The 54460-nt window shown below is 70.7% G+C and carries 56 protein-coding genes (2 of these 56 only partly in view); 25 read left to right on the top strand and 31 right to left on the bottom strand.

Annotated features, from left to right (window positions below; all coding sequences use genetic code 11):
* Window positions 1–160, bottom strand: the 5' end (the start) of a protein-coding gene (gene sctR, locus N5D62_RS12490) for a type III secretion system export apparatus subunit SctR (RefSeq protein ID WP_279758139.1). It extends 533 nt beyond the left edge of the window; the window shows 160 of its 693 coding nt (coding positions 1–160); the start codon lies at window positions 158–160; the stop codon falls past the left edge of the window.
* Window positions 157–1251 (bottom strand): FliM/FliN family flagellar motor switch protein, encoded by a 1095-nt coding sequence (locus N5D62_RS12485; RefSeq protein WP_279758138.1) that lies wholly within the window; start codon window positions 1249–1251, stop codon window positions 157–159. Before N5D62_RS12485 ends, sctR begins: the two co-directional genes overlap by 4 nt.
* A gap of 134 nt (window positions 1252–1385) precedes the next feature.
* On the opposite strand from N5D62_RS12485, the gene N5D62_RS12480 reads away from it, so the two are divergent.
* The 8 genes from N5D62_RS12480 to N5D62_RS12445 all read left to right on the top strand — a co-directional run bounded on the left by N5D62_RS12480 (window position 1386) and on the right by N5D62_RS12445 (window position 10500).
* Window positions 1386–2087 (top strand): FliH/SctL family protein, encoded by a 702-nt coding sequence (locus N5D62_RS12480; protein WP_279758137.1) that lies wholly within the window; start codon window positions 1386–1388, stop codon window positions 2085–2087.
* A complete protein-coding gene (locus N5D62_RS12475) occupies window positions 2084–2293 on the top strand; it encodes a hypothetical protein (protein ID WP_279758136.1) in 210 nt (69 codons plus the stop codon). The genes N5D62_RS12480 and N5D62_RS12475 overlap by 4 nt, the downstream gene beginning before the upstream one ends.
* 1 nt (window position 2294) lies before the next feature.
* Window positions 2295–4124 carry a type III secretion system outer membrane ring subunit SctC gene (sctC, locus tag N5D62_RS12470; RefSeq protein WP_279758135.1) on the top strand — a complete coding sequence of 610 codons (1830 nt, stop codon included), beginning with the start codon at window positions 2295–2297 and terminating at the stop codon, window positions 4122–4124.
* Window positions 4125–4159: 35 nt separating this feature from the next.
* Window positions 4160–5377 (top strand): hypothetical protein, encoded by a 1218-nt coding sequence (locus N5D62_RS12465; protein ID WP_279758134.1) that lies wholly within the window; start codon window positions 4160–4162, stop codon window positions 5375–5377.
* 88 nt (window positions 5378–5465) lie between these two features.
* Complete coding sequence (locus N5D62_RS12460; protein WP_279758133.1) at window positions 5466–7571, top strand: flagellar biosynthesis protein FlhA; 2106 nt, start codon at window positions 5466–5468, stop codon at window positions 7569–7571.
* Between the two features lies 1 nt (window position 7572).
* On the top strand, window positions 7573–8652 hold the full coding sequence (locus N5D62_RS12455; protein WP_279758132.1) for an FHA domain-containing protein: 1080 nt from the start codon (window positions 7573–7575) through the stop codon (window positions 8650–8652).
* Window positions 8646–9998, top strand: a complete 1353-nt coding sequence (locus tag N5D62_RS12450) for a FliI/YscN family ATPase (RefSeq protein ID WP_279758131.1) — start codon at window positions 8646–8648, stop codon at window positions 9996–9998. Before N5D62_RS12455 ends, N5D62_RS12450 begins: the two co-directional genes overlap by 7 nt.
* Before the next feature lie 73 nt (window positions 9999–10071).
* Complete coding sequence (locus tag N5D62_RS12445) at window positions 10072–10500, top strand: hypothetical protein (protein ID WP_279758130.1); 429 nt, start codon at window positions 10072–10074, stop codon at window positions 10498–10500.
* 54 nt (window positions 10501–10554) lie between these two features.
* On the opposite strand, the gene N5D62_RS12440 is transcribed toward N5D62_RS12445, so the two are convergent.
* From N5D62_RS12440 to N5D62_RS12400, 9 genes are all read right to left on the bottom strand, one after another.
* Window positions 10555–11697: an EscU/YscU/HrcU family type III secretion system export apparatus switch protein gene (locus N5D62_RS12440; protein ID WP_279758129.1), complete on the bottom strand. Its 1143-nt coding sequence runs from the start codon at window positions 11695–11697 to the stop codon at window positions 10555–10557.
* Between the two features lie 24 nt (window positions 11698–11721).
* The gene (locus N5D62_RS12435) at window positions 11722–12528 is read right to left on the bottom strand and encodes a flagellar biosynthetic protein FliR (RefSeq protein ID WP_279758128.1); all 807 of its coding nucleotides are present in this window, start codon (window positions 12526–12528) and stop codon (window positions 11722–11724) included.
* Between the two features lie 34 nt (window positions 12529–12562).
* Window positions 12563–13327 carry a hypothetical protein gene (locus N5D62_RS12430; RefSeq protein WP_279758127.1) on the bottom strand — a complete coding sequence of 255 codons (765 nt, stop codon included), beginning with the start codon at window positions 13325–13327 and terminating at the stop codon, window positions 12563–12565.
* Window positions 13324–14043, bottom strand: a complete 720-nt coding sequence (locus tag N5D62_RS12425; RefSeq protein WP_279758126.1) for a hypothetical protein — start codon at window positions 14041–14043, stop codon at window positions 13324–13326. Before N5D62_RS12425 ends, N5D62_RS12430 begins: the two co-directional genes overlap by 4 nt.
* Before the next feature lie 5 nt (window positions 14044–14048).
* Entirely contained in the window at window positions 14049–14873 is an 825-nt protein-coding gene (gene sctJ / locus N5D62_RS12420) for a type III secretion inner membrane ring lipoprotein SctJ (RefSeq protein ID WP_279758125.1), read from the bottom strand.
* A complete protein-coding gene (locus tag N5D62_RS12415) occupies window positions 14870–15226 on the bottom strand; it encodes a hypothetical protein (RefSeq protein ID WP_279758124.1) in 357 nt (118 codons plus the stop codon). Before N5D62_RS12415 ends, sctJ begins: the two co-directional genes overlap by 4 nt.
* A gap of 12 nt (window positions 15227–15238) precedes the next feature.
* Window positions 15239–15790 carry a hypothetical protein gene (locus N5D62_RS12410; RefSeq protein ID WP_279758123.1) on the bottom strand — a complete coding sequence of 184 codons (552 nt, stop codon included), beginning with the start codon at window positions 15788–15790 and terminating at the stop codon, window positions 15239–15241.
* 83 nt (window positions 15791–15873) lie between these two features.
* Entirely contained in the window at window positions 15874–16134 is a 261-nt protein-coding gene (locus tag N5D62_RS12405; protein ID WP_279758122.1) for a hypothetical protein, read from the bottom strand.
* 69 nt (window positions 16135–16203) lie between these two features.
* Window positions 16204–16401 (bottom strand): hypothetical protein, encoded by a 198-nt coding sequence (locus tag N5D62_RS12400; RefSeq protein ID WP_279758121.1) that lies wholly within the window; start codon window positions 16399–16401, stop codon window positions 16204–16206.
* A 194-nt stretch (window positions 16402–16595) separates the two neighbouring features.
* Between N5D62_RS12400 and N5D62_RS12395 the strand changes: the two genes are divergently transcribed.
* The 4 genes from N5D62_RS12395 to aspS all read left to right on the top strand — a co-directional run bounded on the left by N5D62_RS12395 (window position 16596) and on the right by aspS (window position 21096).
* Entirely contained in the window at window positions 16596–18041 is a 1446-nt protein-coding gene (locus N5D62_RS12395) for a sodium:solute symporter family protein (protein WP_279758120.1), read from the top strand.
* A gap of 49 nt (window positions 18042–18090) precedes the next feature.
* Complete coding sequence (locus N5D62_RS12390) at window positions 18091–18444, top strand: FmdB family zinc ribbon protein (RefSeq protein WP_279758119.1); 354 nt, start codon at window positions 18091–18093, stop codon at window positions 18442–18444.
* 22 nt (window positions 18445–18466) lie between these two features.
* Window positions 18467–19141: a DUF502 domain-containing protein gene (locus tag N5D62_RS12385; protein WP_279758118.1), complete on the top strand. Its 675-nt coding sequence runs from the start codon at window positions 18467–18469 to the stop codon at window positions 19139–19141.
* Window positions 19142–19287: 146 nt separating this feature from the next.
* Window positions 19288–21096 carry an aspartate--tRNA ligase gene (aspS, locus tag N5D62_RS12380; protein WP_279758117.1) on the top strand — a complete coding sequence of 603 codons (1809 nt, stop codon included), beginning with the start codon at window positions 19288–19290 and terminating at the stop codon, window positions 21094–21096.
* Between the two features lie 111 nt (window positions 21097–21207).
* Here aspS and N5D62_RS12375 read toward each other — a convergent pair whose 3' ends face one another.
* From N5D62_RS12375 to prfB, 3 genes are all read right to left on the bottom strand, one after another.
* Window positions 21208–22221 carry a class 1 fructose-bisphosphatase gene (locus N5D62_RS12375; protein WP_279758116.1) on the bottom strand — a complete coding sequence of 338 codons (1014 nt, stop codon included), beginning with the start codon at window positions 22219–22221 and terminating at the stop codon, window positions 21208–21210.
* Window positions 22218–24971, bottom strand: a complete 2754-nt coding sequence (gene pepN / locus N5D62_RS12370) for an aminopeptidase N (RefSeq protein WP_279758115.1) — start codon at window positions 24969–24971, stop codon at window positions 22218–22220. The genes N5D62_RS12375 and pepN overlap by 4 nt, the downstream gene beginning before the upstream one ends.
* A gap of 77 nt (window positions 24972–25048) precedes the next feature.
* Window positions 25049–26153, bottom strand: a protein-coding gene (gene prfB / locus N5D62_RS12365) for a peptide chain release factor 2 (protein WP_279758114.1) whose coding sequence is annotated in 2 segments (ribosomal slippage) — window positions 25049–26071 and window positions 26073–26153 — 1104 coding nt in all. Because the reading frame shifts where the segments join, the coding sequence is not laid out codon by codon here.
* Window positions 26154–26299: 146 nt separating this feature from the next.
* On the opposite strand from prfB, the gene N5D62_RS12360 reads away from it, so the two are divergent.
* Entirely contained in the window at window positions 26300–26620 is a 321-nt protein-coding gene (locus N5D62_RS12360) for a DUF4212 domain-containing protein (RefSeq protein WP_279758161.1), read from the top strand.
* A 215-nt stretch (window positions 26621–26835) separates the two neighbouring features.
* Here the strand turns inward: N5D62_RS12360 and N5D62_RS12355 are convergent, their stop codons facing one another.
* Window positions 26836–27714, bottom strand: a complete 879-nt coding sequence (locus tag N5D62_RS12355) for a plasmid replication/partition related protein (protein ID WP_279758113.1) — start codon at window positions 27712–27714, stop codon at window positions 26836–26838.
* Between the two features lie 175 nt (window positions 27715–27889).
* Between N5D62_RS12355 and N5D62_RS12350 the strand changes: the two genes are divergently transcribed.
* The 3 genes from N5D62_RS12350 to N5D62_RS12340 all read left to right on the top strand — a co-directional run bounded on the left by N5D62_RS12350 (window position 27890) and on the right by N5D62_RS12340 (window position 29924).
* A complete protein-coding gene (locus tag N5D62_RS12350; RefSeq protein ID WP_279758112.1) occupies window positions 27890–28384 on the top strand; it encodes a thioesterase family protein in 495 nt (164 codons plus the stop codon).
* Window positions 28385–28387: 3 nt separating this feature from the next.
* Window positions 28388–28579, top strand: coding sequence for a helix-turn-helix domain-containing protein (locus N5D62_RS12345; protein WP_279758111.1), 192 nt, complete (start codon window positions 28388–28390; stop codon window positions 28577–28579).
* Between the two features lie 112 nt (window positions 28580–28691).
* Window positions 28692–29924 carry an MFS transporter gene (locus N5D62_RS12340; protein WP_279758110.1) on the top strand — a complete coding sequence of 411 codons (1233 nt, stop codon included), beginning with the start codon at window positions 28692–28694 and terminating at the stop codon, window positions 29922–29924.
* A gap of 12 nt (window positions 29925–29936) precedes the next feature.
* Here N5D62_RS12340 and N5D62_RS12335 read toward each other — a convergent pair whose 3' ends face one another.
* Window positions 29937–30866, bottom strand: a complete 930-nt coding sequence (locus N5D62_RS12335) for an alpha/beta hydrolase (RefSeq protein WP_279758109.1) — start codon at window positions 30864–30866, stop codon at window positions 29937–29939.
* A gap of 98 nt (window positions 30867–30964) precedes the next feature.
* A complete protein-coding gene (locus tag N5D62_RS12330) occupies window positions 30965–31696 on the bottom strand; it encodes a PEP-CTERM sorting domain-containing protein (RefSeq protein ID WP_279758108.1) in 732 nt (243 codons plus the stop codon).
* A 212-nt stretch (window positions 31697–31908) separates the two neighbouring features.
* Between N5D62_RS12330 and N5D62_RS12325 the strand changes: the two genes are divergently transcribed.
* Complete coding sequence (locus N5D62_RS12325; protein ID WP_279758107.1) at window positions 31909–32412, top strand: GNAT family N-acetyltransferase; 504 nt, start codon at window positions 31909–31911, stop codon at window positions 32410–32412.
* A 60-nt stretch (window positions 32413–32472) separates the two neighbouring features.
* On the opposite strand, the gene arsC is transcribed toward N5D62_RS12325, so the two are convergent.
* Complete coding sequence (arsC, locus tag N5D62_RS12320; protein WP_279758106.1) at window positions 32473–32823, bottom strand: arsenate reductase (glutaredoxin); 351 nt, start codon at window positions 32821–32823, stop codon at window positions 32473–32475.
* Window positions 32824–32955: 132 nt separating this feature from the next.
* On the opposite strand from arsC, the gene N5D62_RS12315 reads away from it, so the two are divergent.
* Window positions 32956–34647: an AMP-binding protein gene (locus N5D62_RS12315; RefSeq protein ID WP_279758105.1), complete on the top strand. Its 1692-nt coding sequence runs from the start codon at window positions 32956–32958 to the stop codon at window positions 34645–34647.
* A 75-nt stretch (window positions 34648–34722) separates the two neighbouring features.
* Here N5D62_RS12315 and N5D62_RS12310 read toward each other — a convergent pair whose 3' ends face one another.
* The 4 genes from N5D62_RS12310 to N5D62_RS12295 all read right to left on the bottom strand — a co-directional run bounded on the left by N5D62_RS12310 (window position 34723) and on the right by N5D62_RS12295 (window position 37224).
* Window positions 34723–35640, bottom strand: a complete 918-nt coding sequence (locus N5D62_RS12310) for a hypothetical protein (protein ID WP_279758104.1) — start codon at window positions 35638–35640, stop codon at window positions 34723–34725.
* A 94-nt stretch (window positions 35641–35734) separates the two neighbouring features.
* Window positions 35735–36409 carry a hypothetical protein gene (locus tag N5D62_RS12305; protein WP_279758103.1) on the bottom strand — a complete coding sequence of 225 codons (675 nt, stop codon included), beginning with the start codon at window positions 36407–36409 and terminating at the stop codon, window positions 35735–35737.
* Window positions 36396–36638: a helix-turn-helix transcriptional regulator gene (locus tag N5D62_RS12300; protein ID WP_279758102.1), complete on the bottom strand. Its 243-nt coding sequence runs from the start codon at window positions 36636–36638 to the stop codon at window positions 36396–36398. Before N5D62_RS12300 ends, N5D62_RS12305 begins: the two co-directional genes overlap by 14 nt.
* A gap of 25 nt (window positions 36639–36663) precedes the next feature.
* Entirely contained in the window at window positions 36664–37224 is a 561-nt protein-coding gene (locus N5D62_RS12295) for a DUF2975 domain-containing protein (protein ID WP_279758101.1), read from the bottom strand.
* 202 nt (window positions 37225–37426) lie between these two features.
* On the opposite strand from N5D62_RS12295, the gene N5D62_RS12290 reads away from it, so the two are divergent.
* Window positions 37427–38485 carry an aldo/keto reductase gene (locus N5D62_RS12290; protein ID WP_279758100.1) on the top strand — a complete coding sequence of 353 codons (1059 nt, stop codon included), beginning with the start codon at window positions 37427–37429 and terminating at the stop codon, window positions 38483–38485.
* A 20-nt stretch (window positions 38486–38505) separates the two neighbouring features.
* Here N5D62_RS12290 and N5D62_RS12285 read toward each other — a convergent pair whose 3' ends face one another.
* On the bottom strand, window positions 38506–39627 hold the full coding sequence (locus N5D62_RS12285) for a DNA alkylation repair protein (RefSeq protein ID WP_279758099.1): 1122 nt from the start codon (window positions 39625–39627) through the stop codon (window positions 38506–38508).
* A gap of 113 nt (window positions 39628–39740) precedes the next feature.
* Between N5D62_RS12285 and N5D62_RS12280 the strand changes: the two genes are divergently transcribed.
* The 3 genes from N5D62_RS12280 to N5D62_RS12270 are packed head-to-tail and all read left to right on the top strand — an operon-like array spanning window position 39741 to window position 41326.
* Window positions 39741–40244 carry an aminoacyl-tRNA deacylase gene (locus tag N5D62_RS12280; RefSeq protein ID WP_279758098.1) on the top strand — a complete coding sequence of 168 codons (504 nt, stop codon included), beginning with the start codon at window positions 39741–39743 and terminating at the stop codon, window positions 40242–40244.
* Window positions 40245–40250: 6 nt separating this feature from the next.
* A complete protein-coding gene (plsY, locus tag N5D62_RS12275) occupies window positions 40251–40979 on the top strand; it encodes a glycerol-3-phosphate 1-O-acyltransferase PlsY (RefSeq protein ID WP_279758097.1) in 729 nt (242 codons plus the stop codon).
* Window positions 40976–41326: a RidA family protein gene (locus N5D62_RS12270; RefSeq protein WP_279758096.1), complete on the top strand. Its 351-nt coding sequence runs from the start codon at window positions 40976–40978 to the stop codon at window positions 41324–41326. Before plsY ends, N5D62_RS12270 begins: the two co-directional genes overlap by 4 nt.
* A 113-nt stretch (window positions 41327–41439) precedes the next feature.
* Here the strand turns inward: N5D62_RS12270 and N5D62_RS12265 are convergent, their stop codons facing one another.
* The 6 genes from N5D62_RS12265 to N5D62_RS12240 all read right to left on the bottom strand — a co-directional run bounded on the left by N5D62_RS12265 (window position 41440) and on the right by N5D62_RS12240 (window position 48397).
* Complete coding sequence (locus tag N5D62_RS12265; protein WP_279758095.1) at window positions 41440–42084, bottom strand: L-threonylcarbamoyladenylate synthase; 645 nt, start codon at window positions 42082–42084, stop codon at window positions 41440–41442.
* Between the two features lie 103 nt (window positions 42085–42187).
* Complete coding sequence (locus tag N5D62_RS12260; RefSeq protein WP_279758160.1) at window positions 42188–43054, bottom strand: 3',5'-nucleoside bisphosphate phosphatase; 867 nt, start codon at window positions 43052–43054, stop codon at window positions 42188–42190.
* A 62-nt stretch (window positions 43055–43116) separates the two neighbouring features.
* Complete coding sequence (locus N5D62_RS12255) at window positions 43117–44955, bottom strand: EAL and GGDEF domain-containing protein (RefSeq protein WP_279758094.1); 1839 nt, start codon at window positions 44953–44955, stop codon at window positions 43117–43119.
* A 208-nt stretch (window positions 44956–45163) separates the two neighbouring features.
* Window positions 45164–45625: a host attachment protein gene (locus N5D62_RS12250; protein ID WP_279758093.1), complete on the bottom strand. Its 462-nt coding sequence runs from the start codon at window positions 45623–45625 to the stop codon at window positions 45164–45166.
* An 82-nt stretch (window positions 45626–45707) separates the two neighbouring features.
* Window positions 45708–47468, bottom strand: a complete 1761-nt coding sequence (gene recJ, locus N5D62_RS12245) for a single-stranded-DNA-specific exonuclease RecJ (RefSeq protein ID WP_279758092.1) — start codon at window positions 47466–47468, stop codon at window positions 45708–45710.
* Window positions 47465–48397 (bottom strand): hypothetical protein, encoded by a 933-nt coding sequence (locus N5D62_RS12240; protein ID WP_279758091.1) that lies wholly within the window; start codon window positions 48395–48397, stop codon window positions 47465–47467. Before N5D62_RS12240 ends, recJ begins: the two co-directional genes overlap by 4 nt.
* 96 nt (window positions 48398–48493) lie before the next feature.
* Here N5D62_RS12240 and N5D62_RS12235 point away from each other — a divergent pair, with 96 nt between their 5' ends.
* Together N5D62_RS12235 and ppk1 are read left to right on the top strand one after the other, a co-directional pair.
* Window positions 48494–49345 carry a UDP-2,3-diacylglucosamine diphosphatase gene (locus N5D62_RS12235; RefSeq protein ID WP_279758090.1) on the top strand — a complete coding sequence of 284 codons (852 nt, stop codon included), beginning with the start codon at window positions 48494–48496 and terminating at the stop codon, window positions 49343–49345.
* Between the two features lie 142 nt (window positions 49346–49487).
* Window positions 49488–51545: a polyphosphate kinase 1 gene (gene ppk1 / locus N5D62_RS12230; RefSeq protein WP_279758089.1), complete on the top strand. Its 2058-nt coding sequence runs from the start codon at window positions 49488–49490 to the stop codon at window positions 51543–51545.
* Window positions 51546–51721: 176 nt separating this feature from the next.
* Here ppk1 and N5D62_RS12225 read toward each other — a convergent pair whose 3' ends face one another.
* Window positions 51722–53236 (bottom strand): Ppx/GppA phosphatase family protein, encoded by a 1515-nt coding sequence (locus N5D62_RS12225; RefSeq protein WP_279758088.1) that lies wholly within the window; start codon window positions 53234–53236, stop codon window positions 51722–51724.
* 141 nt (window positions 53237–53377) lie between these two features.
* On the opposite strand from N5D62_RS12225, the gene N5D62_RS12220 reads away from it, so the two are divergent.
* Complete coding sequence (locus tag N5D62_RS12220; RefSeq protein ID WP_279758087.1) at window positions 53378–54154, top strand: ZIP family metal transporter; 777 nt, start codon at window positions 53378–53380, stop codon at window positions 54152–54154.
* A gap of 30 nt (window positions 54155–54184) precedes the next feature.
* Here the strand turns inward: N5D62_RS12220 and N5D62_RS12215 are convergent, their stop codons facing one another.
* Window positions 54185–54460 carry the 3' portion of a universal stress protein gene (locus tag N5D62_RS12215; RefSeq protein ID WP_279758086.1) on the bottom strand. It continues 177 nt past the right edge of the window, so only the last 276 of its 453 coding nucleotides appear in the window; its start codon lies off the right edge, out of view — the gene reads right to left on this strand; its stop codon occupies window positions 54185–54187.

The raw sequence follows: 54460 nt of genomic DNA, 5'->3' as shown, positions 1-54460 counted from the left end.
TCGTCGGAGGGACTTGCTGAACGCCGAGCGCGTTGCGGACGATCATCAGCACCACCGAGATCTTCAGATAGCTCGTCGTGCAGACCAGCAGCAGCGGCAGCAGCGTCAGGCCCGCGAGGAGGATCGCCAGCGAGATCGGGTCGAGCCCGCTGGTGTTCACCGCGCGCTCCCCCATTCGAGGATCTCGACCGCCAGCCGGCCCTCGACGTCCACGAGCTGGCCGCTGCCCAGCTCCGTCCCGTGCGCGACGATGCGCACCCGGGCTGGCGTCGACGCCCCGAGGGGGATCACATGACCAGCCGCGAGGGCGCTCAGCTCGCCGACGGTCATGGCGACTCGGCCGACGATGAAGTCGAGGTCTACGGTCAAGGCATCCACGTTGCGAGGCTCCGTTGGGGGTGAAAGGGCATGGAGGGAATTGGACGGCGACCCCCCTCCGGAGCCCCATCCCTGGAACTGGCGCGAGACGTGCTCGACCTGACCTAAATGAACAGGTCCATTCCCTGAAATCAGGCAGAGGGGGCTGTGATCGCTTCGCCCGTTGGAGGGAAGCCAGAGGGCGTCCCCCGGTCGGAGGCCGGCCAGAAGGGCGGCCGGCAGCGTCAGTCGATCGAGGCACAGGCCGACCGGCAGCGGGATCGACGCAATGACGGGCGGCGTGGGGGGCGGACCGGCCGGCCGCCAGCCCGGCGTCAGGGCACACCTCAGCAGGGCTTGCGGGGAGGCGCGAAGCGAGATCGCCTGTCGTCCCCCGTCGCGGTCGACGAGCGACAGGATCGCGAGTCGGGACGGCGAGGCATCGTCTTGACCGATGTCAGAACCCGCGGCCATCAGCGCGGGTGTTCCGCCCAGCGCGTCGGCCAACTCGCCGGGCCAATGCGCGCAAGCGAGCCGCATCAGCCCGTCGAGGGTGGTCGCGTCCATCGTGCTCGGCAGGTGGATGCCGGTCGCGCAGGCGATGAGCGCGTCGTCCTCCAGCAGCCAGAGCCCGTTCGCGGTCGTGAGGACCAGTGCGGTCGGCGCCGTGCCTGTCGTCGCGTGATCGTGTGTCGCGAGCCTCAGCTCGAACGACGCCCATGGCGAGGTCGGGCGATCGATCGGCCAGCACAGGCCGGTCAGCAATCTCTGACGCAACCGAACCTCGTCGGCATCGCGCTTCGGAAACTGAAGGGGCCGCGGCGACGCGCGAGGTTGCGCGGTGTCGGGTGGCGAGGCTGGCGGGATCGGAAGGAGCAGCGGCGTGTCGAGCATCGTCGGGGCGTCGGCGGGAGCGGCCGAGCAGGTGGAAAAAGCAGAGCCGATGAGTGCGATGTCGCCGGAAAGCCGTTCTCGCCGCGAAGTCGCCTGGCGGAACCGGCCCCGGTTGTCGCCGCACTAGCCGCCCCATGAATCCCGCCTGGATCGCCCAACGCCTGTCGCTCGGAGCCGTCGCCCATCGGATCGATGGAGATGGCGACGCGAGCGCCGTGCTGCGTCGCGAGTCGCTGGAGACGGTGCGCAGCGCCGCGGACCTGGTGGGCGCCGTGCGCCGCGCCTGCGCGCGGCGCCTGCGCGCCAGCAGGTCGCGGGAACAGGCCTGGCGGCGGCACACCCGCGATGCCGCCTCGCGGCGGATGGCGCAGGTCGAGGCGGAGATCCGCCGCGAGGCGTTGGCCGACACCGCGCGCATCGCCGGCGCCTTGAACGCCGAGCGCGAGCAGCTGCTCGCCGACGCCGAGGCCTTGATGAATCGCATCACGCAGGAAGCGGCGCGCCGGCTGCTGCTGGACCTGCCACCGGAACTCGTGGCCCGCTCCAGCGCCCGGCTGCTGTTGAACGAATGGCAATCGCTGCACGCCGAAGGGGAAGCTCGTCTGCGCGCGCATCCGGACGATCTCCCCGCGCTGGACGCGCTCGCCGCGAGTGCCGGCTGGACCCTGACCTCCGATCCCACGCTGACGCGTGGCCATTGCGTGCTCGCGCATCCGGCGGGGAGCCTGCACGCGAGCTACGACGACAACGTGCGCGCGCTGATCGCGGCGCTCGACGCCGTCCCGTCCGCCCCGCCGGCGACTTCCTCCCCCCTTCAACAGGAGACCCCTCCATGACCTCGATCACGCCCACCCAACGCCTGCTGCATTCGGCCCTGTCCAACTCCCAGCGCATGTCCGACGAGATGGAGCGGCTGACGCCCGAGGACATCGGGCGTGCCGTCGGTATCCAGCAACGGCAGCAGGTGAACATGACGACGATGAAGACCTCGATCCAGCTGCACCGGCACATCGAGCGCAAGATCCTCAACGAGCAGCGCTGACATGCGACACGCCGCCACGCACCCGGGTGCCCTGTTGCGCGTCGCGTTCCTCGCGGCGGCCCTGGCCGGCCCGCTCGGTCCGGCCACCCGGGAGGCCGCCGCCGTCGCGCCGGCCGCGTGGCGGGAGATGCTGTACAGCTACCGCGCCGACGGCGATCGGCCGTTGTCCGAGGCGCTGACGCACTTCACCTCGACGCTCGGACTCGAGCTGAAGCTGTCGACGCCCGCGCTCGGCCGGCGTGTCGTTCATCTGGGCGGCAAGGGCGTGTCGCCCGCGGTCTTCCTGGATCGCCTGGCCGACGAAGAGGGCCTGGACTGGTTCGTGTACCAAGGCGTGCTGCATGTGTCGGCGCGCTCGGCGGCGACGAGCGAGCGGATCTCCCTGGGTCCGCAAAGCCCGTCCGATGCCAAGGAGGCGCTGGTCGGTCTCGGCCTTTTCGAGAGCCGCTTCGGCTGGGGGGAGTTCGACACCGATCCGCCGACCGCGCTGGTCTCCGGCCCGCCCGCCTACGTGGCGCTGGTCAAGGCCTTGCTGGCGGTGCCCGACGACGTCAGCGCCCGCCGGGAGCGGCCACGGCTGATGGTCTTCCGCCTGCGGCACGCCTCCGCGGCCGACCGCGAGATGCGAACGCGCGACCGCAGCGTCACCTTGCCCGGGCTGGTCTCGACCCTCAACCAGGTCCTGCCGGGCGCGCGCAGCTTGAACCCGCGCGCCAGGCCGGCAGGCGGTCAGGCGATCGGCGCCGACTCGTGGAGTTCGGGCGACGGGGACCCGTGGGCGGGCTTGACCAAGGTCCTCGGGAACGACGCCGGGGATCTCGCGGCGGGATTGAGCGGCCTGCCCGCGGCGAACCTGCCGCTGGCGCCGGCGCAACGCCGCGGAGCGCCGACGGCGACGGCGACGCCGACGGGCGCCGCGACGTCCTCGGGAGGCGGTCCTTCGGCGCTCACGGCGCCTGAAGCAGGTTCCGGGCGCATGCGGCACGGCGCGGAACGGGACGCGAACCACGACGTCGTGCCGTCGATCACCGCCTACACGCCGCTGAACGCAATCCTGGTCTGGGACTTGCCGTCGCGCCGGGAGGAGTACCGCGCCTTGATCGACGAACTCGACGTGCCGAGCCGCCTGGTCGAGATCAACGTGACGATCCTGGACGTCAAGGCGAATGCCTTGCGCGACTGGTCCGTGGACCTCAACGTCGGAAGCGGCGCGGCGCATGTCCAGCTCGGCGCGGGCGGCGGTTCGGACGTGCCGGGCATCGGCGCCGGAGACACCGGGGTGAACGGGTCGACGATGTCGCTCTGGGCGTCGGACCGTCTCGCCGTGCGGCTTCGGGCACTGGAGGCGCATGGGCAGGCGCAGGTGCTGTCCCGCCCCTCGGTGCTCACGATGAACAACGTCGGCGCGTTGCTGGACATGAACCAGTCGACGTACGTGAAGCTCATCGGCGAGCGCGCCACCGACCTGCGCACCATCACCGCGGGCATGCTGCTGAAGGTGACGCCGAGCATCGTCGGCGATGGCGGCGGCGATGCGACCGCGCAGGGCATCCGCGTCACGCTCGACATCGAGGACGGGCAGCTGTCCCAGGCCTCCTCCGCCAGCGCGTCGCCCGGTGTCGAGAACAGCGCCGTCAGCACCGAGGCGCTCGTGCGTCCCGGGGAGTCCCTGGTGGTCGGCGGCTATCGGCGCCAGAACCGCCAGGTGAGCAACCGGCGCGTGCCCGGCCTGTCCTCGGTTCCGATCCTCGGCGCGCTGTTCCGCAGCGACGGCGCGATCCACGACGAGCGCGAACGCCTCTTCATCCTCACCGCCCGCGCGCTGCCCTGAGCGCTGGCGCTTCCTTCCCCTCACCGACCGCCACCATGTCTTCGATCGATCTGCGCAGGACCGATGCGCTTCAACCGGGTTCGGACGAATCGCGCTGGATATCGCCCAACGACGCGCGTTCGCGCGAACGGCCGTTGTCGAAGGAGCCCCCGCGCGAGCAGGTGGCGCCGGAGCGATGGCAGCTCGCCGCGCGCCGCGACGCCTTGGCCGCCGCGGAGGCTGCGGCCAACAGCGCGGGCCTGGGCGCGAGCGCCGAGGAGATCACCTTCGGCGCCAGCGAACGCGCCGAACTGGAGGCGCACGACGAGACCCGCGACAGCCAGGAGCGTCGGGTGGAACGCGTCGAGGGCGTGATGCGCGTCGCCGCGATCCAGGAGATGCTGCGGCAGTTGTCCGGCGAGCAGCGCTTCGCTTCGATCCGGCAGCGCGCGGACCGGTTCGCCTTGCAGTGGGCGGCGGGAAACACCTCCCAGGCCCTCGAGGACCTGAACGTCGACGCGTTCAACGCGGTCGAGCGCCAGGCGCTGTTCCAACTGGCGCATCTCCGCACGGAAGGGGGACCGGGCGCGGAGCAGCTGCGCGCCTTGATGTCCCGTGCCGGCGAGGAGGAGACGACCTTCCACGTCGCGGACAAGGACACCCTCGATGGCCTGATGCAAGCGACCGGAAGCCACGACAAGGGCCGCCGCGGATCGGAGGCGTTCTCCCGGGAGTCGCCGGTGCTCCAGGCGCTGCAGTCCCCGCCGACGCCCAAGCTGGTGCTCGACGCCGCCGCGGGGCTCGGGCCCGACGGCCTGGACCGGCTCGCCCGGCTCGCGGTGCCGCGAGGACGCGTCGACGCGCGCACCTCGCGCGGCGCCGAGGTGTTCCTGTCGCTGTCCCTGCTGCGGATCGTCCAGCAACTGCGTCAGGTCGAACGCTCCGGCGTGGCGCTGATGAAGGCCGGTGACAGCCCCGGCGTCGGCAAGCCGGAGGAGGTCCAGAAGACCACGCGATGGCTGCTCGAGACGACCTTCGCCTCGCCGAACCAGGTCTCGCTGCACCGCATGGCCACCGTGCTGAAGATCAACGGCGATGCGCTGGCCAGGGCGCGTCGCCAGATGCAGCACGGCGTGCACGAACTCCCGGCGGCGGTGTGGCTCGGAGGGGACACCAAGAAGGCGGTCATCGACGAGCTGAGGAACGCCAACACCGCCGACCTCGAGCGCCGTGGGCTGCTGACCCGTTGGGGCCTGGTGTCGCCCCGCGGCTGACCCACGCCGGGCTGACGCGGCAAAACGCGCGAGCCCTGCAAATTCAGGTGACGAACCTGCGCCGGGGACCGGCGACTGATCCGCCACCATGTCCCACCCACCCTCCCGAATCGCGGCACTCGATCTCGCGCAGCAGCTCGCGCCGAAAGGCGAGCGCGCCGAGATCGTCGTCACCGCCCTCGTCGTCGCCGTGGTCTTCGCGATGCTGCTGCCGGTGCCGACCTGGCTGCTGGACCTGCTGATCGCGATCAACCTGTGCGTGTCGGCCTTCCTCATCGTGCTGGTGATGCAGGTGCGGCAGACCACCGGCCTGTCGGCCTTCCCCTCGCTGTTCCTGGTCACCACGCTGTTCCGCGTGGCGCTGAGCGTGGCCAGCACCCGGCAGATCCTGCTCAACGGCGAGGCCGGGCACATCATCGAGGCCTTCGGCCAGATCGTCGTCGGGGGCAACCTGGTCGTCGGCCTGGTGATCTTCCTGGTGCTGACGGTGGTCCAGTTCATCGTCATCACCAAGGGCTCGGAGCGCGTCGCCGAGGTCGGCGCGCGCTTCTCGCTGGACGCGATGCCGGGCCGCCAGATGGCCATCGACATGGAGCGCAAGGCCGGCGGCATCACGCAGGACGAGGCCAAGGCGCAGCGCGACGCCCTCACCGAGGAAAGCCAGTTCTTCGGCGCGATGGACGGGACGATGAAGTTCGCCAAGGGCGATTCGATCGTGGGCATCGTGATCGTGCTGGTCAACCTGCTGGGCGGCCTGTCGATCGGCGTGATGCAGCGCGGCATGCCGGCGTCCGAGGCGCTGCAGGTCTACGCGATCCTGACGATCGGCGACGGCCTGGTGGCGCAGATCCCGGCGTTGCTGATGTCGATGACGGCCGGCCTGCTGGTGACGCGCGTGTCCAAGCCCACCGGCGGCCGCGCGATCGGCAACGAGCTCACCGCGCAGCTGCTGCATCAACCGAAGGCCTGGGTGACCGCCAGCGGCGCGATGCTGGCTTTCGGGCTGCTGCCCGGCATGCCGCTGGCGGCCTTCGCGGGCCTGGCCGCCGGCTCGGCCGCGGTGGGGCTGAGCGCGATGTACCGCAAGCTCAAGATCGAGCGGGACGAGACGAACCGGCGCGACCTGTCCGTCGAGGCGATGCGCGACTTCGACATCGTCCGCCCCTTCGCGCTGCGGATCAGCAGTCGCGTCGATGCGGAGAACGCGCTGCGGGCCCTCAACGCCTGCCGGCATGTCCGCAACGACCTGGTGCGCCGTCTGGCCCTGGTGACGCCGCCGATCGAGGTCGACAACAACGTCGACCTCGACGACGCGGACCTCGAGTTCTGCCATGGCGAGGTTCGCGTGTTCTCGATGTGGCTGCGGGAGGACCTTCGGACCTGCACCTGGCTGCGGGGCGACCCGCTGGACCTGGGCCTTCCGGCGGAGCAGGTCGAGCCGCGCGCCGGACTGGCTTGCGCGCCCCGCGTCTGGCTGCCCGAGGCCGACGCGGCGGCGCTCGATCCCGCGCCGGCCGACCTGCAGGACTGCTGGGCCCGCCTGAGCGCGCTGTGCGAGGAAACGCTGCTGCGCATCGGGCCGATGTACTTCGGCATGGAGGAGGCGCAGAAGATCGCCGCGTGGTGCGGCCGGAAGACGCCGGAAGTGGCCAAGGAGCTGGAGCGCGCCGTGCCGCTCAGCCGCATGGCCGAGGTCCTGCGGCGACTGCTGACCGAGAACGTCAGCATCCGGAACCTGCCGATGATCCTGAACGCGCTGATCGATTGGGGGCCTCGCGAGCGCGATCCCTCGATGCTGACCGAATGCGTCCGCGGCGCGCTGCAGCGCGAGATCTGCGACGCGCACGCGGTGCGCAAGGAACTGCGTGCCCTGATGCTGGACAGCGAGCTGGAGACGCATGTCCGCGCGGCGGTGCGCCAGACGGCCTATGGCGACTTCCTGGCGCTGGACGCGGACCTGACCGACGCGATCCTGGACGAGACCGCGGCCGCCTACGTGGCCGCCCTCGGGGGCGGACCGCTGGTGCTGGTCTGCGCCCAGGACGTCCGGCCCCACCTGCGCAAGCTGCTGGCGGACCGCCTCCCGGCGCTCGCGGTGATCGGCATGTCGGAGCTGCCGCCGGACTTCCGCGTCAACGTGCGCTCGGTGGTCAGCGTGCCGCTGGACGGCAGCGCGATGAGCGAAGGGTACTGACGTGACCGACACGCTCCTGCCCGTGGACACCGGCACCCTGGAACTGCGCGTCCTCTCGGGCCTGCAGGCGGGCGCGGCGCTGCCGCTGGAGGACGCGCTGACGGTCGGCGCCGGCGACGAGGCCGACCTGCTGTTGCTCGACGAGGGTATTGCCCCGGTGCAGCTGCGCGTGCTCAGGATGCCCGACGGCACCTTGCGCCTGGAGGCGCTGGACGACGGCGTCGGTCTCGCGTCGGGCGAGGTCCTCGCGCCCGGCGAGCCGGTGCCGCTGGCCGTCGGCGAGGCCTTCCGGGCCGGCACGGTCTGGTTGGCGAACCGGCCGTCCGAGGACGCCTGGGATCCGTGGACGCCTCCCGCGACGGCGACGATGCCCGCCGCCGATGCCGTCCTTGTCGAAGCGCCGGCGCTGTCGTCATCGGCCGATGACGAACCGGGGGCCGGCATGCGCGATGACGGCGCACCCGCGCAGCCCCCGCGCGCCGAAGCGCCCGCGATCGTCGGTGACGTTCGCGCCGGTGGCGCGCGCCGGCTGCGATCCCGGACGACGAAACGTCCGATGCGGGCCCTGGGCAGCGTGATCGTCGCCTCGGGCCTGCTGTCCACGATGCTCGGCGTCGCCGCGCTGGTCCGGCAGGCATCGGAGGACGAGCCCGGCGCCGCGTCGGCGGGTGCCGACGTCGCCAGGTCCGAACCGGTGTCCTCGGCCGCCTCGGCGACGTCGGCCGCGTCCACTGCTTCCGCCGCTTCCGCCTCGCCGGATCAGGCCGCGGACACCGCGGTCGCGGCCCGGACCGCGTCGCGGACCGCCTCCGCCACGCCCGCCTCGGACGGCACCGCGCCGATCGCGATGGCAGACCGAAGGAGCGAAGGCGGCCGCCTGCTCGTGCGCATTCCCGGAGAAGGCACCGTGACGCTCCCGTTCGACGTCCGCTCGGTGCTGCTCGGCGCTCAGAGCCACGTGATCCTGACGGACGGCCGGCGGCTCGATCCTGGCGACGAGATCGGCGACTGGCGCCTGGTCGATGTCCAGCCGGGCGTGCTCGTCTTCGACGGACCGCGCAAGGTGCGGATCGGATGGTGACCGCCGACATCGCCCGACGCCTGGGCGCTCGCGTCGAGGGCGCGATGGCGGGCGTGCCGCTGACGCGGCAGCTCGGCCAGGTGCATCGCGTGCTGGGCATGCTGATCGAGGGCACCGTGCCGGGCGCCAGCGTCGGCGAACTGTGCGAGGTCTATCGTCCCGGCGATGCCAGCCGGGTGTGGCGTTGCGAGGTCGTCGGCTTCACCGGTCCCAATGTGTTGTTGTCGTCGCTGACGGCGCTGGAGGGCATTTCCGGCGAGTGCGTGATCCGGCCGCTGCGCACCGTGCACCACGTGACCGTCGGCCGGCCGTTGCTGGGCCGCATCCTCGACGGCTTCGGCGATCCGCTGGACGGCGGCGCGCCGCTGCGTCCGGGCGAGGACGGCCTGGTGCGGCGCCGGGTGATCGCCGACGCGCCGCCGCCGGTCGAGCGCTGGCGCATCAAGGACCGTTTTCCGACCGGCGTGCGCAGCCTGGACATGCTGTTGACGATCGGGCAAGGGCAGCGGGTCGGCCTGTTCGCCGGGCCAGGTTGCGGCAAGACGACGCTGATGGCGGCCGTGGGACGTGGCAGTCCGGCCGATGCGATCGTCGTCGCGCTGATCGGCGAACGGGGGCGCGAGGTGCGCGAGTTCACCGAGCACGAGTTCGATCCCGAGTTGCTGTCGCGCACCGTGATCGTGTGCGCGACGTCGGACCGGACCTCGATCGAACGGGTGCGCGCGGCCTTCACCGCGACCGCGATCGCCGAGGGCCTGCGCGACCAGGGCCTCAACGTGCTGCTGATGGTGGACTCGCTGACGCGTCTCGCGCGGGCCCAGCGCGAGATCGGCCTGGCCGCCGGCGAGGCGCCGGCGCGGGCCGGTTTTCCGCCCTCGGTCTACGCCTTGCTGCCCCGCCTGATCGAGCGCGCCGGCAATGCCGCCGGCGGCTCCATCACGGCGCTGTACACGGTGCTGCTGGAAGGGGAACTGCGCTCCGATCCGATCAGCGAGGAGGCGGTGTCGCTGCTGGACGGGCACGTCGTGCTGTCGCGCAAGCTCGCCGAGCAGGGGCAGTACCCCGCCGTCGACGTGCTGGCGAGCCTGAGCCGGGTGATGTCCAACATCGTGCCTCGCGAGCAGGGCCGCGCCGCCAATCGGATCCGCCAGGTGCTGTCGGGCTATCGGGAGATGGAACTGATGGTGCGCCTGGGCGAGTACCGGCCGGGCCTGGACGCCGCGACCGACCGCATCGTCGCGGACTATCCGAAGGTCATCGACTTCCTGCGCCAGGACACGCGCCATCCCGCGCCGTGGGAGGAGAGCCTCTCCCAGCTGAACGCGCTGACCGCGGGCGCCGCCTGATCGCGCGATGAAGGCGGGCGCCGACCGTTCGGCCGATCGGCCCGGCCCGCGCCGCGGTCCGCATGAGGAGGCGGTGCCGTCGCCACCCGATGCCCGCTTGCCCGACGTGCGCCGCATCGGCAGCCTGGCGCAGCGCCGGGCCGCGCTGGCGGAGGCGGAGTTGCTGCGGGCGCAGCGCGCCAGCGAGGCGGCCCGCCAGGCGCTGGCCGATGCCCGCCAGGCGCTGGCCGACTGCATCGTCGACGTGGCCGAGCGGCGCGCGGCGCTGCGCGCGGCCTGCCAGGCCGATCCCGGCGATTCGCCCATGCTGCGGCGCTGGCGGCAGGCCGACCAGGCGCAGATCGACCGGATCGACGTCGCGCGCCGCCTGGTGGCGGACCGGGAACGCGAACGGGATGCCGCCGAGCTGGCGTTGGGCGAGGCCCTCGACCGCCAGCGCGCGCTGGCGCGGCGGCGCGAGAAGTACACGCTGATCGAGGCGGAACTGCGCGAGGACGGCTGAGCGCGCCCGCGCCCGCCGCCCCCGCCGCGCCCGCCCGGCGGCAGTCGGCAGGCGTCAGGCCAGGTCCAGCATCTGCTGCCCGATCTCGTCGTCCACCGAGGCGAGGTCCAGCCGGCTCTCGTCCTCGCCGGGACGCAGGGTCGGCCGCAGCAGCTCCGGCGCCTGCTGCTCGTAGACCTCGATGACCCGCAGCAGCAACGCGATGGCGCGGAAGGACGGGTCGGGCACCGGCTTGCCGACCTCGCCCGTCTCCAGCAGGCGCCGCGCCAGCCCGACATACCGCACGACCGGCACGCCGTCCTCGCGGGCCTTGCGGCGCAGGGCGAGCGCCTCCTCGTCGGTGCGCTTGTCCAGGATCAGCGGCACCTCGGTTTCCTCCGGGTCGTAGTACAGCGACACCGCGACGTGCTCCGGGTTCACGACCACCGCGCTCGGCCGCTGGCGCGCGGGCGGGCTGTCGGACATCGCGATCTCCTTGGCGAACTGCTTGCGCGTGCCCTTGAGCATGGGATCGCCCTCGTTCTGCTTGTAGTCGCGGCGCACCTCGCTGATGTCCATGCGCAGCTGGCGGAAGACCAGGTAGCGCTGCAGCAGGATGTCGGTGACGATCAGCAGCACCAGCACGACGATGCAGTGGCGTTCCACGCCCTGGAGCATCGCCAGCGACAGCGTCCAGCCCTGCGCCGGATCGACCCGGAAGGCCTGCGCGACGTTGGGCAGTTCCGCGTGGAGCTTCATCCACGCCACGCTCAGCAGCAGCAGGCTGCGCACCGGGCCGAGCACCGCCATCATGAGCTTCTGCCCGGAGACCAGGTTCTTCAGGTTCGCGCCCGGATTGAGCTTGTCGACCCCCTTGCCCAGCGCCTTGCCGGCGATGTTGAAGCGCGTCTGCGCCAGCGTGCCGATGACGGCGACGAGGGCGGGGAGCACCGCCAGCACCAGCAGCGCGACCAGGACCGGCAGGAACGACTCCCAGCTCATCGCCAGGCCGATCCCGCCCGGCTGCGCCGTCTGGCGCAGCGCCGCCTCGAGCAGCGCGTCGACCATGCCGCGCCACAGCGGCTCGGTGGCGAAGGCGAGTTCCGCCATCAGCAGCAGCCTCAGGATCTTCAGGGAGTCCTGGCTGACGCCGACCTGGCCGTCCTCGCGGGCCTGGCGCTTGCGGGACTCGGTCGGCGGGAGATTCTTCTCGGACATGGACGGCGCCTCGTTGCGGCGGCTTCAGCGCGGCGGTGGCAACGCCAGGCCGACGGCGTCGAGCAGCCCCTCGCGCCACCAGCGCAGCGCGTCCTCGACGGTCTTGTCGAACAGCGGCACCGCGATCAACGCGACGATCGCCAGCGCGGAGACTGTCTTCACCGCCATCGCCGACGCGTAGACATCCAGGCCCTGGACCGCCGTGCTGGCGATGGCCAGCACCAGCTCGATCATCAGCAGGAGCAGCAGGGCCGGGCCCGCCAGCAGCAGCGCCTGCGTCAGCGACCCGGCCAGGGCCGCGAGGATGGCCTGCCAGTGCGGCACGTCCAGCGGCGGAAAGAGCGCCAGCATCGGCCACTGCGCGTGGCTGGCCGCCAGCGCCGTGTAGCAGGCCTGCAGCAGGCCCAGGTCGATCAGCAGCGCGATGAAGGCGCGCTCCGCCAGCTCGCCCAGCAGCGTGGCGTCGGCCTGCAGCGCCGGGTTGACCTGCTGGGCCGCGTTGGCGCCGCGCTGGTTGTCGATCAGCGTGCCCATGCCGCGCACCGCCCAGAACGGGATCGCCGTGAGCATGCCCAGCAGCGCGCCCAGGAATCCCTCCTTGAGCGCCAGCAGCATCACGGCCTCCGGCGCGGGCGGCGCGGCGCTGAACTGCGGCCAGACCGCCAGCGCCGCGGGCAGCGACAGGGCCAGGCAGACGGCGCCGCGCACCGCCGCGGTGGTCTGCTGACGCACGAGGAAGGGCAGGAACGCCACCATGCCCGCCGCGCGGGCCATGGACAGCGCCATGACCTGGATGGCCGTGAACAGGAAGGCGGGATGGTCCGGCGTCATCGGCGGCCTGCGCGATCGGGCGGGGTCGGCGGCGTCAGGCCGGAAGGCCCGGCGCCGCGTCCGCCGCGCGGACGGCGCGCAGGCGCTCCAGGCCCGCATGGCGGCGTTCCAGGCGGTCCATGTAGGCGAGCCAGACCGGATCGTCGAGCCGGCAGCCCCAGACCTCGAGGTCGAATCGCAGGCCGCCGTAGTCCACCACGTCCGGCATGCGGGCCCAGCGTTCCAGGCGGCAGGCGCGAGCCAGCGACAGGCTGCGATGGTTGACGCCGAGGATCCAGCAGGTGACCGCGTCGAAGCCGTAGCGCCGGCATTCCTTGAAGATCCGCCGGATCATGCGCATCGCGATGCCGGTGCCATGCCAGGACTCGGCGACGTAGATCCAGAGGTCGCCGGTGCTGCGGCAGGCGTCGGGCGCCCAGACGATCGAGCGCATGTGCGCCCAGGCGACCGGCGTGGTCGATGGCGCGGCCGCCGCGGTGTCCTCCGGACGGCCTTCGCCATCGCCCCTGTCGGCCGTGCTGGCCATGTCGGCCGGCGCCGCCATGACCCACAGCGGCCAGCCCTTGTGCCGCCCTCGCGCGAGGATGGCCCGGATCTCCTGCGCCGTCGCGTGCGTCAGCATCGGCGAATGACCGCCGCCGGCGATGGACTCGTTGTAGATGCGCAGCAGGTGCTCCGCGTCGTCGGGCACCGCGAGTCGCCAGCGCAGCGTCGACGTCTCGCGGGTCGGCGGCGCGGCGGTCGCCGGGGGCGCCAGGGTGGCCGCGGGCGGATCGATCAGTTCGGCGGAGGTGTTCATGGGCGTTCCGAGGCAACGGTGGGTGGGGTGACGCCGTGGCGCCAGATGCGCCAGGCTTGCCGGCGCAGGCCGGCGGCGCTGTCGGGAATCGGCGGCAGCGGCTCCGACGCGCGCAGGAGCGTCGGGTCGCAGCGCAGGCGCAGGCGCGACCAGGCGCCCGGCCAGGCGTCGTCCGCCAGCCGGCCCATCAGCGGCAGCGCCCAGCGGCGCAGCTCGGCATCGCCGCCGCCCGTAGGCGGGCCCAGGCCGTCCGGTCGCAGCGGGCGGGCCTTCGCCTGCCGCAGGGCCTCGCGCCACGGCAGCGTGTCGCCCGTGCCCGCGGCGAACAGGTGGGCCAGGTCGCGCCGCGAGTCGGCCAGGCAATGGCTGACATGGGCGACGCGTCCCAGGGCGAGCGCGGCGCGATCGAGCGCCGGCGGGTCCCAGGGCCATGGCATCGGCAACGCGGCCAGGCGGTGCAAGGGCAGGGGCGTCTCGGCGTCGATGCCGAACTGGCCGCAGAACCAGCGGTAGGCGGGGCGCAGGGCCGGCGTCGGCGACCGGAACCGATCGAGCCAGCGTCGCGTGTCCGCCAGGCCGGCGTCGGCGCCGCGGATGCTCGGCGACGCCTCGTCGAACCATGCCGGGTGCATGTCGCGCCAGGGCTCGTACCAGAGCGCGATCCAGTCCGAGGGCCCGCCCGCGCGCTCCGCCCCATCGGCACTCATGGCGCTCATGGCGGTCATGGCGAACGCAGGCCGGCGTCGTCCAGGCCGAGCGGATCGTCGGACGCCGCCGCCGCGGCCGATGTCGACGCGCGCCGCCGTTGCCAGACCAGCCAGCCCGCGGGACCGGCGATCCCGAGGATCACCGCCACGGTGCCGATGATCCAGCCCGCCGGCATCGCGCCGAACGCGGACGGGGCCGCGGCGACGGCCGCCGCGGCGACCGCGTCGGCGGGCACGAACACGACGGCGACCTTGTCCGGCGCCTCCGCCAGGCCGGGGATGCTCGCCACCACCAGCTTGCGGATGCGCGGCTCGAAGGCGGCGGTGTCCCAGTCCCGGGCATGCTTGATCAGGATCGAGCACGAGGAGGGCAGCACCGGCTCGCCCGGGACGATGCGCTCGGGCAGCACCGGATGGACGCGGGCCAGCACCACGCCGTCGATCTGCGACAGCGTGCTCTCGAGCTCCTGCGACAGCGCGGCGAGGAAGCGGGCGCGTTCCTCGGTCGGCGTGGAGATCATGCCGTCCTTCTTGAACACGTCGCCCATCCGGCTGAACGAGTTGCGCGGCAGTCCGGCGGCCTGCAGGATCGCGACGGCCGAGGCGAAGCGGTCCTGCGGCACTCGCACCGCGAAAAGCTGCTTCCCGCCCGGGACCTTGGCCGCGTCGACGCCATGGCGGTCGAGTTCGGCGGTCACCTCGTTGGCATCGCGCTCGCTGAGCCCGTTGTACAGATCGATGGAGCCGGAGCACCCGGCGATCGCCGCCGCCAGCGCGAGCGCGGCCGCCAGGCTCCGCGCGGCGGAACGGTTCCAGGTGCGCCGGCTCGTGTCCATCATGCGGCCGTCGCGATTTCTTTGATGGTGGTGCCCGCCTTGGCCAGCACCTTCGCGGCCAGCGTGGCGCGGTAGTCCACCTCGGCCGCCTGGATCGCGATCCTGGGGGCGAACCGGATGTCGCCGGTGGCCTGCATCTTGTTCTGCAGGGCGGTCAACTCCGCCTTCCTCTTCTTCACGTCGTTCCAGACGCCCTGGACGAGACCCGGGGGGGTGTCGTGCTTCAGCGATAGGGGCCGCAGGTTCTGGATCTTCCCGACCTCCAGCCTGGCCTGGTCGAACCGGGTGCCGGCGGCGGAACGCGACGCGGGCGCGGCGGCGTCGATCTCACGCGGGGCGTCGATGCGAGCGGACATGGCGGTCTCCCGTCAGGCCGGACGCATCGCGTGATCGAGGTCGATCATCACGATGCGCTTGGCGGTGGCCAGCAGGTCCTGCATGAACGGCGTTTCCGCCGGCAGGCCGGCGAAGGCCGCCTCGATGGTCTGGGCCAGCTCGTTGCCTTCGGCCAGGCCGGTCTTGACGGCGTCCTTGTAGAGCGACATGCCGCGCGCCAGCGCGGCGGTCTCCTCGTCGTCGGCGGACGGGCCGCCGGCGATCTCCAGCACGCGGGCGTCGGCCTCGGGCTCGCCATAGCCCTCGTCGCGGGCCTGGTCCAGCATCTGCTGGATGCCCACCTCGGTCGCGGTGCGCTCCTGGGCCGCGCGGATCACCTGGACGATGCGGCCGGTGGCCTGGTCCAGGACGCGTTCCTCGCGCTCGTCGGGGGCTTCGGTCTGCTCGATGAACTCGGACCAGGCGCCCACGGCGGTCGGCGGCGAGAAGATCTCGGGATGGGCATCCATGAAGGCCGCGATGCAGGCGCGCTTCTCACGGATGTACTCGGGGATGGAAACGGTATCGGGTGCAAGTTCGGACATGACGCAAGGGGGATGGGGGCGCGGCGCGATGGCCGCGGAAGAGGCCGTCGCCGGGTGGGCGACGGCCCCGAGGGGGTTGGGGGTCAGTAGAAGCCGGCGCCGAACCTCGGCATGCCGAAGCCGCCCATGCCGAAGCCACCCATGCCGAAGCCGCCACGCATGACGTTGAAGAGACCGCCGGCGGCGGCGCCGAACATGCCGGCCGCCATGCCCATCATCGGCATGGACATGGCCATGAGGTTCTGCGACATGAAGTTCTGACCGGCGGACTGCACGCCTTCCTGCAGGCCGCGATAGCGGCCCTCGTAATGCGCGGCACGAACGTCACCACTGGAAGCGCCCATGGTGTTTCCTTTCTATGTGAGGTGGGGGGAGAGAGGCCCGAGGCTGGACGCCTCAGGCCTTGCGGGGCGTCAGATGCGAAGCGAGCTGCACTGCTCGGCGAGCGTGTTGTGCTTCTTGATCATGGCGTCCGTCTGCATCTTCTCGACCAGGTCCTGGTTGTTCTGCATGCGCTGCAGCTTTCCCTGGAACTGCGTCTGTTGATCGCTGGCATCGACAGCCTGGTCCATCATTCCGTTGGCCATGGCGCCGAAGATGTTGGTGCTCATCTGAAACTCCTTTCGAAAGCGCTCGATCGCGCTGGAGCCCTCAGTCGCGCGGCTGGAAAGGCGGGTTCTCGGGGTGGGGAGGACCCGGGGCGGCAAGTCTTGACGTTCCGGGGATAATCCGCGCGCTTTTTTGTGTCCCGGACTCCCGCGGTCTTGCGCCTGGCGCGCCGGCCGTCCTGTAGAAACCTGCAGCCATGCTCCTGACCCTGGTCATCCTTTACCTGCTTGTCACCATCGCGATCGGCCTGTGGGCCGCCAAGCGGGTGAAGAACACGGCGGACTTCGCCATCGCCGGGCGGCACCTGCCGCTGGTGATGATCGTCACCACGACCTTCGCGACCTGGTTCGGCTCCGAGACGGTGCTCGGGATCCCGGCCAAGTTCGTGCAGACCGGCCTGAACGGCGTGGTCGAGGACCCGTTCGGCGCGGGCTCCTGCCTGATCCTGGTGGGCCTGTTCTTCGCGGCCAAGCTCTACCGGATGACGCTGCTGACGATCAGCGACTACTACCGCGAGCGCTACGGCCGCGTGGTCGAGGTGGTGTGCAGCTTCATCATCATCCTGTCCTACCTGGGCTGGGTGGCGGCGCAGGTCACGGCGCTGGGCCTGGTGTTCAAGCTGCTGTCGGGCGGCGCGATCAGCATCCCGGTGGGCATGATGATCGGCACCGCGTCCATCCTGGCCTACACGCTGTTCGGGGGCATGTGGTCGGTGGCGGTGACCGACTTCATCCAGATGATCATCCTGGTGGTCGGCCTGTCGATCATCGCGTTCTTCGCCGCAGACATGGCCGGCGGCGCCGACAAGGTCATCGCGCTGGCGTCCAGCCAGGACATGTTCCGCTTCCTGCCCGAGCCGAGCTTCCACGACATCGTGTTCTTCCTCGGCGCGGCGATCACGATGATGCTGGGCTCGATCCCGCAGCAGGACGTGTTCCAGCGGGTGATGTCGGCCAAGGACGTCAAGGCCGCCACGCGCGGCCCGGTCATCGGCGGCATCTGCTACATCCTGTTCGCCTTCGTGCCGATGTTCATCGTCGTCAGCGCGCTGATCATCATGCCGAACGAGGCCAAGCAGCTGATCGCCGAGGACCCGCAGCAGGTCATCCCGACCCTGGTCATCGACCGCATGCCCTTCGTGATGCAGGTGATCTTCTTTGGCGCGCTGCTGTCGGCGCTGAAGTCGACCGCCTCGGCCACGCTGCTGGCGCCGTCGGTCACCTTCGTCGAGAACATCTGGCGCCAGTTCTTCCCGCGCGTCTCCGACAAGCAGGAACTGCGCACGATGCGCATCGCGGTGCTGCTGTTCTCGGTCTGCGTGTGCGCCTACGCGATCGCGCTGCAGGGCACGTCGATCTACGAGATGGTCTCCAGCGCCTACCAGGTCACGCTGGTGGGCGCCTTCGTGCCGCTGGTCTTCGGCCTGTACTGGAAGCGCGCGACCACGCAGGGCGCGATCTTCGCGATCGCGCTGGGCGTGCTCACCTGGCTGCTGTTCCTGCTGACGCCGGCCGGCGAGCAGTTCCCGGCGCAGCTGGCGGGGCTGCTGGCGGGCGTGGTGGGGATGCTCATCGGCTCGCTCGGCCCGCAGGCGATCCGGGACGCCCACGGCACGCACCACCGCCTGGCCGGCGGGGCATGAGCGGGTCACTCTATATAATTTCGGGTTTTTGACCCGGTAGTCCCACCACATGCCGATCTACGCTTACCGCTGCGGCGACTGCGGCCACGCCAAAGACGTGCTGCAGAAGCTGTCCGACGCCCCGCTGACCGTCTGCCCCGCGTGCGGCGCGCAGAGCTTTTCCAAGCAGGTCACCGCCGCCGGCTTCCAGCTCAAGGGCTCGGGCTGGTACGTGACGGACTTCCGCGGCGGTTCCGGCGGCGGCGCCGCGGCGCCGGCGAGCGCCCCAGCCTCCGGCGGCGACGCCCCGGCGGCCTCCGGCGGGACCACCTCGACGTCGACCTCGACGTCGGACTCCTCCAGCGCCTCCGGCGCTTCCGCGTCCTCGAGCACCCCCTGCGGCGGCTCCTGCGCCTGCCACTGACGCCGAGGCCCGGACCCAGGCAATGAGAAAGTACATCATCACCGGCCTGCTGGTCTGGCTGCCCCTGGCGATCACCGTCTGGGTGCTGCTGTGGGTCCTGGGCATGATCGACGGCGTCTTCGTCTGGCTGCTGTCGGCCATCGGCGCCGTGCTGCCGGCGCCCGCGCGGGAATCGCTCAGCCAGCTGCACGACATCCCCGGCCTGGGGGTGGTCGTCATGGTCGGGCTGCTGATGCTGACCGGCATGTTCGTCGCGAACATCTTCGGCCAGTGGTGGCTGCGCCAGTGGGACCGGCTGCTCTACAAGATTCCCATCGTCAAGAGCATCTACAGCTCGGTCAAGCAGGTCTCGGACACGCTGTTCTCGTCCAGCGGCAACGCCTTCCGCGAGGCGGTGCTGGTGCCGTATCCGCACCAGGGCTCCTGGACGATCGCCTTCGTCACCGGCAAGCCCGGCGGCGAGGTCGCCCAGCAGCTGGGCTCGCTCAGCGGCGCGGAGCCCGACGAGCACGTGTCGCTGTACGTCCCGACGACGCCGAATCCGACGTCCGGCTTCTTCCTGATGATGCCCCGGGCGCAGTTGCGGCCTTTGGCGATGAGCGTCGACGAGGCGCTCAAATACATCATCTCGATGGGCGTGGTCGCTCCCCAGGGGGAGCCGGCCATCGTCCTTCCGAGCGAGCCCGTTCGAAATTGACCGGGCTGGGCGCCCCGGCAAGCGCTCAGTCCTGAGGGTCCGAAGGACCCCGCCAGCGCCCTTGACCCGCTGGCCGCGCCCGTCGCGCGCCGCGCCGACGACCCGCCGCCAGCGTCGAACCGAACACTGAATTTCCGGAGAACTCCATGCGTACCTGCTATGCCGGCCAAGTCAGCGAGAAGCTGCTGGACCAGACCGTGACCCTGATGGGTTGGGCCCATCGAAGCCGCGACCACGGCGGCGTCATCTTCATCGAACTGCGCGACCGCGAAGGCCTGGTGCAGGTCGTCTGCGACCCGGACCGCCCCGACATGTTCAAGGTGGCCGAGAGCGTGCGCAGCGAGTACTGCATCAAGGTCGTGGGCAAGGTGCGCGCGCGCCCGGCCGACAAGCAGAACGCCAATGTCGCCAGCGGCAAGGTCGAGGTGCTGTGCCATGAGCTGGAAGTGCTGAACCCGTCGGTGACGCCGGCCTTCCCGCTGGACGACGAGAACATCTCCGAGACCACGCGCCTGACGCATCGCGTGCTGGACCTGCGCCGCCCGTACATGCAGAACAACCTGATGCTGCGCTACCGCGTGGCGATGGAGGCGCGCAAGTTCCTGGACGAGCACGGCTTCGTCGACATCGAGACGCCGATGCTGACCAAGAGCACGCCCGAGGGCGCGCGCGACTACCTGGTCCCGTCGCGGGTGCATGACGGCATGTTCTTCGCGCTGCCGCAGTCGCCGCAGCTGTTCAAGCAGCTGCTGATGGTGGCCGGTTTCGACCGCTACTACCAGATCACCAAGTGCTTCCGCGACGAGGACCTGCGCGCCGACCGCCAGCCCGAATTCACGCAGATCGACATCGAGACCTCGTTCCTGAACGAGGAAGAGATCCGCGCGATGTTCGAGGGCATGATCCGCCACGTCTTCCGCAAGGCGCTGGACGTCGAACTGGGCGACTACCCGGTGATGAAGTACGCCGAGGCGATGCACCGTTTCGGCTCGGACAAGCCGGACCTGCGCGTCAAGCTCGAGTTCACCGAGCTGACCGACGTGATGGGCGACGTGGACTTCAAGGTCTTCTCCGGTCCGGCGACGACGCCGGGCGGCCGCGTGGTGGCGCTGCGCGTGCCGGGCGGTGCGTCGATGAGCCGCGGCGAGATCGACAGCTACACCGAGTTCGTGAAGATCTACGGCGCCAAGGGCCTGGCCTGGATCAAGGTCAACGAGACGGCCAAGGGCCGCGAGGGCCTGCAGTCGCCGATCGTGAAGAACCTGCACGACAAGGCGGTGGCGGACATCCTGGCGCGCACCGGCGCGCAGGACGGCGACCTGATCTTCTTCGGCGCGGACAAGGCCAAGGTCGTCAACGACGCGATCGGCGGGCTGCGCCTGAAGATCGGCCACAGCGAGTTCGGCAAGACCTCGGGCCTGTTCGAGGACAAGTGGGCGCCGCTGTGGGTCGTCGACTTCCCGATGTTCGAGGAAGACGAGGAAAACAAGCGCTGGGCCGCCGTGCACCACCCGTTCACCGCGCCCAAGGACGGCCATGAGGACCTGATGGTCACCGACCCCGGCAAGTGCGTGGCCAAGGCCTACGACATGGTGCTCAACGGCTGGGAGCTGGGCGGCGGCTCGGTGCGGATCCACCGCGCCGACGTGCAGGCCAAGGTCTTCGAGGCGCTGAACATCTCCCCGGAGGAACAGCGCGTGAAGTTCGGCTTCCTGCTGGACGCGCTGCAGTACGGCGCCCCGCCGCACGGCGGCCTGGCCTTCGGCCTGGACCGCCTGGTCACGCTGATGACCAAGGCCGAGTCGATCCGCGACGTCATCGCCTTCCCGAAGACCCAGCGCGCGCAGTGCCTGCTGACCGGCGCGCCGTCCTTCGTCGACGAGAAGCAGCTGCGCGAGTTGCACATCCGCCTGCGCAACCCGGGCGGCGCTGCGCCTGCGGCCGACAAGGCCTGAACAGGGCCTGAAGCGCGGAAGCGCCGAGGCGCCGCCCAGGCGGCGGCGCCCCGCCAATGACAAACGCCCCGGCGGATCGCTCCGCCGGGGCGTTTTTCCTGGGCGCGAGGCTTACTTCGCCGCGTCCAGGTGGTACTGCGTCACGCGCTCGACCTCGTTCTTCGAGCCCAGCACCACGGCGACGCGTTCATGCAGCTTGGTCGGCTGCAGGTCCAGGATGCGCTGCCTGGCGTTCGTCGCGGCGCCGCCGGCCTGCTCGACCAGGAAGGCCATCGGGTTGGCCTCGTACATCAGGCGCAGCTTGCCGGCCTTGTTGGGCTCGCGCTGGTCCCAGGGGTACATGAAGATCCCGCCGCGCGTCAGGATGCGGTGCACGTCCGCCACCATCGACGCGATCCAGCGCATGTTGAAGTCCTTGCCGCGCGGACCGGTCGTGCCGGCCAGGCACTCGTCGATGTAGCGCTTCACCGGCGCGTCCCAGTGCCGCATGTTGGACATGTTGATCGCGAACTCCTTGGTGTCCGCGGGGATCTTCACGTCGTCGGCGGTCAGCACCCACGAGCCCTGCTCGCGGTCCAGCGTGAACATCGCCACGCCGTCGCCGACGGTCAGCACCAGCGTCGTCTGCGGTCCGTAGACGCAGTAGCCGGCGGCGGCCTGCGCCGAGCCCGGCTGCAGGAAGTCGTCCTCGCTGACGCCCTTGCTGCCCTCGGGTTTCTTCAGCACCGAGAAGATGGTCCCGATCGACACGTTCACGTCGATGTTGCTCGAGCCGTCCAGCGGATCGAACATCAGCAGGTACTCGCCCTGCGGGAAGCGGTTGGGCACCAGGTGGATGCTTTCCATCTCCTCCGAGGCCATCGCGGCCAGGTGGCCGCCCCACTCGTTGGCTTCGATCAGGACCTCGTTGGCGATGATGTCCAGCTTCTTCTGGACCTCGCCCTGGACGTTCTCCGAGCCGGCGGTGCCCAGCACGTCGCCCAGCGCGCCCTTGTTGACGCTGATGGCGATGCGCTTGCAGGCGCGGGCCACCACCTCGATCAGCAGGCGCAGCTGCTGCGGGATGTGGCCGTGCAGCCGCTGCTGCTCGACGAGGTATTGGGTCAGGCTGACGCGTTGACTCATGAAACGACTCCGGATGGTTGAGAAGCTTCTTGCGACGCGGCCGGCTCCGCCGCGGCCACCGGCCGCGGATCCAGGGCCAGCGCGCGCTCGACGATTTCGCGCACGTCGTTGGACAGGTCCGGCTTGGCGGCCACGCGGGCGATGGCCTCGCGCGCGGCGCCGCGGTACGGCTGCGCCAGCGCGGTCCAGCGGTCCATCACGCGGGCCAGGCGGCCGGCGACCTGCGGGTTGATCGCGTCCAGCGCCAGCACCTGCTCGGCCCAGAACACGTAGCCCGCCGCGTCCGCGCGGTGGAACGCCGCCGGGTTGAACATCGCCAGCGCGAAGACCAGGCTGCGCGCGCGGTTCGGGTTCTTCAGCGTGAAGTCGGGGTGCTTCATCAGCTGCTTGACCTTGGCGAAGGTCTTGCCGTCGATCTCGGCGGCGCGGCCCTGCAGCGCGAACCACTTGTCGATGACCAGTGCCTCGCCCTTGAACTGGGCGTGGAAGCGCGCCAGCGCGCTGTCGGCCAGCTCGGCATGCGCGTTCACCAGCGCGCTCAGCGCGCCCAGGCGGTCGGTCATGTTGGCCGCGTCCTTGAAGCGCTGGTACGCGCGGCCCGGCCACACGCCGTCGCCGCCGCGGGTCGCGTTCAGCACCAGCATGGCCAGCGCCAGGTTCACCAGCGCGCGCTTGCCGCTCTGCACCGGATCGGGGCTGTAGCCGCTGGTGACCTGGTGCGCGTCGAAGGCCCAGGCCCAGTCCGCCTGCAGGGCGGACGCCAGCTGCGTCTGCGCCGCGACCACCGCGGCATGGATCGCCTGCGGGTCGACGACCTCGAGCTGCTCGGCGATGTAGGCCTCGCCGGGCAGCTGCAGCGCCAGCGACTTGAAGGCGGGGTCCAGTTCAGGATGGCGCAGCACCGCGCGCATCGCGTCCAGGTAGGCGGCGTCCAGCACCAGCGGCTGGCCCGAGCGCACGGCGCCCAGGATGCGCGCCAGCGCCAGGCGCTGCGAGGCTTCCCAGCGGTTGAACGCGTCGGTGTCGTGCTTGAGCAGCACCAGCAGCTCGGCATCGCCCAGGCCGTCGTCCAGCACCACCGGCGCGGAGAAGCCGCGCAGCAGCGACGGCACCGGCTCGGACGGCACGTTGACGAAGACGAAGGTTTGCTCGGGCTGGTCCAGCACCAGCACGCGCTCGGTGTCGGTGGTGCCGGCGTCGCCGTCCTCGCCCTGCAGCATCAGCGGTAGCGCCTGGCCGTCGCGCGACAGCAGGCCCAGCGCGACCGGGATCACCTGCGGCAGCTTGCCGTCCTGGCCCGGCGTCGAGGGCGACGACTGCCGCAGCGTCAGCGTGAAGGTCTGGGCGGCGGCGTCGTAGGCGCCGCGCGCGGTCAGGCGCGGCGTGCCGGCCTGCGCGTACCAGCGCTTGAACGTGTCCAGCCGGGTCGACAGCGCCGAGCCCGGATTCGCGTCCGCGATCGCCTGCGCGAAGTCGTCGCAGGTCACGGCCTGGCCGTCATGGCGCTCGAAGTACAGGGCCATGCCCTTGGCGAAGCCCTCGCGGCCGACCAGCGTCTGGTACATGCGCACGACCTCCGAGCCCTTCTCGTAGACCGTGGCGGTGTAGAAGTTGTTGATCTCGACGTACTCGTCGGGGCGCACCGGATGGGCCATCGCGCCGGCGTCCTCGGGGAACTGGCGGGCGCGCAGCGCGCGCACGTCCTCGATGCGGCAGACCGCGCGGGCGCTCGGCGTGGCGGCCATGTCCTGGCTGAATTCCTGGTCGCGGAAGACGGTCAGGCCTTCCTTGAGCGACAGCTGGAACCAGTCGCGGCAGGTGACGCGGTTGCCGGTCCAGTTGTGGAAGTACTCGTGCGCGACGATCGATTCGATGCGGTGGAAGTCCGCGTCGGTCGCGGTGGCCGGGGAGGCCAGCAGCGCCGAGGTGTTGAAGATGTTCAGCCCCTTGTTCTCCATCGCGCCCATGTTGAAGTCGGACACGCCGACGACCATGAAGCGTTCCAGATCCAGCGGCAGGTTGAAGCGGGCCTCGTCCCACACGACCGACGCGATCAGCGCGTTCATCGCGTGTTCGGTCTTCTCCAGGTCGCCCTGGCGGACGTAGACCTGCAGCAGGTGGTCCTTGCCGCCGCGGGTGCGGATGCGCTGCTCGCGCGCGACCAGGTCGCCGGCGACCATCGCGAACAGGTAGCTCGGCTTGGGGAAGGGGTCGTGCCACTTGGCGAGGTGGCGGCCGTTGTCGAGCTCGGCGGTCTCGACCAGGTTGCCGTTGGACAGCAGCACCGGGTACTTCGCCTTGTCGGCGCGCATCGTCACCGTGTAGACCGCCATCACGTCGGGGCGGTCCAGGAAGTAGGTGATGCGGCGGAAGCCTTCGGCCTCGCACTGCGTGAAGAAGCCGCCGCCGGAGGTGTACAGGCCCGACAGCGCGGTGTTCTTTTCCGGGCAGCAGGTGTTGCGGATCTCGAGCGTGAAGTCCGCGTCGGGCACGTTGTCGATGATCAGCTCGTGGCCTTCCTGGCGGAAGGACACGCTCTCGCCGTCGATCAGCACGCGCAGCAGGTTCAGTTCCTCGCCATGCAGGCGCAGCGGGCCGTGCGGCACCGCGGCATTGCGTTCCAGCCGCATCTTGCTGGCGACCAGCGTCTTGGCCGGGTCGAGGTCGAAGCACAGGTCGACGGTGCGGATCCAGAAGATCGGCGCGACGTAGTCGGCGCGGCGGATCAGGGTGGCAGTGCCTTCACGCATGGCGGGCTTCCTTGTAGGAATGAAGAAGCCCCGGGCTCAAGGGTCGTGCGCCGGGGCTGTTTGTCTCTGTGTTGCTCTTACACGCCTTGCTTGAGCGAGGCGGTGATGAATGCGTCGAGGTCGCCGTCCAGCACCTTCTGGGTGTTGGAGATCTCGACGTTGGTGCGCAGGTCCTTGATGCGGCTCTGGTCCAGCACGTACGAGCGGATCTGGTGGCCCCAGCCCACGTCGGTCTTGCTGTCCTCGAGCTTTTGCTGCTCGGCCATGCGCTTCTTCATCTCGTGGTCGTACAGGCGCGAGCGCAGGCGGCGCCAGGCGACGTCGCGGTTGCTGTGCTGGCTGCGGCTGTCCTGGCACTGCACGACGATGCCGGTGGGCACGTGGGTCAGGCGCACGGCCGAATCGGTCTTGTTGATGTGCTGGCCGCCGGCGCCGGAGGCGCGGTAGGTGTCGGTGCGCACGTCGGCCGGATTGATGTCGATCTCGATCGAGTCGTCGATCTCGGGATAGACGAACAGCGAGGCGAAGCTGGTGTGGCGGCCGCCGGAGGAGTCGAAGGGGCTCTTGCGGACCAGGCGGTGCACGCCCGATTCGGAGCGCAGCAGGCCGAAGGCGTACTCGCCTTCCACCTTGATGGTGGCGCTCTTGATGCCGGCGATCTCGTCGTCGGTCTGTTCCTCGACCTCGGCCTTGAAGCCCTTGCGTTCGCAGTACTTCAGGTACTGGCGCAGCAGCATGCCGGCCCAGTCGCAGGCTTCGGTGCCGCCGGCGCCGGCCTGGATGTCGATGAAGCAGTTCAGCGGGTCGGCCGGGTTGTTGAACATCCGGCGGAACTCGAGTTCCTCGACCTTCTCGGTCAGCTTGGCGGACTCGTCCTCGATGGTCTGCAGGCCGGTGACGTCGTTCTCTTCCTTGGACATCTCGAACAGCTCGAGGTTGTCGGAGAGGTTCGAGGTCAGGTGATTGATGGTCTCGACGACCTGTTCGAGGGTGCGCTTTTCCTTGCCGAGTTCCTGGGCCCGCTTGGGTTCGTTCCAGACGTTGGGGTTCTCCAGGGCGGCGTTGACTTCGTTCAACCGCAGCGATTTGCGGTCGTAGTCAAAGGTACCCCCTTAGCGCGTCGGTCCGCGCTTGCAGATCGGTCAGCGTGGTGCCGATCGCGTTGATTTGCTCGATGTCCATGATGTGTTCGAGTGAAAGAGCCCCCGACAGGGGGCCCGAAGCCGGGTATTTTCTCATGCTGCCGGGTGGGGGCTCCCTAAGATGGCGGGATGGCTTCGAAACCCCCTGTCACCGAAGCGGGTTACCCCGCCGGCACGCCGTCGGGCATCTTCCGCGCCCGGCGGCGCTGGGTGCGCCGCGGCAACTGGCGGTTGACGTTGCTGTTGTTGCTCGTGTGGGCTGGCGTGACCTTCGGGGTGGCCTATTTCGCGCGGGCGCTGAGCTTCGATTTCTTTGGTTGGCCCTTCAGTTTCTGGGTGGGCTCGCAGGGGGCGTTGATCGTCTATGTCGCGATCGTGGTGATCTACGCGAGCGTGATGAACCGCCGGGAGGCGGAGGCGGGCGTGAAGGACCCGGTGCCGTATTTCGACGAACTGGAAGCGAAGCGTCCGGAGAAGGACCGTTCCGGTCCGATCACTGGGTTCTAGGAAGCCCCGCCCACCCCCTCGCTCGCACGCACGGACGCACGCACGCACGCGCGCGCACGGAGTCCTCGATGCGAGTCGGCGCAAGCCGGGGTGGGGGCGAGGATTTGCGTCGCCTGCAAGCGTATGACGAGCCCCCACCCCGGCTTGAGCCGACGGGGCGAGGGCAGAGAACGGCGCGCCCCCGCTTGAGCCGACGGGGCGGGGGCAGAGAAACATCAGAAGGGCGAAGCGTCCTGCTTCACCGCCGCGAGCTGCGCCTGGAGGTCGGCGACCTGGGCGCGCAGCCGGATGTTCTCGTCCTGCAGCGCGCCGACCTGCGCGCGGAGCAGGGCGACGGCGGGATCGGCCTCCAGCTCGCCATCGGCGTTGGTCGGCACGTCCAGCAGCGCGACGGCGACTTCCGCGACCGCGTCGCCGGCGGCCTTCTTTCCGACCTTGGAGTCGCGCACGCGCTTGGCGGCCTGGCGGAGTTCCTTCTTGCCCCCCGCGGCCGCGGCGGCCTGTTCCTCTGCGGGCAGGTCGGCGATGACGGCGGCGGCGCTGATGGAGACTTCGCCGGACTTGACGGCGGCGACCAACTCGGGCGCGGCGGCCTTCTGGATTTTCTCGATCTGGGTGACGGTGGCGCTGCTGATGCGGGCGGCGCGGGCGATGGCTTCGCGGCTCTTGAGCGGGGGGGCGTCCGGCACCGGGGCGCCGGTGGCGCTGGCCGGGGATTCCTCGGCGGCGGCGGTGGTCTCGGGGGCGGGATCGTTGAGCACCGCCAGCCGGCGGGCTTCCATGATTTCCTTCTTGCGCAGCGCGAGCACGCCGCGCTGGAAGTCGGAGACGCTGCGGCGGCCCAGGTGCTGGTCGATCATCCAGAGGTGGACGTCTTCCATCGACTTGAAGCGCGTGTTCTGCACGGTCTGGAAGGGGATGCCGTGCTTGGTGCAGATGCCGTGGCGGTTGTGGCCGTCGACGAGGATGTCGCCCCAGAGCACCAGCGCGTCGCGGCAGCCTTCGGCGAGGATGCTGCGTTCGAGCGCGGCGTATTCGTCCTCGGTCAGGGGATCGATGTAGGCCTTGAGTTCTTCGGTGACGATGATGTTCATGACGACGGGCAACGGGGACGGCGGGGGAGGGCGGCGTGCGCGGAGCGCGCGGGTCGCGCGGGCGACGGACGGCGCCGGAAAAGGGCGGCATTCTGCCTAATCCGCGACGGTAAGCTGTCGCACCCCGTCGACGCGCGCCGGTTGCCGCGTCGGAAATCCCACGGAACACCCCGAGATGAGCGAAGCGATCCCGCCCCAGGCTGGTCTGTTGTCCGACGGCTGGGACTATCCCTCCCCCCATCGGATGGAGGTGCGTCCCCAATCGGCGGACATCGACGGCCTGAACCACACCAACAACGCGGTCTACGTGAAGTGGTGCGAGCAGGTGGCGTGGTCGCATTCCGAGGCGCTGGGCCTGGACATCGAGGATTACCGCCGCCTGGACCGGGCGATGGCGATCCGGCATGGGCATTACGACTACCTGCTGCCGTCCTTCGAGGGCGAGGCGCTGGTGCTGGGGACGTGGCTGACGGCCGGCGACGGCAAGCTGGCGATGGAGCGGCGGTTCCAGCTGCGCCGCGCCGAGGATGGGCGCACGCTGATGCGCGGGCGCTGGGAGCTGGTGTGCATCGACATCAGCGGCGGCCGGCCGAAGCGGATGCCGCCGGAGTTCGTCGCGGCGTATCAGGCGGCGGTGGTGGCCGACACCGGCTCAGGGGACGGCGTCTGACCCATGTCGATCACTCGCCACATCCGCCCGTCGGTGAAAAAGGCCTTCGCCGTCGCCCACGTGATCGGGCTGTCGGAGCACTGGAAACCAGGCGCCCACGAGGTCGGCTACGAGTCGACCTCGAGCTTTGTGGCCGCCTTCCACGCGATGTTCGGCACCACGCCGTCGAAGTACTTCCGTCAGGACCGGGGCTGATCCCGGACGATGCTGTCCGTCCATCGACAGAAGTCGTCGCGGGATCGACGGCGCGTCATGGACGCGCCCGATACCGTCGAGGACTCCGACAGCTCCCTCCGTCGCGCCTCCCATGCTCATCGACCTCGGCCCGCTTCGCCGCAACCCGGCGTTCCGCCTGTTGTTCCTCAGCCAGTTCATCTCGGCCCTCGGCACGATGGTCAGCTACGTGGCCGTGCCCTGGCAGCTGTACCAGCTGACCGGCTCCAACATGGAGATCGGCCTGCTGGGGCTGGTGCAGCTCGGGCCGGTGGTGGTGTGCGGCCTGCTGGGCGGCGCGGTGGCCGACCGGATGGACCGCAAGCGGCTGCTGATCGGGTCGGAGGCCGTCATGGCGGCCTGCGTGGCCGGCCTGCTGGTCAACGCGCACGCGTCGTCGCCGAGCCTGCTGGCGATCTACCTGCTGGTGGCGCTGCTGCAGGGCGCCAGCGGCTTCCATCGCCCCGCGCTGGAGGCGCTGACGCAGAAGGCGGCGCGCCCTGACGAGTACGCCGCCGTGGCCGCGCTGTCGTCGCTGCGCGGCACCTTCGGCATGGTGGCCGGCCCGGCGCTCGCCGGCGCGCTGCTGGCCGCGGGCGGCGCGGTCTGGGCCTACGTGTTCGACTGCGCGTCCTTCCTGCTGTCGCTGCTCCTGCTGGCGCGCCTGCCGCGGGCGCTGGTGGCGGGCCTGCCGCGCGACCGCGAGCCGCCGCACCTGCTCGCCGACCTGGCCGAGGGCGTGCGCTACGCCCGCGGCAAGCCGGAGCTGCTGGGCACCTACATCGTCGACAACGTCGCGATGGCGTTCGCTTTCCCGGTGGCGCTCTTCCCGGCGATGGCGCAGGCCTACGGGCGGACGGAGTCCGTCGGCTGGCTGCTGTCGTCGATGTCGATCGGCGCGCTGGCCATCGCGGTCTTCAGCGGCTGGACCGGCCGCGTGAGCCGGCATGGCCGCGCGGTCGTGATCGCCGCGGCGGTCTGGGCGCTGGGCACCGTCGCGCTGGGCTTCGCGCCGACCCTGTGGTGGGCGATGGCCTGCCTGGCGGTGGCCGGCGCGGCGGACATGGTCAGCGGGGTCTTCCGCGGCACGATCTGGAACGAGACGATCCCCAATCACCTGCGCGGCCGGCTCGCCGGCATCGAGATGATCAGCTACCTCGCCGGTCCGCTGATCGGCAACGCCCGGGCCGGCTTCAGCGCCGATGCCATCGGGGTGTTCAGCGCCATCTGGGTCGGCGGGCTGGTGTGCGCGATCGGCGTGGTGGCCACGGGCTTCCTGCTGCCGACGTTCTGGCGCTACCGGGGCGGACCCGCCGCCGCGGGTTGAGCGGCGCGCGCGTCAGGCCTCGAGGAAGTCCTGCACCGCGCTCGCCAGCGCCTCGGGCTGGTCGTGGTGCATCATGTGCGCCGCCTGCTGCAGCGTGACGCGCCGGAGGTCCTTCACGACGCCGAGCCGCGCCTCGAAGTCCTCGCGCGGATAGCGGTCGCCCCACCATTGCGAGAGCTTGGTCTCGCTGCCCTCGACCCACAGCGTCGGCGCCGCGATGCGCGACCAGCAGGCCAGCGCCTCCGCCTTGCGGTACAGCACCGGATTGGTCCGCTTGTGCGCCGGGTCGCCCAGGATGTGCCAGCGTCCGTCGTCGCCCTGGCGCGACCAGTGGGGCGCGAGCCACGCGGCCTTGGCCGCGCTCAGCCGCGGGTTGGTCTTCATCAGCCGCTGGGCGACGCCGTCGACGCTGTCGTAGGTCTTGAGGCTCTGCGCCTCCTTCAGCTCGTCGAGCCAGCTCGCCAGCCGCGCGGGCGCCATCTCGGGCGTGGTCTCCGGCAGGCCGAAGCCCTCGAGGTTCACCAGCTTGCGCAGCCGTTGCGGGCGCACGCCGGCGTAGGTCATCGCGATGTTGCCGCCCATGCTGTGGCCGAGCAGGTCCACGGGCGCGTCCGGGCTGACGGCGTCGAGCAGCGCGTCGAGGTCGCCGAGGTAGTCGGGGAACCAGTACGCATCGCCGCCGTTGCCGTCGGTGAGGCCGAAGCCGCGCCAGTCGATCGCGACGACGCTGCGGTCCTCGTCGAAGGCGTCGACCATGAACTGGAACGACGCGCCGACGTCCATCCAGCCGTGGACCATCACCAGCAGCGGCCGCTGGCCATCGGGCTCGGGGCCCCAGCGCAGCACGTGATGGCGCAGGCCGCGCAGCGTCATGAACGCGCTGCGATGCGGGCGGCGGACGGCGTACGCGGAAGACTCGGCGGGGCGCGGGGCGGTGCTCATGGGGCGCGACTGTAGTGCCGCGCCCCGTTCGAGGCTTTCGCCATGGAGACAGCGAGGCCTCGCGGCCTCGACGTGGCGCTCGCCTCGACGCTCGCCCCTCAGGCCCGCTTGCGCCGCGACACGCCCAGCGCCGCCAGCCCGGCCAGGCCGAGCAGCACGCTCGTGGGCTCCGGCACGTTCTGCGCGGCCTCGAGCGACACGTTGTCCAGCATGACGGCGCTCCAGATCTCGCTGTCCTCGCTCTGGCCGACGCCGAAGTACACCGACCACAGGCCGCCCTGCGAGAAGGTGTAGGCATGCCCGCCCTCGCGCAGCGCCACGCGCTCGACGATGTCGCCGTTGGTCGCGTAGAACCAGCCGTTGTCGTAGAACGGGTCGACGGCCAGCTCGCCGTAGGCCCGCCAGTCCCAGTTCAGCGTGTCGCCGGCGGCGACGGTGAGGTCCCGGGCCAGGAAGGCGCCGTAGTGGAACACCGCGGGCAGCACCGAGAACGTGTAGGTGGGCAGGCCCGCCCCCGGCGCGGTAAACGGCATCGGCAGCGGGCAGGCGAGGTTCCAGACGTCCTGCGCGCAGGTCCAGTTCGGGCCCAGCGGATTGCCGGAGACCGCGACGATCATGGCCGACGAGCCGCTGATCGGCGCGTACGGCGAGGCCGCGTCGACGATGGCGGTGTTGGAGCCGCCGGGACCGAGGTCGGTCCAGCCGCGCGAGTACCAGCCGGCCAGGCCGTTCTCGAAGTCGCCGTTGGTCAGCGGCAGGGCCTGGGCCGCCGCGGCCGCGCCCAGGCACAGGGCGGCGACGAGGGACTTGTTCCGGAGGTGCTTGGTCATGACTCCCTTTCGAAGCGTGGTGCGAAACCCGCGAGTCTTCGCATCGCGCCCGATCGGCGAATCCCTAGTTGTCGAATCGCGTCCTCAAGCTTGAGGATGGCTGCACTCGGCGTTGGCGACAATCCGGCGCGGGCATGGCCTGACCCCGGCCTGGCCCCGGCCCGGCGCCCCGATGCCGGCGCCGCTTCCGTCCCTTGCCCTTCGAGTGCCCCATGACGACCCCTGACGCGACCCCTGACGCCTACACCCTCCGTCCCGCGCGCCCCGACGACCTCGGCGCCATCGTCGGCCTGATCGGCGAGCTCGCCGATTTCGAGCACCTGTCGCACCTGATGGACGTGACGCCCGAGAAGCTGCTTCCGCATCTCTTCGGCGAGCGCCCGGTCTGCGAGGCCCTGGTCGCCGAGCACGACAGCGGCGCCGTCGTCGCCTTCGCGCTGACCTTCACCAACTTCTCGACCTTCCTGGGCAAGCCCGGGATGTACCTCGAGGACCTGTACGTGCAGCCCGCGCATCGCGGCGCCGGGCTGGGCAAGCGTTTCCTGACGCGGCTCGCGCAGATCGCCATCGAGCGCGACTACGGCCGCTTCGAATGGTGCGTGCTCGACTGGAACGAGCCCGCCATCCGCTTCTACGAAAAGATGGGCGCGACGATCATGCCGGACTGGCGCCTGTGCCGCCTCGCCGGCGACGCGCTGGCGAAGTTCAAGGGCTGAGAGGCCGGCCTCCGCCGCCATCGGCCCGGCGGCACGCCTCCCGCTCGCCGCGCCGGCGCGTCACTTCAGCCAGTCGTCCAGCAGCTCCGGCGGGCGCGCGATCAGCGCCCGCTCGCCGTCGACGACGATGGGCCGTTGCAGCAGCTTCGGCCGCTCGGCCACCGCCCGCAGCAGCTGCGCGTCGGTCAGCGACGCGTCGGCCAGGCCGAGCTCGCGGTAGTCGTCCTCGCCGTCGCGCAGCATCGCGCGGGCCGGCACGCCCAGCCGGCGCTGCAGCGCGGTCAGCGCCTCCAGCGACAGCGGGGTGACCAGGTACTCGACGACCTCGGGGCGAAGGCCGCGCGACTCGAGCCGCTCGAGCGCCTCGCGGGACTTGGAGCAGCGCGGGTTATGCAGGATCTGAATAGCCATGCGCGGCAGTGTAGGGGTCCCTCCCCGGGGCAGGGCCGCACCACGCCGACGCTACGGGCTTTCCATGACGACCGTGCGGGACCCGCTCGCTAGCATCCACGCTCTTGTTCCAGACCAGGAGGCAGTGACGCGATGGATGCCTATGCGCTGATCCACGGCGCCTTCCGTTGGCAGGTGCCCGAGCGGCTCGCCATCGCCGAACTCTGCTGCGGCCGCTGGGCCCGCGAGACCCCCGACGCGCCCGCCATCCTCTTCGACAGCGACAGCGGATGCCGCGCCCAGTACAGCTTCGGCCAGCTGCAGCGCGCGGCCAACCGGCTGTCCAACGCGCTCCGGCGCCTGGGCGTGGCGCCCGGCGACCGCGTCGCGCTGGTGCTGCCGCAGCGCTTCGAGACCGCCGTCGCCCACATCGCGATCAACCAGCTCGGCGCGGTCGCGATGCCGCTGTCGATGCTGTTCGGGCCCGACGCGCTCGAGTACCGCCTGCGCGACAGCGCCGCCCGCGTCGCCATCGTCGAGGCCGGCGCGCTCGGCGCGGTGCGCGAGGCGCGCGCCACCTGTCCCGCGCTGCACCGGCTGCTGGTCGTCGGCGGCGCCGACGCGCGCGACGGCGAGACCGACTGGATGGCCGCGCTGCAGGCCGAGGACGCGCGCTTCGCCGCGCGCGACAACGCGGCCGAGGATCCGGCGCTGCTGATCTACACCAGCGGCACCACCGGCGCGCCCAAGGGCGCCTTGCTCCCGCAGCGCGCGCTGCTGGGCAACCTCACCGGTTTCATCGCCAGCCAGAACTGGTTCGGCTTCGATCCCAACGATCCGACGGTGCGCAGCGAGGCGGTGTTCTGGAGCCCGGCCGACTGGGCCTGGACCGGCGGGCTGATGGACGCGCTGCTGCCGTCGCTGTGCTTCGGCCGGCCGATCCTGGGCTACCAGGGCCGCTTCTCGCCGGAGAAGGCCTTCGAGCTGATGCAGCACTACGGCATCACCCACAGCTTCCTGTTCCCCACCGCGCTGAAGGCGATGATGAAGGCGGTGCCGCATCCGTCGGCGCGCTACACGCTGCGGTTGCAGGCGCTGATGAGCGCCGGCGAGGCCGTCGGCGACGCGGTCTTCGACTGGGTGACGCGCGAGCTGGGCGTCACCGTCAACGAGATGTTCGGCCAGACCGAGATCAACTATGTCGTCGGCAACTGCGCGCGGCTGTGGCCGGCCAAGCCCGGCAGCATGGGCCGCGCCTATCCGGGGCACCGCGTGGCGGTCATCGACGACGAGGGCCGGGTCTGCGCGCCGGGCCAGGTCGGCGATGTCGCGGTCCATCGGCGCGACGTGCATGGGGATCTCGACCCGATCTTCTTCCTCGGCTACTGGGGCAACGAGGCCGCGACCGCGGCCAAGTTCACCGGCGATCCGTCGGACAGCTGGTGCCGCACCGGCGACCTCGCGCGCGCCGACGAGGACGGCTACCTCTGGTACGAGGGTCGCGCCGACGACCAGTTCAAGGTCGCCGGCTATCGCATCGGCCCCGGCGAGATCGAGAACTGCCTGGTGCGCCACGACGCCGTCGCCAACGCGGCCGTCGTGCCCAAGCCCGATGCCGAGCGCGGCGCGCTGGTGAAGGCCTTCGTCGTGCTGGCGCCGGGGCGGCAGCCGTCGGCGGCGCTGACCGAGGAACTGCAGGCCTTCGTCAGGCAGCGGCTCGCGCCGTACGAGTACCCGAAGGAAATCGAATTCCTGGAGAGCCTGCCGATGACGACCACCGGCAAGGTCCAGCGCCGCGTGCTGCGGCAGCTGGAGGCCGACCGGGCCGCCGGCCGCGCCGCCTGACCCGGGGCTTCGCCGGTCGTCGCACCGTCGCTTGACGGCGCGCGTCGGCCACCGGCGAACGCGGGCCGCGCGCGCTCAGTTCGCGCGCGTGTTGCGCAGCTTCACGTAGAGCTTGGTGTTGGCGCCGGGCGGCGGCAGGAACAGCGCCGCGTCGGGCCATTGCTCCTGGCCGGTCAGCACGGTGCAGGCGCGCGAGGGCTTGCCCTTGGGCGTCTCGGGCTCGCGCTGCTGCGCCTCGGCCGGCAGCGGCAGGCGCCAGCGCTGGCCGCCCTCGGCCCAGTCCAGGTTCCACTGCGGCTGGTCGCTGCAGGCGATGACGCCGTCGATCTGCGGGAACATCCAGCGCACGTACCAGGGCAGCAGCTCGGTACGCAAGCGCTGGCCGACCGCCACGACCCGGCGCACCGTGGCCATGTCCAGCATCTCCGGCGGCGTCGACAGGTCGATGCTCAGCCGCACGCCGAGGTCGCCCTTGGCGGCGTTGGTGCCGAAGTCCATGTCCTTGGCGCGGTTCGCCGGGAAGGTCGGCAGGTCGAAGCCGCCTTTCTCGTCGATCGGGATCGGGATGTATTCCTCGTCGCTCATCAGCGCCAGCTTGGTGCCCGCCGGCGGCGGCTTGGCCGAGTCCTTGGCGTCGGTCAGCACGAAGCGGCTGACGAAGAGGCCTTCGCCCTCGGTGCGCAGCTTGGCCAGCAGCTCGTTGAGCCGCTTGTAGGGGAAGGAGGTCCCGCGTTTCATGTCGCTCTGGACCGTCGGCAGCGCGGTGGCGCCGGCGGTTCCCGTGGCGGGGGCGGCGGAGGCGGTCGTGGTGGTGATCGCGGCCGTGGCCGTGGCCGTGGCGTCGCCGGTGGACGGCGCGGCGGCGGTCGTCGTTGGCGTGGCGCCATGGGCGGTCGCGGTCGCGGCTGCGACGGGCTCGCAGCCGGCGAGCAGGGCGCCCAGGACGGCGAAGGTGGCGGCGGCGATGGCCCCGCGGGTGGTGGGCGGATTCACTTCTGGGTCTCTCCCTGATGCGCGAGGCGCGACTTGCGCTGAACGCGTGACTGGCGGATGCGTTGACGATGTCGCCGGGGCAGGGCTCACGGCGTCAGCGGCGGCACTTGCCGCGCGCCTCGGCCAGCAGCCAGAACGGCGCGCTGAGCAGGCCCATGCCGCCCCCGGCGTACTCGCCCTTGAGGCAGTCGCCGGTGGCGCCCTTCATGATTTCCTTGCCGAGCTTGGCGGAGGCCTCGACCTTCTCGGGCGCCTGGCTGGCCTGGTCGGCGCGCTCGGCGAGCAGGGGTTGGCCTTGCGTCGCTTGGCGGACCGCGCGCTTTGTCGCGGCGCCGTACAGCAGGTCGCGGCCGGACGGGCCCGATGCCCCCGAGGCCGGCGCCGGAGCGGCGATGACGACGGTCGTGCGGGGTTCCTGGTGCGCCCGGTCGATCTCCGGCGCCGGTACCTGGATGGCCGAGGGCGATCGCGCGGCGCTTCTCGGCTCGGGGTCAGGCCTTGCCTCGCGCCTGGACGGCGAACGCTCCGCGCGATCGGCACGGTCCGCGCGATCCGGACGTTCAGCCTTCGCCTTGGCCACGGGCGCCGGCACCGGCTTGGGCAAGGGCGGCAGGTGGATCGTGATCATTCGCACCGACGACCGCGGCTGGTCGTGGCGCGCATCGACGCGATGCGCGTGGCGCGCCGCCTGCTGCAGGCCCACGAGCAGCGCCGCGTGCAGCAACAGCACCGCGCCGATGGTGACCACCCGCGTCTCACGCTTCGCCATCGCCGCCTCCGGTGTTCCCGTCCTCGCCGGGTTCCCAGGCGAGCAGGTCGCCTGGCTGGCAGTCCAGCACCGCGCAGATCCGCGACAGCGTGTCGAAGCGCACCCCGCGCACCTTGCCGGACTTCAGCAGCGACAGGTTGGCCTCGGTGATGCCGATGGCCTCGGCGAGCTCCTTGGAGCGCATCTTGCGCTGCGCGAGCATCACGTCGAGTCGGACGACGATGGGCATGGGCGGGATCCTCGGGCCGGCGCGTTCAGACGAACTCGGCGTTTTCCTTGGCCATGCGCTGGGCCTCGCCCATCACCAGTGCCATCGCGGTCAGCACCAGGCCGCACAGCAGCACCACGTAATGCGTGCTGCCCAGCTGGAACGACAGCATCCGCTGGCCCGGCGGGTTCTTCAGCGTCAGCGCCAGGACGGTGGCCGTCTCGCTCAGCGGCATCACCGCCGCCAGCGCGGTGATCGACTGGCCCAGGCGCCGCAGGTGGCGGGTGGGCGCGTCGGCGAAGACCTCGCCGCGCAGGTAGCTGCCGAACAACCGCCACAGCGACAGCAGCGCGTAGACCGTCAGCAGCGTCAGCGGCAGGTTGGCCAGCAGCCCCCACAGGCGCGAGACGGCGTCGAACTGCGCGTGGCCGGTGGGGATCAGGTCGCGCTTGATCAGCCGCTCGACCAGGGCCGCGTTGCTCCAGAACGTGACCTGGAAACCGACGATCACCGCCATCGCCACCAGCGCCATCGCGCGCACGCAATGGGCGATCCAGCGGATGCGCCGCAGGGAGGCGGAGGGGGAATCGTCGCTCGACATCGTCATGACCGTTACCGTCGCTTGGTAAGAAATTACTGTAAAACAATAATTTCAACCGTGCAATCCCGGACGGCGTAAAGAAGGGGGAAGGTTCGCGCGCGCCCGGCGCACGGCGATGGCGGGCGGCCGGGGCGGGCCGGGCGCGTCCTCATGCACACTGGCCGGTTGCCGCGCCGGCACCGGGCGCGGTCCCTGCAAGGAGAACAACATGGAACGCGTCACCCTCGGACAGTCCGACCTGTCGGTCACCCGCATCGGCCTGGGCACGATGACCTTCGGCGAGCAGGTCGACGAGGCCGGCAGCCACGCGCTGCTCGATCGCGCGGTCGACGCCGGCATCAACCTGCTGGACCTGGCCGAGATGTACCCGGTGCCCGCGCGCGCCGAGACCTTCGGCCGGACCGAGGCCATCGTCGGCCGCTGGCTGAAGGCGCGGCCGGGGCTGCGGGACCGGCTGGTCATCGCGACCAAGGTCGCCGGCCCGTCGCGCGGCTACGACTGGATCCGCGACGGCAGCCAGGACCTGACCGGCGCGCAGATCGTGCAGGCCTGCGAGGACAGCCTGCGCCGGCTGCAGCTGCAGACCATCGACCTGTTCCAGATCCACTGGCCCGCGCGTCACGTGCCGATGTTCGGCGGCGTCTACTTCGAGCCCGCCAAGGACAAGCCGGTCGCGTCGATGCACGAGCAGCTCGAGGCGCTCGGCCAGTTGCAGCGCGCGGGAAAGATCCGTCACGTCGGCCTGTCCAACGAGACCGCCTACGGCGTCGGCGAGTTCATCCACCTGGCCGCGCAACACGGCCTGCCGCGCATCGCCAGCGTGCAGAACCCCTACAGCCTGGTGAACCGCGTCGTCGAGAACGGGCTGGACGAGGCGCTGTACCGGCACCAGGTCGGCCTGCTGGCGTACTCGCCGCTGGGCTTCGGCGCGCTGAGCGGCAAGTACGACGCGAACGGCCTGGCGGATCCGGCGAAGCCGGGCCGGCTGGCGATCTTCGACAGCATGAAGAAGCAGCGCTGGGCACGTCCGGAATCGCTGGAGGCGGCGCGCCGCTACAACGCGCTGGCGGCGGAGCTGGGCATGTCGCCGGCGACGCTGGCGATGGCCTGGGTCACCTCGCGCTGGCAGACCGCCAGCACGCTGATCGGCATCACGACGGCGGCGCAGCTCGACGAGAACGTCGCGGCGCTGGGCCGCCCGCTCGACGCCGACACGCTGGCGCGCATCGACCGCATCCGCTGGGAGATCCGCGACCCGGCGCAGTGAGGACGCCGTGTTGACCGCGTTCAGTCGACCGTCAGCTCGAACGCGCCGCCGGCCAGCCGCTGGCCGTTGACCAGCACCTCGACGGCGTGGGTGCCGGCGTAATGGGTGCGGGTCGTGAAGTCGCGCAGCGCGCGGCGGATGCGGATCGGCGCCGATTCGCCGGCCGCCAGCTCCACCGTCTTGAGCTTGAACACCTTCGGCGACGCGCGGCCGTTCTTCTTCACGTAGTGGACCGCGTAGTCGACGACCAGGCGCTGGCCCGCCTGGGCGGTGGAGCGCAGCGCGAAGGCGATCTCCACCTCGCCGCCCAGCGCCACGCGCGCCGGCTGGATCGTCAACCACTCGACCACCGCCTCGGCGCCCTCGCTCGCGCCGATCAGCTTGAGCGCCCGCGCATCGCCCTGCTTGATGCGCGAGCGCAGCGCGTGCTTGACGATCCAGGCGCTGCGCTCGTCGCCGAGGTCCCAGTCCGCCAGCCGCGCGAAGACCCAATCGGCATGGTCCTTCGTGATGTCGTTGAGGTTGTTGGCGACGGAACGCCGCACGTAGAGGCTGTCGTCGGCGCGCAGCGCGTCGAGGATCCGCGCCAGCGGCGCCGGATCGGCCACCAGCGCGTCCAGCCGGAACGACCACGGCAGGCGCGGCCGGCAGCCCTCGCTGGCCAGGCGGCGCACATGCTCGTCGGGATGCGCCGTCCAGCGCGCCATCACCGCCAGCGTGCCGGCGAGGTCCTGTCGCAGGAAGGGGCGGATCGCGAATTCCGCGGTGCCATGCGGCGTCAGGCGTTCGAGCGCCTGGAGCGACGCGGCCGGATCGTGCAGGCCGTGGCTCGCGACGAAGTCGCACAGGCCCATGTTGATGAAGGCGCCGCCCGCGGTCGGCGCGGCCGCGACGACGGCGTCCAGTTGCTCGCCGTAGCGGCCGGGCAGGGCGACGGCCAGCGCCTCCGCGACGCGGTGCACGCGCTGCATGATCGACAGCGGCTCGAGGCCCTCGGTCGCCGCGGCGAGGAAGCGCCGGCGGTCGAAGCCGCGCGCGGTGTCGGCGAACACGTCGGCCAGCGCGCGCAAGGCGGTCTCGCCGATCAGGTCCTTGAGGTTGTAGCCGGCGTTCGGGGCGGCATCCGGCGTCGTGTCGGTCATGGCGGTCAGGGGGCGTGGGCAGCGCCGCAGCGTACGTCCGACGCGCGCCACGCCCTGTCAGCAGCAAGCTCGTACAAGCCGCGCCGCGCGCGCCGCACCGACAATCCGCGCCCATGAGCAAGAAATCCGCCCACGTCAGCGAGACCCTCGCGACGCAGATGCTGCGCCAGCACCGGGTCGCGTTCGGCGAACACGTCTACGACTACGTCGACCACGGCGGCACCGGCGAGTCCTCCAAGCAGCTCGGCGTGCCCGAGCACGAGGTGGTCAAGACGCTGGTGATGCAGGACGAGAAGGCGCAGCCGCTGATCGTGCTGATGCACGGCGACTGCACCGTCAGCCTGAAGGAGCTCGCGCGGCAGATCCCCTGCAAGAAGGTCGAGCCCTGCAAGCCCGATGTCGCGCAGCGCCACAGCGGCTACCTGGTCGGCGGCACCTCGCCGTTCGGCACCCGCAAGGCGATGCCGGTGTTCGTCGAATCGACGGTGCTGGCGCTGCCCCGCATCCTGATCAACGGCGGTCGCCGGGGCTACCTGGTGAGCCTGGAACCCCGGGTTTTGACGGAGCTGCTGGGGGCCCGGCCGGTCGAGTGCGCGCTGAAGTCCGGGGCAGAATAGCGCCCCATGCAAAGTACCGTGTTCTCCTTGTTGGCCGTCGTGGCCGGGTATCTGATCGGCTCGCTGTCCTTCGCGGTGATCGTCAGCCGCCTGATGGGCCTGTCCGATCCGCGCAGCTACGGCAGCGGCAACCCGGGCGCGACCAACGTGCTGCGATCGGGCAACAAGGCCGCGGCGATCCTCACGCTGGTGTTCGACGCGCTCAAGGGCTTCGTGCCGGTGCTGCTGGTGCTCAAGTTCGGCGCGCCCTACGGCCTGGAGGAAGGCACCGCGGCGCTGGTCGGCCTGGCCGCCTTCGTCGGCCACCTGTGGCCGGTGTTCTTCAAGTTCATCGGCGGCAAGGGCGTCGCCACCGCGGCCGGCGTGCTGCTGGCGATCAACCCGTGGCTGGGCCTGGCGGTGCTGGGCGTCTGGATCGCGATGGCGGTGGTGTTCCGCTACTCGTCGCTGGCCTCGCTGAGCGCCGCGGTCGCCGCGCCGCTGCTGCAGATGCTGGTCTGGGAGATCGGCCCCGAGCTGCCGGCCATCGTGCTGATGAGCCTGCTGCTGATCTGGCGTCACGCGGCCAACATCAGGAAGCTGATGGCGGGCACCGAAAGCAAGCTCGGCCAGAAGTCGGCGCCTGCCGCCGCCGCCGCGGCCGCGGCCGTTCCGGCGAAGTCGCACCGTCACGAGCAGTCGCGCGAGAAGCGCGACCACAAGCATTCCCACAAAGCGAAGCAGCACAGCAAATGAGCAACATCGAACGATTCGACGTCGGCGCCCGCCTCTCGGAGATGGCCGTCCACAACGGCGTGGTCTACCTCGCCGGCCAGGTGCCGGACGATGCGACCGCCGACATCACCGGCCAGACCGAGCAGGTGCTGGCGATGATCGACAAGCTGCTGGCCCGCGCCGGCAGCGACAAGACCAAGATCCTGCGCGCGCAGCTCTACATCGCCGACGTCAAGGACCTGGCCGGCATGAACGCCGCCTGGGACGCCTGGGTGCCGGCCGGCCACACGCCGCCGCGCGCCACGGTCGAGGCCAAGCTGGCCAAGCCCGAGTGGAAGATCGAGATCGTCATCACCGCCGCGGTCTGAGGCCGCGCCGGGGCGGCGCGACGCGTCCGCCGCCCGAATGCATGAACGAATGACAAACGCCGGCCTCGCGCCGGCGTTTTGCATGGGACTCCGCAGCCGGGGGGCTTGGCGGATTACTCCTCGGCGTCCTGCAATTCCAGCCCGAGGCAGGCCGGATCGCCGCAACCCCGGCGCACCAGCACCGGCGGATCCTCGGTCATGTCGACCACCGTGGTCGGCGTCATCGCGCAGGCGCCGGCGTCGATGATCAGCTGGATCTGCCGGTCGTAGCGGGCGGTGATCTCCTGCGGGTCGTTGAGCGGCTCGTGCTCGCCCGGCGGGATCAGCGTGGTCGCCAGCAGCGGGCCGCCGACGATGGCCAGCAGGTCCTGCGTCACGCGGTGGTCCGGCACGCGCAGCCCGATCGTGCGGCGCGACGGGTGCGACAGCCGCCGCGGGACCTCCTTCGTCGCCTCCAGGATGAAGGTGAAGGGGCCCGGCGTGGCCATCTTGATCATCCGGTACTGCTTGTTGTCCACGCGGGCATAGCTGCCCAGCTCGCTGAGGTCGCGGCACAGCAGCGTCATGTGGTGCTTGTCGTCGACGCCGCGGATGCGGCGCAGCGCCTCGGCCGCCGCCTTGTCGTCGAGCTGGCAGACCAGCGCGTAGCTGGAGTCGGTCGGGATCGCGCCGATGCCGCCCTGGCCCAGGATCTGCGCCGCCTGGCGCAGGAAGCGGGCCTGCGGGTTGTCGGGATGGACTTCGAAGATTTGCGCCATGGTGCTCGCGAGGGGCAATCGGTGTGCGGGGCGGCCGGTGGGGCCGAAGGGCCGGGAAGCCGGGAAGCTGGAACGCCGGGAGCGCGGTCGACGGGCGCGGCGCTCAGGCCGGCCAGTGGATGCGGTGCTCGATGGCGTTCCACACCGGTTTGAGTTTGCCGGAAAGGTGCTCCTCGAGCTTGCCGACGTCGACGCGGCTTTCCTCAGGACTGTGGAAGTCCGAGCCGCGCGAGGCCAGCAGGTCGAATTCGAGCGCCGTGTCGGTGTACTGGACCATGTCCGCCGACGTGTGGCTGCCGGTCACGACCTCGATGCCGCGGCCGCCATGGGCGATGAACTCGGTGATCAGCGCGTATTCCTCGGTCGGCGTGAAGCCGTAGCGGCCCGGGTGCGCGATGACGGCCAGGCCGCCGGCGTCGACGATCCAGCCCACCGCGTCGCGCAGCGCGGCCCAGCGGTGCGGCACGAAGCCCGGCTTGCCCTCGGTCAGGAAGCGGCGGAAGACCTCGGGCACGTCGTCGCAATGGCCCGCCTCGACCAGGAAGCGGGCGAAGTGGGTGCGCGAGATCAGCTCCGGATTGCCGGCGTGCTTGAGCGCGCCTTCGTAGGCGCCGGGGATGCCGGCCCGGGCCAGGTCCTCGGACATCTCGCGGGCCCGCGCGCCGCGGCCGCCGCGCGTCGCGCGCAGCCCCTCGACCATGCGCGGGTCGCGGTGGTCGAAGCCCAGGCCGACGATGTGCACGACCTTGCCGGCGAAGGTGACCGAGATCTCGACGCCGGTCAGGTAGGGCAGCCCCAGCGCGCGAGCGGCCTCCAGCGCGCGTTGCTGGCCGCCGACCTCGTCGTGGTCCGTCAGCGCCCAGAGCTCGACGCCGTTGGCCTTCGCGCGCTCGGCCAGCGCCTCGGGCGACAGCGTGCCGTCGGAGACCGTCGAGTGGCAGTGCAGGTCCGCGTTGGTCTGCGCGTGCAGGGCGACGCGCGGCGTCGCGGGCAGGCCGGGGTCGGGATCGGGCAGGTCGGGGCGGGGGGTGTTCACCCCGTCGATTCTAGGAGGGGCGCCATGTCCGGGACGGCAGCGCTGGATCGGCGCCGGTCGACGAAGTAACGGCTCGGGCCGGTGCCGCACTTGGCGACGTGCTTGGGTTCGGCCAGCGCCGCGGACAGCGCCCGCACGCTGTCGAAGGCGCCGGGCTGCACCAGGATCACGCCAGCGCTGAGCGTCGGCACCGGGTTGAACGACTCCTGGTTCTGCCGGTTCAGCGTCACGTAGCCGCCCAGCGCCTGGTGCTCGGCGGAGAAGAAGGGCCGCACCTGGCGGTCGAACTCGCGGCACACGCGGGTGATGCGCGCGGTCCAGTCGGCCGAGCCCAGCACCATCACGAAGTCGTCGCCGCCGATGTGGCCGACGAAGTCCAGCGCCGGGTCCGCCGCGTTCTGCAGGATCTGGGCGCAGAGCTTGATGATGTCGTCGCCGGCGGCGTAGCCGTAGACGTCGTTGAACGGCTTGAAGTGGTCGATGTCCCAGGCGACGACGACGAACTCCCGGCTCTCGTGCAGCAGCGCGTCCAGGTGCTGGTCGGTGGGCACGTTGCCGGGCAGCAGCGTCAGCGGGTTGGCGTAGCGCGCGCTGTGCACCTGCAGGTCGGACACCGCCTTGAGCAGGTCGGTGCTGCGGCCGGTGCCGAAGTATTCGCCGTTGCGGGTGACGATGAAGCCGTCGACCATCAGCCGGTCGTCCAGGCTGGCGATCGCCTCGCTCATCTCGCGCAGCGAGGTGCCGGCGTCGAAGATCAGCGGATGCGGATCCATCATCGCGACGCACGGGCGCTTGTCGTGGATGTCCATGAAGTAGCGCTCGGCGCTGCGCTTGAGCACCTGCAGCGAGCGCAGGATGCCGATCGGGCGGTTGGACTCGTCCAGCACCGGCATCGAGAACAGCTGCTCGTCACGCTGGAACATGTCGGCGACGGTCTGGCAGTTGAGCTTGGGCGTGACCGTGTGGCTGCGGCGCGCGAGCTGCGCGGCGGTGGTGATCGCGTCCGGCGGCAGCCGCATCCAGTCGGCGTTGCGGCGGCGGTGCTCGGGCGCGAGCAGCGCGTCCACCTCGGCCCGCAGCGTCGCGCGCGGCGACGGGCTGGGACGCGCGAGCAGGTAGCCCTGGCACACCGGCACGCCCAGGCGGCGCAGCACGGTCAGGTCGCTGAGCTGCTCCAGGCCCTCGGCCACGACGGTGCAGCCGGAGGTCGCGGCCATCTCCAGGATCGAGCGCACGAACTGCTGCTTCAGCGGGTCCTGCGCGATGCCGTCGATGAAGTGGCGGTCGATCTTGACGAAGTCCGGCCGGATGTCCATCCAGCGCTTCAGGCTGGCGAAGCCCTCGCCCAGGTCGTCCAGCGCGACGACGAAGCCCAGTTCGCGCAGGCTGCGCATGCTGTCCTGCAGCCGCTCGGGCTCCAGGATCGGGCGGGTCTCGGTGAGTTCGATGACCACGCGCGACGCGGGGAGGTCCAGCTGCGCGAACTCGCGGGCGATCAGCGCGCCGCGGTCGCTGGTGGCCAGCAGCGTGTCGGCGGTCAGGTTCAGGAACAGCTGGCCGGGGAGGTTCAGCTCCTTGAAGCGGCGCAGCGCGCGACGCACCACCAGCCGTTCCAGCTCCACCAGCCGGCCCAGCCGGGCGGCGGTCTCGAACAGCACCAGCGGCGAATGCAGCGGGGTGTCCGCCGGACCGCGCGTCAGCGCCTCGTAACCGAGGATCTGCGCGCGCTCCACCTCGACGAGCGGCTGGAAATGGATGTCCAGTGTCCCGTCCCGGATGATGGCGGACAGGGCGATGCTCAGCGGATCGGGCGGTTGCAGATGGGTCGTCGGCATGGGAGGTGACCACGGCGGCCGGAACGCCGCGTGGTGTCCCCATTCTGGGTGGCCTCTATGTCATCGCTTTGACAAAGAGTTACAGCATGACCCGCCCGTGAAATCCGTCGCGTTCCGCGTCGCGCCGCGTGGCCCCGCGCGAGCTGTCGCCCGCCGCTTCTTCCTCTCCCGCAGGCGGGAGAGGGTTGGGGTGAGGGTCGTGCCCTGTTCAAGGTTTCTGCTTGCTGAAGTCCCGCTCCGGGAACAGCCGGGTGGTGAGTTCGCCCAGGCTCTCGTGGACGACGTCGACGTTCGTCTCGTCGATCACCAGCTTGGCCACCTGCGGGCTGAAGGCCTTGCGCAGCAGGCCCAGGAAACGCGGCGCGGCGACGACGCGCAGCTGCGTCACCTCGCCGTTGTTGAAGCCGTCGTCCAGCGTCTTCGACACGCGCGCGGCGAAGCCGATGGCCTCCTGGTGCAGTTCGTCGACACCGGCCGACGAGGTCACGTTGTTGCCGCGCCGGCCCTCCGCGTCGCGGCGCAGGTCGGCCTTGTCCGCATGCGCGGCGGCGTCGGTCAGCGTCGTCACGTCGACCAGGTCGCCGCCTTCCTCGGGCAGGCGCAGGAGCCGGGCCACGCCCTCGTCCGCCACCAGCACCCAGAGCTTGCCGTCGTCCTTGTATGCAGGCATGTCGATGTCCTTCAACAGAGTTCTCGTTGAAGGCAGGGCGGCAATCGACATGCCGCCCTGGGCGCGGCGAGCGCGCCAGCGCTCAGTCGGACGCCGGTTCGGCCATCGCCTCGACGACCATCTGCACCCGCTGCTGGCCCTGGAACTCGTCCAGGCTGAGCCGGTAAGCCAGCGTGACCTCCGCGGGCAACTGCTCGGTGTGGCCGAACCAGATCGCGTCGCGCAGCCAGGCGCCCTGGCGCAGCCGCAGCTTCAGGTGGCGCTCGCCGACGATGCGCTGGTTCACCACCTGCACCTTGTCGCAGAACAGCGGGGCCTCGAAGGCCTGGCCCCAGACCTGCGCCTCGAGCTCTTGCACCGTCTCCGCGCAGAAGGCCTCCGGCGGCAAGGGGCCGTCGGTGCGCAGCGTGCGGGTCAGCGCGGCCTCGTCGAGCCACTCGCGGGCGACGGCCTCGAACGCGGCGGCGAAGGCCTCGACGCCGCCCGGCGCCAGCGTGCAGCCGGCGGCCATCGCGTGGCCGCCGAACTTGCGCAGCAGTTCGGGATGGCGCTTGGAGACCAGGTCCAGCGCGTCGCGCAGGTGGAAGCCCGGGATCGAGCGGCCCGAGCCCTTGAGCTGCCCGTCCGCGCCCTCGGCGAACACGAAGACCGGGCGGTGCAGCCGGTCCTTGATCCGCGAGGCGACGATGCCGACCACGCCTTCATGGAAGTCGGCGTCGAACAGCGCCAGCGCCGGCGGCGGCGCGCCGTTCAGGCGCGGGTCGGTCATCAGGCGGTCCAGCAACGCCAGCGCCTGCTCCTGCATGCCGGCCTCGATCTCGCGGCGCTCGCGGTTGATGCGGTCCAGTTCACGCGCCAGCGACAGCGCTTGTTCAGCGTCGTCGGTGGTCAGGCAAGTGATGCCCAGCGTCATGTCGTCGAGCCGGCCCGCCGCGTTGATGCGCGGGCCCAGCGCGAAGCCGAGGTCGAAGCTGTTGGCGCGCGACGCGTCGCGGCTGGCGGCGGTGAACAGCGCCTGCACGCCCGGCTGCATGCGGCCGGCGCGCATCCGGCGCAGGCCTTGCGCGACCAGGCGGCGGTTGTTGGCGTCCAGCCGGACCACGTCGGCGACCGTGCCCAGCGCGACCAGGTCCAGCAGGCCGTCCAGGCGCGGCGGCGGACCGTCGCCGTAGACGCCACGGCGGCGCAGCTCGCCGCGCAGCACCGTCAGCACGTAGAACGCGACGCCGACGCCGGCCAGGCTCTTGCTCGGGAAGGGGCAGCCGGGCTGGTTCGGGTTGACCAGCGCGTCGGCCTCGGGGACGGTCGGCTGGCCGTCGGCGGTCACGGCCGGCAGGTGGTGATCGGTCACCAGCACCTTGATGCCGAGCGCGCGCGCGAAGGCCACGCCGGCATGGCTGGCGATGCCGTTGTCCACGGTCACCAGCAGCCGGGGCTCGTGCTTGAGCGCGAGCTCGACGATGGTCGGCGTCAGGCCGTAGCCGTGCACCGCGCGGTCGGGCACGACGTAGTGCACCGTGCCCGGCTTCGCGCCGAGCAGTGCCAGGCCGCGCAGCATCAGCGCGCAGGCGGTGGCGCCGTCGCAGTCGTAGTCCGCGACGATGCACAGCTTGTCGCCGGCGGCGATCGCGTCGGCCAGCAGCACCGCGGCGCGGTCGATGCCGAGCAGGCCCTGCGGGCCTTCGGGCGGCAGCAGGTGCTTGAGGTCGGGGTCGAGCTCGTCGCGCGACAGCACGCCGCGCGCGGCGAACAGCCGCGACAGCAGCGGCGAGAAGCCGGCGAGCTGCAGCGCGTGGGCGGAATCGGGCGGGACGTCCCGGGTCAGGATGCGGGGGCTGTTCACAGGGCCTCCAGCGCGGTGGCGACGGAGGCGCCGACGGGCGCGAAGCGTTCCTTCAAGCGCTGCCAGGCGCCGGCGGGCCGGCGCGTCCAGGTGCGCGCCTGGCGCTCGCCGCTGAGGGTCAGCGACACGGGGGTGCCGCCGCGCGCGGCGTTCGCGGCCTGCGCGATCGGGCCGGCGTCCAGCGCCTTCCAGGCTTCGCTCCAGGCGTAAAGGTCGCCGGTGAGCATCGGCGCGCGCAGGCGGTCGTCGACGACCAGGCCGGTGGGCGGCGCGTCGCCGCGATCGCGCCCGCAGCCGCTGATCCAGACGGCGTTCAGCGGGCGCAGGCGGCGTTCCTCGCGGGCCTGGTTGAGCGGGTGCTCGTGCAGCAGCATCTGGACCTCGTTGAGCAGCGTGCGCAGCCGGCGGGCGCGCGGGTACCAGGTCTCGACGCCGCGGTTGAGCACGCGGTCGACGCTCGCGGCCTCGAGGCCGTCGAGCTCGTCGTGCGCGACCGCCCATTCGCCGCTGGACAGCCAGGCGGTGCGCCAGCCCTCGGCGGCGGGGAACAGCGCGGCGGCCAGCGCGTCGAGGAAGGCGCGGGATTCGTCGTCCGTCAGGTCCAGCGTGGCCGGGCCCATCGCGGTGACGCCCTCGGTGCCGACGGCGAAATGGGCGGGCGTCAGCAGCGCCCAGGCGGCCTGGCCGGGGTCCTGGCCGGCGGCGCGCAGGCGCCAGGCGGCGGTCGGCGGCGAGCCGTCGGTCACGCCGCGGGCGCGGGCGAGGAATCGCTCATGCGGGGGAATCGGGGTGGTCTCGTCGGCGTCGCCGACCTCGCCGGCCGGCGTCAGCAGCCCGAGCAGGCGGCTCAGGCCCGGCAACTCCAGCTCGCGCAGGGCGCCCTCGAAATGAGGGTCCAGCGAGCTGGCGAAGGGGATCATCAAGTGCATGGGGGCGGATTATCGGCGTGCGCCCTGATTCGGAGGCGGTCATCAAGATTTCATCCGCCGCCGGCAACCTGTGGGGCCATGCTGACCGACACGCTCATGGCCGCCGCTGTTTCGACCGAACCGCCTGGGGCCGAGGCGGACGAGGGCGGTTCGATCCGCGTGCGCACGGTGTGGATCTCCGATCTGCACCTGGGCACGCCGGGCTGCCAGGCCAGGGCGCTGCTGGACTTCCTGCGGGAGGTCGAGTGCGAGCAGCTCTTCCTGGTCGGCGACATCGTCGACGGCTGGCAGCTGCGTCGCAGCTGGTACTGGCCGCAGGCCCACAACGACGTGGTGCAGAAGCTGCTGCGCAAGGCGCGCAAGGGCACGCGGGTGATCTACGTGCCGGGCAACCACGACGAATTCGCCCGCAAGTACCTGCAGCACAGCTTCGGCGGCATCGAGGTCGCGCACGAGTGGATCCACGAGACGGCGGACGGCCGCAAGTTCTGGATCACCCACGGCGACCTCTTCGACGGCGTCATCCAGCATGCGAAGTGGCTGGCCTACGTCGGCGACAGCCTCTATGAATTCACGCTGAAGCTGAACCGCCACCTGAACTCGCTGCGCGCGCGGCTGGGCCTGCCGTACTGGAGCCTGAGCAAGTACCTCAAGCTCAAGGTCAAGCGCGCGGTGTCCTTCATCGGCGAGTTCGAGCAGGCCCTGGCCCGCGAGGCCCGCAAACGCGGCGTCAACGGCGTGATCTGCGGCCACATCCACCACGCCGAGCTGCGCGACATCGACGGCATCACCTACGCCAACGACGGCGACTGGGTCGAGAGCCTGACCGCGCTGGTCGAGCACGCGGACGGGCACCTCGAGATCCTGGACTGGGCCGAACGCCAGCGCCTGGGCGCCGAGCAGGGCGCCGCCGAGGCACTCGCCGCCGCGATGCGCCAACCCGCCTGAAGGCGGCGCGAGGACGCGCGAGGCCGGCTTGCGGCCGGGCGTATCGCGGCCCCGGACCGCCCCCGGGAGGGGGCCTGCAACCGCGTGTGACGGCACGAAAGAGGGTCACCGGGCTGTCATGACAGCTTCATAGAATGGGTTCATGACTTTGCCCGACGTCCCGCTGCTCAACCGCGAAAACGCGATCCTCGAGTTCAACCGGCGTGTCCTGGCCCAGGCCCAGCGCATCGACGTGCCGCTGCTGGAGCGGCTGCGCTACATCTGCATCGTGTCGAGCAACCTCGACGAGTTCTTCGAGGTGCGTTTCGCCGACATGCTGGACGCGCAGCGCGACGGCTCCGGGCTGGTGACGCCGCGCGACGTCGAGCGCGTCGGGCGCGCGGCCCACGGCCTGATCGACGAGCAGTACGCGATCTTCAACGACCAGGTGATGCCCGCGCTGCGCGAGCACAACATCCAGATCCTGAACCACGCCGACCGCACCGAGGAGATGCGCGCCTGGGTGGGACGTTTCTTCGAGCGCGAGGTGCGCCCGCTGCTGGTGCCGGTGGGCCTGGACCCGGCGCACCCGTTCCCGCAGGTGGCCAACAAGTCGCTGCACTTCATCGCGCGGCTGTCGGGCAAGGACGCGCTGGGGCGCGACAACCGGATCGCCATCGTCAAGGTGCCGCGGGTGCTGCCGCGCGTGATCAAGCTGCCGGCGGAGATCAGCGGCGGCAAGCAGAACTTCGTGCTGCTGACCAGCGTCATCCGCGCCCACCTGGAGGAGCTGTTCCCGGGGCGGCATGTCGAGGCCTTCTCGCAGTTCCGCGTGACGCGGGACTCGGACCTCGAGGTCGACGAGGAGGAGATCGCCAACCTGCGCCACGCGCTGCGCTCGGGCCTGACGACGCGCCACTTCGGCCGCGCGGTCCGATTGGAGGTGGTCAACACCTGTCCCGAGGAACTGTCGAGGTTCCTGCTGGAGCAGTTCGACCTGCCGGAGGCGGCGCTGTACCGCGTCAACGGCCCGGTGAACCTGGTGCGGTTGAATGAGTTGATCGACCAGACGGACGCCGAGGACCTGCGCTTCCAGCCTTACGAGGCGAGCTGGCCCAAGGGGCGGCTGCCGCGTGGCAAGTCGATCCTGGACAAGCTGCGGACCAAGGGCGACGTGATGCTGCATCACCCGTTCGAGAGCTTCGAGCCGGTGGTGCAGCTGCTGCGCGAGGCGGTGGAGGATCCGGACGTGCTGGCGATCAAGCAGACGATCTACCGGACCGGCAGCGAGTCGGTGCTGGCGGAGCTGCTGATCGAGGCGGCGCGGCGCGGCAAGGAAGTGCTGGCGGTGGTGGAGCTGAAGGCCCGTTTCGACGAGGAGGCCAACATCAACTGGGCGGAGCGGCTGGAAGCCGTGGGCGCGCAGGTGGTGTACGGCATCGTGGGCCTGAAGACGCACGCGAAGCTGTTGCTGATCACGCGCCGCGAGGCGGGAAAGTTGCGCCGCTACGGCCACTTGTCGACGGGCAACTACAACCCGAAGACGGCGCGTTTCTACACGGACCTGGGTTACCTGACGGCCGATGCGGACATGACGGCGGACATGGACCTGGTGTTCCGCCAGCTGGCGTCGCTGTCGAAGTTCAAGGCGCCGAAGAAGCTGCTGCTGGCGCCTTTCAATTTGCACAAGACCATGTGCGAGTTGCTGGTGCAGGTGGAGGAGGCGGCCAAGCGTGGCGAGCCTGCTCGCGTGGTGCTGAAGATCAACGCGCTGACCGATTCCGAGTTGATCAATGGTTTGATCCGTGCCGGCAAGGCTGGCGCGAAGGTGGATCTGATCGTGCGTGGCGCCTGCATGCTGCCGCCGGGCTTGCCGGGTCAGACGGACAACATCCTGGTGCGTTCGGTGGTGGGTCGATTCCTCGAGCACTCGCGGATCTTCTATTTCCGCTGGGGTGCTGACGAGCAGGAAGCGCTGTACTTGTCGAGTGCTGACTGGATGAGTCGGAACATGCTGAGGCGGATCGAGGTGGCGTGGCCGGTGACGGATCCGAAGCTGCGCCAGCGCGTGATCGACGAGGGCCTGACCCCGTACTTGCACGACAGCCTGGATGCATGGCAACTGGGTCCGGACGGCACTTCCCAGCGCATTGGTACCGAAGAGCATCCGGACAACGTCAGCGCCCAACAAGCCCTGATGCGCCTCTACCAAGAGGACTGAAGTCCACTGCGGGGGGGGGGGACGGGCAGGGCCTGGGCCGGCGGCGAAGCCGAGCTTCCAGGACTGACCAGGCGCGTTCTGTTTGAGGGTAGCGAGCCGGAGGCGAGCGGCCCGAGTTGAGCGCCGGAGCTCGGCTTCGCCGCCGGCCCAGGTCCTGCCTGTCGTGCTCGGTGGCGTCAGGCCTCGAGCGCCAGCTGCACCAACCCGACCTTCGCCCAAGCCTCGAGTTCTTCCCGCAACAGGAAGTGTGCTCGCGGGTGGCTTTCCGCCCATCCTTTGCGCATCTCGATCGAGACGGCGTTCCCCTCCCGATGGATGCGAATGGCCGACGCATCCACATCGCTGCGCGCATGGCATTTGATGGCTGCGAGCCGCAGCGACAGCAACTGCCAGACCATCGCCTCGTCCTGGAGTTGTTCTTCCAGCTTGCGCAACCCTCCCCGCTGCCCGAGCGCGAGATCGCCGAGGCGCCGCAGTTGGTTCTGCGAGAACCCTGGCGCGTCCACATGGGAGAGGAGGTAGGCGCTGTGCCGATGGTGGTCGTGGTGGGAGACCATCATGCCGATCTCGTGCAGCGCGGCGGCCCACCCGAGTTCACGCCGATGTTCTTCCTCCGCCTTGGGCGCGAGCTGGGTGTGCAGACGCTGAGCCACGTCCTGGACCCGGGTGGCCTGTTCGCGATCGATCGCGAAGCGGCGCTGGAGTTCGGCGACGGACTGTTCGCGCATGTCGCGGCCGGCGGCGAGGAGTCGGGGGTCGAGGCGTTCCGCGAGGTCGAAGATGACGCCCTGGCGCAGGGCGCCCTTGGCGGGATGAAGACGCTCGATGTCGAAGTGGGTGAGGAGGGTGTAGAGGATGCAGAGCCCGCCGCCCACGACCGCGCGGCGGTCTTCCTTGAGGCCGGGGAGCTTGAGCGCGTCGACGCGGCCGGCGAGCAGGCATTGCTCGATGCACCAGCGCAGGCCGTCGAGGGTGATGGCGCCATCGGGGCTGACGCCGTTGGCGGCGAGGATCTGGGCGACCGCGCCGACGGTGCCGGAGGAGCCCAGGGCTTGTTTCCAGCGCGGCTGGGCGGCGTGCCGGGAGAACTGGGTGATGGCTTCTTCCAGTTCGGCGCCGGCGGCGACCTGGGCGGCGCGGAAGGCTTCGGCGGTGAAGCGGCCGTCGGGGAAGAAGCGCATCGACAGGCTGACGCTGCCGATCTGGAAGGACTCGGTGCTCAGCGGCTGGGGGCCGCGCCCGAGGATCATCTCGGTGGAACGGCCGCCGATGTCGATGACCAGGCGCGGGTCCTCGGCGGTCTGCAGCCTAGCGACGCCGGCGTAGATCAGGCGGGCTTCCTCGCGACCGGAGATGACTTCGATCGGATGGCCCAGCACTTCCTGCGCGCGCGCGAGAAAGGCGTTGCGATTGCGCGCCTCGCGCAGCGTCTGGGTGGCCACCGCGCGCACTTGGCGGCCGGGCAACCCGGAGAGGCGTTCCGCGAAGCGCCGCAGACAGGCGAGGCCGCGTTGGGCGGCCTCTTCGGTCAGCATGCTCATCGCGTCCAGGCCCGCGCCCAGCCGCACCGTTTCCTTCAGGTAGTCGATCCGGCGGTACTGCCCATGCTGCAGTTGGGCGAGCTCCAGGCGGAAGCTGTTGGAGCCCATGTCGATGGCGGCCAGGATCGGAGGAACGTGCGCTTGCGTCATGGGGGGCGATTGTCGCGGTGTTTGGCGTGCCCACCGGGAACGAAGTGCTTTCATCGTGCTGTCGCGAAGGGGGGCTTGACGACTCTGAGACAATTTTCAGAACCCCATCCGGCGCACCCCACGTGGTGCGCTTTTTTATCCATGACCCTGACCTACATCCTGCTCGTGACCCTGGCCGGCGGCCTGGCCTCGGTGTCCATCGCGGCGATGCTGACGGTCGGCCTGCTGAGCCGCATCGTCAAGCACCTGGTGAGCCTGTCCACCGGCGTGCTGCTGTCGACCGCGCTGCTGCACGTGCTGCCCGAGGCGTTCGAGAGCGGCGCCGACCCGCACAACCTGTTCCTGGCGCTGCTGGGGGGGTTGATGTTCTTCTTCCTGCTCGAGAAGGCGGAGTTGTACCGCCACACCCACCACCACGAGGGGGACGGGCATCACCACCATCACCACTTCGACCGGGAGCAGGCCGGCCGGGGCGGGTTGTCGGTGCTGGTGGGGGATTCGATCCACAACTTCTGCGACGGGATCATCATCGCCGCCGCGTTCCTGGCCGATCACCACCTGGGCTGGGTCACCGCGATGGCGATCGTCGCCCATGAGATCCCGCAGGAGGTCGGCGACTACATCGTGCTGCTGAATGCCGGCTTCTCGCGCGGCAAGGCGCTGTTCTTCAATGCGGTGTCGGGCATGGCCGCGGTGCTGGGCGGGCTGGTCGGGTACTACGTCGTGGGACCGTGGCAGCAGTTGTTCCCCTACCTGCTGGTGGCGGCGTCGAGCAGCTTCGTCTACGTCGCGGTCGCCGACCTGATCCCGCAGCTGCAACGCCGGCTGCCCTGGAAGGACACCGCGCTGCAGCTGCTGTGGCTCGGCGTGGGGATCGTCTTCGTGCTGCTGGTGGTGGGCGGGAAACACGCCCACTGACCGGGGGCGCCATCCCGGCGCCCCGGCCGCTCACTGCGGCGCGCCTTCTCCGTGCACCACCAGCACCGGGAACGCGCAGTGCGTCAGCACCTTCTGCGTCTCGCTGCCGAGCAGCAACGCCTGCAGCCCGCGCCGGCCGTGCGTGGCCATCACCAGCAGGTCGGCGTTGACGCGCTTGGCGTGCTCGATGATCGCTTCCCAGGGGTGCAGCGCCTCGACGCTGTGGGCCTCGATCTCCAGGCCCTGCGCGCGCGCCAGCGCGAGCACCTGGGCGAGCCGCTCCTGCGCGATGCGCTCCTGGGCGTC

This window comes from Mitsuaria sp. GD03876, assembly GCF_029840635.1.
Classification (GTDB): Bacteria; Pseudomonadota; Gammaproteobacteria; order Burkholderiales; family Burkholderiaceae_C; genus Roseateles.
This window is presented reverse-complemented; position numbering and strand designations above follow the sequence as displayed.

Excerpts from the sequence above, each read along its gene's own strand:
- N5D62_RS12485 (WP_279758138.1), bottom strand. The coding sequence starts at position 1,251 with ATGCTCGACACGCCGCTGCTCCTTCCGATCCCGCCAGCCTCGCCACCC.
- N5D62_RS12480 (WP_279758137.1), top strand. The coding sequence starts at position 1,386 with ATGAATCCCGCCTGGATCGCCCAACGCCTGTCGCTCGGAGCCGTCGCC.
- N5D62_RS12475 (WP_279758136.1), top strand. The coding sequence starts at position 2,084 with ATGACCTCGATCACGCCCACCCAACGCCTGCTGCATTCGGCCCTGTCC.
- sctC (WP_279758135.1), top strand. The coding sequence starts at position 2,295 with ATGCGACACGCCGCCACGCACCCGGGTGCCCTGTTGCGCGTCGCGTTC.
- N5D62_RS12465 (WP_279758134.1), top strand. The coding sequence starts at position 4,160 with ATGTCTTCGATCGATCTGCGCAGGACCGATGCGCTTCAACCGGGTTCG.
- N5D62_RS12460 (WP_279758133.1), top strand. The coding sequence starts at position 5,466 with ATGTCCCACCCACCCTCCCGAATCGCGGCACTCGATCTCGCGCAGCAG.
- N5D62_RS12450 (WP_279758131.1), top strand. The coding sequence starts at position 8,646 with ATGGTGACCGCCGACATCGCCCGACGCCTGGGCGCTCGCGTCGAGGGC.
- N5D62_RS12440 (WP_279758129.1), bottom strand. The coding sequence starts at position 11,697 with ATGTCCGAGAAGAATCTCCCGCCGACCGAGTCCCGCAAGCGCCAGGCC.
- N5D62_RS12435 (WP_279758128.1), bottom strand. The coding sequence starts at position 12,528 with ATGACGCCGGACCATCCCGCCTTCCTGTTCACGGCCATCCAGGTCATG.
- N5D62_RS12430 (WP_279758127.1), bottom strand. The coding sequence starts at position 13,327 with ATGAACACCTCCGCCGAACTGATCGATCCGCCCGCGGCCACCCTGGCG.
- N5D62_RS12425 (WP_279758126.1), bottom strand. The coding sequence starts at position 14,043 with ATGAGCGCCATGAGTGCCGATGGGGCGGAGCGCGCGGGCGGGCCCTCG.
- sctJ (WP_279758125.1), bottom strand. The coding sequence starts at position 14,873 with ATGATGGACACGAGCCGGCGCACCTGGAACCGTTCCGCCGCGCGGAGC.
- N5D62_RS12415 (WP_279758124.1), bottom strand. The coding sequence starts at position 15,226 with ATGTCCGCTCGCATCGACGCCCCGCGTGAGATCGACGCCGCCGCGCCC.
- N5D62_RS12410 (WP_279758123.1), bottom strand. The coding sequence starts at position 15,790 with ATGTCCGAACTTGCACCCGATACCGTTTCCATCCCCGAGTACATCCGT.
- N5D62_RS12405 (WP_279758122.1), bottom strand. The coding sequence starts at position 16,134 with ATGGGCGCTTCCAGTGGTGACGTTCGTGCCGCGCATTACGAGGGCCGC.
- N5D62_RS12400 (WP_279758121.1), bottom strand. The coding sequence starts at position 16,401 with ATGAGCACCAACATCTTCGGCGCCATGGCCAACGGAATGATGGACCAG.
- N5D62_RS12395 (WP_279758120.1), top strand. The coding sequence starts at position 16,596 with ATGCTCCTGACCCTGGTCATCCTTTACCTGCTTGTCACCATCGCGATC.
- N5D62_RS12390 (WP_279758119.1), top strand. The coding sequence starts at position 18,091 with ATGCCGATCTACGCTTACCGCTGCGGCGACTGCGGCCACGCCAAAGAC.
- N5D62_RS12385 (WP_279758118.1), top strand. The coding sequence starts at position 18,467 with ATGAGAAAGTACATCATCACCGGCCTGCTGGTCTGGCTGCCCCTGGCG.
- aspS (WP_279758117.1), top strand. The coding sequence starts at position 19,288 with ATGCGTACCTGCTATGCCGGCCAAGTCAGCGAGAAGCTGCTGGACCAG.
- N5D62_RS12375 (WP_279758116.1), bottom strand. The coding sequence starts at position 22,221 with ATGAGTCAACGCGTCAGCCTGACCCAATACCTCGTCGAGCAGCAGCGG.
- pepN (WP_279758115.1), bottom strand. The coding sequence starts at position 24,971 with ATGCGTGAAGGCACTGCCACCCTGATCCGCCGCGCCGACTACGTCGCG.
- N5D62_RS12355 (WP_279758113.1), bottom strand. The coding sequence starts at position 27,714 with ATGAACATCATCGTCACCGAAGAACTCAAGGCCTACATCGATCCCCTG.
- N5D62_RS12350 (WP_279758112.1), top strand. The coding sequence starts at position 27,890 with ATGAGCGAAGCGATCCCGCCCCAGGCTGGTCTGTTGTCCGACGGCTGG.
- N5D62_RS12345 (WP_279758111.1), top strand. The coding sequence starts at position 28,388 with ATGTCGATCACTCGCCACATCCGCCCGTCGGTGAAAAAGGCCTTCGCC.
- N5D62_RS12340 (WP_279758110.1), top strand. The coding sequence starts at position 28,692 with ATGCTCATCGACCTCGGCCCGCTTCGCCGCAACCCGGCGTTCCGCCTG.
- N5D62_RS12335 (WP_279758109.1), bottom strand. The coding sequence starts at position 30,866 with ATGAGCACCGCCCCGCGCCCCGCCGAGTCTTCCGCGTACGCCGTCCGC.
- N5D62_RS12330 (WP_279758108.1), bottom strand. The coding sequence starts at position 31,696 with ATGACCAAGCACCTCCGGAACAAGTCCCTCGTCGCCGCCCTGTGCCTG.
- N5D62_RS12325 (WP_279758107.1), top strand. The coding sequence starts at position 31,909 with ATGACGACCCCTGACGCGACCCCTGACGCCTACACCCTCCGTCCCGCG.
- arsC (WP_279758106.1), bottom strand. The coding sequence starts at position 32,823 with ATGGCTATTCAGATCCTGCATAACCCGCGCTGCTCCAAGTCCCGCGAG.
- N5D62_RS12315 (WP_279758105.1), top strand. The coding sequence starts at position 32,956 with ATGGATGCCTATGCGCTGATCCACGGCGCCTTCCGTTGGCAGGTGCCC.
- N5D62_RS12305 (WP_279758103.1), bottom strand. The coding sequence starts at position 36,409 with ATGGCGAAGCGTGAGACGCGGGTGGTCACCATCGGCGCGGTGCTGTTG.
- N5D62_RS12300 (WP_279758102.1), bottom strand. The coding sequence starts at position 36,638 with ATGCCCATCGTCGTCCGACTCGACGTGATGCTCGCGCAGCGCAAGATG.
- N5D62_RS12295 (WP_279758101.1), bottom strand. The coding sequence starts at position 37,224 with ATGACGATGTCGAGCGACGATTCCCCCTCCGCCTCCCTGCGGCGCATC.
- N5D62_RS12290 (WP_279758100.1), top strand. The coding sequence starts at position 37,427 with ATGGAACGCGTCACCCTCGGACAGTCCGACCTGTCGGTCACCCGCATC.
- N5D62_RS12285 (WP_279758099.1), bottom strand. The coding sequence starts at position 39,627 with ATGACCGACACGACGCCGGATGCCGCCCCGAACGCCGGCTACAACCTC.
- N5D62_RS12280 (WP_279758098.1), top strand. The coding sequence starts at position 39,741 with ATGAGCAAGAAATCCGCCCACGTCAGCGAGACCCTCGCGACGCAGATG.
- plsY (WP_279758097.1), top strand. The coding sequence starts at position 40,251 with ATGCAAAGTACCGTGTTCTCCTTGTTGGCCGTCGTGGCCGGGTATCTG.
- N5D62_RS12270 (WP_279758096.1), top strand. The coding sequence starts at position 40,976 with ATGAGCAACATCGAACGATTCGACGTCGGCGCCCGCCTCTCGGAGATG.
- N5D62_RS12265 (WP_279758095.1), bottom strand. The coding sequence starts at position 42,084 with ATGGCGCAAATCTTCGAAGTCCATCCCGACAACCCGCAGGCCCGCTTC.
- N5D62_RS12255 (WP_279758094.1), bottom strand. The coding sequence starts at position 44,955 with ATGCCGACGACCCATCTGCAACCGCCCGATCCGCTGAGCATCGCCCTG.
- N5D62_RS12250 (WP_279758093.1), bottom strand. The coding sequence starts at position 45,625 with ATGCCTGCATACAAGGACGACGGCAAGCTCTGGGTGCTGGTGGCGGAC.
- N5D62_RS12240 (WP_279758091.1), bottom strand. The coding sequence starts at position 48,397 with ATGCACTTGATGATCCCCTTCGCCAGCTCGCTGGACCCTCATTTCGAG.
- N5D62_RS12235 (WP_279758090.1), top strand. The coding sequence starts at position 48,494 with ATGGCCGCCGCTGTTTCGACCGAACCGCCTGGGGCCGAGGCGGACGAG.
- ppk1 (WP_279758089.1), top strand. The coding sequence starts at position 49,488 with ATGACTTTGCCCGACGTCCCGCTGCTCAACCGCGAAAACGCGATCCTC.
- N5D62_RS12225 (WP_279758088.1), bottom strand. The coding sequence starts at position 53,236 with ATGACGCAAGCGCACGTTCCTCCGATCCTGGCCGCCATCGACATGGGC.
- N5D62_RS12220 (WP_279758087.1), top strand. The coding sequence starts at position 53,378 with ATGACCCTGACCTACATCCTGCTCGTGACCCTGGCCGGCGGCCTGGCC.